The sequence below is a fragment of the Colwellia sp. SU-HH01172 genome, assembly GCF_057553355.1.
Window position 1 is genome coordinate 173,014 of the sequence record NZ_BAAJMB010000008.1, and the last position, 57,671, is coordinate 230,684.

The 57,671-nt window shown below is 39.8% G+C and carries 44 protein-coding genes and 1 pseudogene (2 of these 45 only partly in view); 20 read left to right on the top strand and 25 right to left on the bottom strand.

Annotated elements, in window-relative coordinates; genetic code table 11:
- Both AC27JP_RS18220 and AC27JP_RS18225 read left to right on the top strand, forming a co-directional pair.
- Positions 1 to 102: pseudogene (locus tag AC27JP_RS18220) on the top strand (efflux RND transporter permease subunit); it begins 3,018 nt to the left of the window's first position.
- The gene (locus AC27JP_RS18225) at positions 95 to 961 is read left to right on the top strand and encodes an ABC transporter six-transmembrane domain-containing protein (protein WP_487117357.1); all 867 of its coding nucleotides are present in this window, start codon (positions 95 to 97) and stop codon (positions 959 to 961) included. Before AC27JP_RS18220 ends, AC27JP_RS18225 begins: the two are co-directional and overlap by 8 nt.
- Before the next feature lie 155 nt (positions 962 to 1,116).
- Here the strand turns inward: AC27JP_RS18225 and AC27JP_RS18230 are convergent, their stop codons facing one another.
- From AC27JP_RS18230 to AC27JP_RS18245, 4 genes are all read right to left on the bottom strand, one after another.
- The gene (locus AC27JP_RS18230; protein ID WP_487117358.1) at positions 1,117 to 1,749 is read right to left on the bottom strand and encodes a phage tail protein; all 633 of its coding nucleotides are present in this window, start codon (positions 1,747 to 1,749) and stop codon (positions 1,117 to 1,119) included.
- 16 nt (positions 1,750 to 1,765) lie between these two features.
- A complete protein-coding gene (locus tag AC27JP_RS18235; RefSeq protein ID WP_487117359.1) occupies positions 1,766 to 2,398 on the bottom strand; it encodes a phage tail protein in 633 nt (210 codons plus the stop codon).
- A 50-nt stretch (positions 2,399 to 2,448) separates the two neighbouring features.
- A complete protein-coding gene (locus tag AC27JP_RS18240; protein WP_487117360.1) occupies positions 2,449 to 3,096 on the bottom strand; it encodes a phage tail protein in 648 nt (215 codons plus the stop codon).
- 189 nt (positions 3,097 to 3,285) lie between these two features.
- The gene (locus AC27JP_RS18245; protein WP_487117361.1) at positions 3,286 to 4,077 is read right to left on the bottom strand and encodes a PEP-CTERM sorting domain-containing protein; all 792 of its coding nucleotides are present in this window, start codon (positions 4,075 to 4,077) and stop codon (positions 3,286 to 3,288) included.
- A gap of 401 nt (positions 4,078 to 4,478) precedes the next feature.
- Here AC27JP_RS18245 and AC27JP_RS18250 point away from each other — a divergent pair, with 401 nt between their 5' ends.
- From AC27JP_RS18250 to AC27JP_RS18260, 3 genes are all read left to right on the top strand, one after another.
- Complete coding sequence (locus AC27JP_RS18250; RefSeq protein WP_487117362.1) at positions 4,479 to 7,610, top strand: efflux RND transporter permease subunit; 3,132 nt, start codon at positions 4,479 to 4,481, stop codon at positions 7,608 to 7,610.
- A gap of 10 nt (positions 7,611 to 7,620) precedes the next feature.
- Positions 7,621 to 8,676, top strand: a complete 1,056-nt coding sequence (locus AC27JP_RS18255) for an efflux RND transporter periplasmic adaptor subunit (RefSeq protein ID WP_487117363.1) — start codon at positions 7,621 to 7,623, stop codon at positions 8,674 to 8,676.
- Between the two features lie 89 nt (positions 8,677 to 8,765).
- On the top strand, positions 8,766 to 9,635 hold the full coding sequence (locus tag AC27JP_RS18260; protein WP_487117364.1) for a TIGR02285 family protein: 870 nt from the start codon (positions 8,766 to 8,768) through the stop codon (positions 9,633 to 9,635).
- Positions 9,636 to 9,638: 3 nt separating this feature from the next.
- Here AC27JP_RS18260 and AC27JP_RS18265 read toward each other — a convergent pair whose 3' ends face one another.
- Complete coding sequence (locus tag AC27JP_RS18265; RefSeq protein WP_487117365.1) at positions 9,639 to 10,481, bottom strand: hypothetical protein; 843 nt, start codon at positions 10,479 to 10,481, stop codon at positions 9,639 to 9,641.
- Between the two features lie 9 nt (positions 10,482 to 10,490).
- Positions 10,491 to 10,871 (bottom strand): GntR family transcriptional regulator, encoded by a 381-nt coding sequence (locus AC27JP_RS18270; protein ID WP_487117366.1) that lies wholly within the window; start codon positions 10,869 to 10,871, stop codon positions 10,491 to 10,493.
- A gap of 286 nt (positions 10,872 to 11,157) precedes the next feature.
- On the opposite strand from AC27JP_RS18270, the gene AC27JP_RS18275 reads away from it, so the two are divergent.
- Complete coding sequence (locus AC27JP_RS18275; RefSeq protein WP_487117367.1) at positions 11,158 to 11,799, top strand: GNAT family N-acetyltransferase; 642 nt, start codon at positions 11,158 to 11,160, stop codon at positions 11,797 to 11,799.
- Here AC27JP_RS18275 and AC27JP_RS18280 read toward each other — a convergent pair whose 3' ends face one another.
- Complete coding sequence (locus AC27JP_RS18280; RefSeq protein ID WP_487117368.1) at positions 11,800 to 12,510, bottom strand: hypothetical protein; 711 nt, start codon at positions 12,508 to 12,510, stop codon at positions 11,800 to 11,802. It lies immediately after the preceding gene.
- Positions 12,511 to 12,851: 341 nt separating this feature from the next.
- On the opposite strand from AC27JP_RS18280, the gene AC27JP_RS18285 reads away from it, so the two are divergent.
- Complete coding sequence (locus AC27JP_RS18285) at positions 12,852 to 14,714, top strand: DUF885 domain-containing protein (RefSeq protein WP_487117369.1); 1,863 nt, start codon at positions 12,852 to 12,854, stop codon at positions 14,712 to 14,714.
- Positions 14,715 to 14,762: 48 nt separating this feature from the next.
- Here AC27JP_RS18285 and AC27JP_RS18290 read toward each other — a convergent pair whose 3' ends face one another.
- The 3 genes from AC27JP_RS18290 to AC27JP_RS18300 all read right to left on the bottom strand — a co-directional run bounded on the left by AC27JP_RS18290 (position 14,763) and on the right by AC27JP_RS18300 (position 18,746).
- A complete protein-coding gene (locus AC27JP_RS18290) occupies positions 14,763 to 16,706 on the bottom strand; it encodes a DNA topoisomerase III (RefSeq protein WP_487117370.1) in 1,944 nt (647 codons plus the stop codon).
- A gap of 104 nt (positions 16,707 to 16,810) precedes the next feature.
- Positions 16,811 to 18,295 (bottom strand): glycerol kinase GlpK, encoded by a 1,485-nt coding sequence (gene glpK / locus AC27JP_RS18295; RefSeq protein WP_487117371.1) that lies wholly within the window; start codon positions 18,293 to 18,295, stop codon positions 16,811 to 16,813.
- A 13-nt stretch (positions 18,296 to 18,308) separates the two neighbouring features.
- The gene (locus AC27JP_RS18300) at positions 18,309 to 18,746 is read right to left on the bottom strand and encodes an SRPBCC family protein (RefSeq protein ID WP_487117372.1); all 438 of its coding nucleotides are present in this window, start codon (positions 18,744 to 18,746) and stop codon (positions 18,309 to 18,311) included.
- Between the two features lie 247 nt (positions 18,747 to 18,993).
- Here AC27JP_RS18300 and AC27JP_RS18305 point away from each other — a divergent pair, with 247 nt between their 5' ends.
- The gene (locus AC27JP_RS18305; RefSeq protein WP_487117373.1) at positions 18,994 to 19,683 is read left to right on the top strand and encodes a hypothetical protein; all 690 of its coding nucleotides are present in this window, start codon (positions 18,994 to 18,996) and stop codon (positions 19,681 to 19,683) included.
- A 75-nt stretch (positions 19,684 to 19,758) separates the two neighbouring features.
- Here AC27JP_RS18305 and AC27JP_RS18310 read toward each other — a convergent pair whose 3' ends face one another.
- From AC27JP_RS18310 to AC27JP_RS18325, 4 genes are read right to left on the bottom strand one after another with little or no spacing between them, the layout of a single operon-like run.
- On the bottom strand, positions 19,759 to 20,547 hold the full coding sequence (locus AC27JP_RS18310) for a sugar-binding protein (RefSeq protein ID WP_487117374.1): 789 nt from the start codon (positions 20,545 to 20,547) through the stop codon (positions 19,759 to 19,761).
- Positions 20,548 to 20,586: 39 nt separating this feature from the next.
- The gene (locus tag AC27JP_RS18315) at positions 20,587 to 21,117 is read right to left on the bottom strand and encodes a gluconokinase (RefSeq protein WP_487117375.1); all 531 of its coding nucleotides are present in this window, start codon (positions 21,115 to 21,117) and stop codon (positions 20,587 to 20,589) included.
- Between the two features lie 51 nt (positions 21,118 to 21,168).
- Positions 21,169 to 23,574, bottom strand: coding sequence for a GH36-type glycosyl hydrolase domain-containing protein (locus AC27JP_RS18320; protein WP_487117407.1), 2,406 nt, complete (start codon positions 23,572 to 23,574; stop codon positions 21,169 to 21,171).
- Between the two features lie 3 nt (positions 23,575 to 23,577).
- Entirely contained in the window at positions 23,578 to 24,927 is a 1,350-nt protein-coding gene (locus AC27JP_RS18325; protein WP_487117376.1) for an MFS transporter, read from the bottom strand.
- 436 nt (positions 24,928 to 25,363) lie between these two features.
- Here AC27JP_RS18325 and AC27JP_RS18330 point away from each other — a divergent pair, with 436 nt between their 5' ends.
- The 3 genes from AC27JP_RS18330 (at position 25,364) to AC27JP_RS18340 (ending at position 31,538) form a co-directional block, all read left to right on the top strand.
- Positions 25,364 to 28,351 carry a TonB-dependent receptor gene (locus AC27JP_RS18330; RefSeq protein ID WP_487117408.1) on the top strand — a complete coding sequence of 996 codons (2,988 nt, stop codon included), beginning with the start codon at positions 25,364 to 25,366 and terminating at the stop codon, positions 28,349 to 28,351.
- Positions 28,352 to 28,492: 141 nt separating this feature from the next.
- The gene (locus AC27JP_RS18335) at positions 28,493 to 30,040 is read left to right on the top strand and encodes a tryptophan halogenase family protein (protein WP_487117377.1); all 1,548 of its coding nucleotides are present in this window, start codon (positions 28,493 to 28,495) and stop codon (positions 30,038 to 30,040) included.
- 10 nt (positions 30,041 to 30,050) lie between these two features.
- The gene (locus tag AC27JP_RS18340; RefSeq protein ID WP_487117378.1) at positions 30,051 to 31,538 is read left to right on the top strand and encodes a tryptophan halogenase family protein; all 1,488 of its coding nucleotides are present in this window, start codon (positions 30,051 to 30,053) and stop codon (positions 31,536 to 31,538) included.
- 60 nt (positions 31,539 to 31,598) lie between these two features.
- Here AC27JP_RS18340 and AC27JP_RS18345 read toward each other — a convergent pair whose 3' ends face one another.
- The 3 genes from AC27JP_RS18345 to AC27JP_RS18355 all read right to left on the bottom strand — a co-directional run bounded on the left by AC27JP_RS18345 (position 31,599) and on the right by AC27JP_RS18355 (position 35,937).
- A complete protein-coding gene (locus tag AC27JP_RS18345; RefSeq protein WP_487117379.1) occupies positions 31,599 to 31,841 on the bottom strand; it encodes a TIGR02922 family protein in 243 nt (80 codons plus the stop codon).
- A 145-nt stretch (positions 31,842 to 31,986) separates the two neighbouring features.
- The gene (locus AC27JP_RS18350) at positions 31,987 to 34,518 is read right to left on the bottom strand and encodes a glycoside hydrolase family 3 protein (protein WP_487117409.1); all 2,532 of its coding nucleotides are present in this window, start codon (positions 34,516 to 34,518) and stop codon (positions 31,987 to 31,989) included.
- A gap of 156 nt (positions 34,519 to 34,674) precedes the next feature.
- Entirely contained in the window at positions 34,675 to 35,937 is a 1,263-nt protein-coding gene (locus tag AC27JP_RS18355) for a sugar MFS transporter (RefSeq protein ID WP_487117380.1), read from the bottom strand.
- Positions 35,938 to 36,208: 271 nt separating this feature from the next.
- On the opposite strand from AC27JP_RS18355, the gene AC27JP_RS18360 reads away from it, so the two are divergent.
- The 5 genes from AC27JP_RS18360 (at position 36,209) to AC27JP_RS18380 (ending at position 40,942) form a co-directional block, all read left to right on the top strand.
- On the top strand, positions 36,209 to 37,546 hold the full coding sequence (locus AC27JP_RS18360) for a GH1 family beta-glucosidase (RefSeq protein ID WP_487117381.1): 1,338 nt from the start codon (positions 36,209 to 36,211) through the stop codon (positions 37,544 to 37,546).
- Positions 37,547 to 37,574: 28 nt separating this feature from the next.
- Entirely contained in the window at positions 37,575 to 39,110 is a 1,536-nt protein-coding gene (locus AC27JP_RS18365; RefSeq protein ID WP_487117410.1) for an MFS transporter, read from the top strand.
- Positions 39,111 to 39,201: 91 nt separating this feature from the next.
- Complete coding sequence (locus tag AC27JP_RS18370; protein WP_487117382.1) at positions 39,202 to 40,203, top strand: LacI family DNA-binding transcriptional regulator; 1,002 nt, start codon at positions 39,202 to 39,204, stop codon at positions 40,201 to 40,203.
- A 27-nt stretch (positions 40,204 to 40,230) separates the two neighbouring features.
- Entirely contained in the window at positions 40,231 to 40,440 is a 210-nt protein-coding gene (locus tag AC27JP_RS18375; protein WP_487117383.1) for a cysteine-rich CWC family protein, read from the top strand.
- A gap of 67 nt (positions 40,441 to 40,507) precedes the next feature.
- Positions 40,508 to 40,942, top strand: a complete 435-nt coding sequence (locus tag AC27JP_RS18380) for a hypothetical protein (RefSeq protein WP_487117384.1) — start codon at positions 40,508 to 40,510, stop codon at positions 40,940 to 40,942.
- A gap of 347 nt (positions 40,943 to 41,289) precedes the next feature.
- On the opposite strand, the gene AC27JP_RS18385 is transcribed toward AC27JP_RS18380, so the two are convergent.
- The 8 genes from AC27JP_RS18385 to AC27JP_RS18420 form a co-directional block, all read right to left on the bottom strand.
- Positions 41,290 to 43,722, bottom strand: coding sequence for an ABC transporter permease (locus AC27JP_RS18385; protein ID WP_487117385.1), 2,433 nt, complete (start codon positions 43,720 to 43,722; stop codon positions 41,290 to 41,292).
- A gap of 141 nt (positions 43,723 to 43,863) precedes the next feature.
- Positions 43,864 to 46,281, bottom strand: a complete 2,418-nt coding sequence (locus AC27JP_RS18390) for an ABC transporter permease (RefSeq protein WP_487117386.1) — start codon at positions 46,279 to 46,281, stop codon at positions 43,864 to 43,866.
- A gap of 94 nt (positions 46,282 to 46,375) precedes the next feature.
- Positions 46,376 to 47,080: an ABC transporter ATP-binding protein gene (locus AC27JP_RS18395; RefSeq protein ID WP_487117387.1), complete on the bottom strand. Its 705-nt coding sequence runs from the start codon at positions 47,078 to 47,080 to the stop codon at positions 46,376 to 46,378.
- Between the two features lie 285 nt (positions 47,081 to 47,365).
- Positions 47,366 to 48,613: an HlyD family secretion protein gene (locus AC27JP_RS18400; RefSeq protein ID WP_487117388.1), complete on the bottom strand. Its 1,248-nt coding sequence runs from the start codon at positions 48,611 to 48,613 to the stop codon at positions 47,366 to 47,368.
- Positions 48,614 to 49,048: 435 nt separating this feature from the next.
- The gene (locus AC27JP_RS18405; RefSeq protein WP_487117389.1) at positions 49,049 to 50,323 is read right to left on the bottom strand and encodes a sensor histidine kinase; all 1,275 of its coding nucleotides are present in this window, start codon (positions 50,321 to 50,323) and stop codon (positions 49,049 to 49,051) included.
- Positions 50,304 to 51,650 carry a sigma-54-dependent transcriptional regulator gene (locus AC27JP_RS18410; protein ID WP_487117390.1) on the bottom strand — a complete coding sequence of 449 codons (1,347 nt, stop codon included), beginning with the start codon at positions 51,648 to 51,650 and terminating at the stop codon, positions 50,304 to 50,306. Before AC27JP_RS18410 ends, AC27JP_RS18405 begins: the two co-directional genes overlap by 20 nt.
- Before the next feature lie 173 nt (positions 51,651 to 51,823).
- On the bottom strand, positions 51,824 to 52,570 hold the full coding sequence (locus tag AC27JP_RS18415; protein WP_487117391.1) for a TIGR00266 family protein: 747 nt from the start codon (positions 52,568 to 52,570) through the stop codon (positions 51,824 to 51,826).
- Between the two features lie 47 nt (positions 52,571 to 52,617).
- Complete coding sequence (locus AC27JP_RS18420; protein WP_487117392.1) at positions 52,618 to 53,445, bottom strand: LytR/AlgR family response regulator transcription factor; 828 nt, start codon at positions 53,443 to 53,445, stop codon at positions 52,618 to 52,620.
- A gap of 125 nt (positions 53,446 to 53,570) precedes the next feature.
- On the opposite strand from AC27JP_RS18420, the gene AC27JP_RS18425 reads away from it, so the two are divergent.
- The 4 genes from AC27JP_RS18425 to AC27JP_RS18440 form a co-directional block, all read left to right on the top strand.
- Positions 53,571 to 54,974, top strand: a complete 1,404-nt coding sequence (locus tag AC27JP_RS18425) for a serine aminopeptidase domain-containing protein (RefSeq protein ID WP_487117393.1) — start codon at positions 53,571 to 53,573, stop codon at positions 54,972 to 54,974.
- A 157-nt stretch (positions 54,975 to 55,131) separates the two neighbouring features.
- Complete coding sequence (locus AC27JP_RS18430) at positions 55,132 to 55,779, top strand: thiol:disulfide interchange protein DsbA/DsbL (RefSeq protein WP_487117394.1); 648 nt, start codon at positions 55,132 to 55,134, stop codon at positions 55,777 to 55,779.
- Positions 55,780 to 56,082: 303 nt separating this feature from the next.
- Complete coding sequence (locus AC27JP_RS18435) at positions 56,083 to 57,321, top strand: efflux RND transporter periplasmic adaptor subunit (protein ID WP_487117395.1); 1,239 nt, start codon at positions 56,083 to 56,085, stop codon at positions 57,319 to 57,321.
- Positions 57,322 to 57,405: 84 nt separating this feature from the next.
- Positions 57,406 to 57,671 carry the beginning of an ABC transporter ATP-binding protein gene (locus AC27JP_RS18440; RefSeq protein ID WP_487117396.1) on the top strand. Its footprint extends 442 nt past the window's final position, so only the first 266 of its 708 coding nucleotides appear in the window; the start codon lies at positions 57,406 to 57,408; its stop codon lies off the right edge, out of view.

Sequence of the window (57,671 nt, forward strand, 5' to 3'; positions counted from 1 at the left end):
ACTCTAATATTAATCCCGATACTGCTCAGTTATGGCAAATATAAACCGGTAGAACGTATGTCTGATGCAACGACACAGCAGCAGGTACCGCTAAATGTCTAGTGCAAAGCTTATCTCTATCGGCAATATCATTGCTAATAACAAGGTTTCAGTCGCTATTAATGTTTTATTAACGACATTGGAAATCACCCTAATGTCGTTAGTGCCTCTGTTTATTGGCTTTGCTATTGATGGATTATTAGCTCGCCAAACCGATGCCTTACTGGTCTTAATTGCCATTCTCATCGCGTTAGTTACCATGAGTGTCATCAGACGATTTTATGATACTCGTGCCTATGGCGATATTCGTGTCAATGTACAAGCAGATATCGCCAGCACCAGCCAAAATCTGCCTGTATCTGTGCTTAATGCTAGAATAGGTATGGGGCGAGAGTTAGTCGATTTTTTAGAACAAAGTGTGCCAGAAGCTCTTAATGCCAGTGTTCAATTTATCATTTCACTTTTTGTACTGTACTTTCTTAATCCGGTATTAGCATTAGCGGCTTTTACTGGTGCGATATTAACAATAACTATCTATAGTCTATTCCACCAAGGTTTTTACACTCTTAACAGAAGTTATAACAAACAAACTGAACAACAAGTATCCACCTTAGACACTAAGTCTCCGGTTCAATTATTTACCCATCTTAGCTATCTGAAAAAAATGGAAATTAAACTATCAGATCGCGAAGCGATTCTTTATGGCAGTGTTTTTATTGTATTGCTTGCGATGGTGGTATTCAATTTATGGTTTGCAACATCTGACGGACAAATCAGCGCTGGAACTATATTTTCTATTGTTAGCTACTCATGGGAGTTTGTCGAAGCAGCTATTATCTTGCCAGTTACCTTACAAAGCTGGACTCGACTTTCAGAAATTACGGTACGGATTAATACTCAGGATGACCACGTAACAAGCTAGAGTCAATTGCTCTTTCAGTTTAGAACTCTGTTGCTCCTTAAAAAAATGGCTATCATGGCACTTAATGTAAAGTATTAGCCCCATCGCAACCTTAGCGAATATTAAATACAATGGCCCAGAGACCATTGTATTTAAAATCTAATGTCCTAAGTTCACTAATTTCTCGACGGAAACAGCCCCTGCAATGCAATGCATACTGTGAGAACTTGGTACGGCTGCATATTATCTATCGGGGTATTGCTCGCTGCTCCAATAACCGTTGCAGACGTTATGACTTGACTAGATAAATTTACATTTGGCGTTTCGCCATTATAAATATTATCGGCACCGTCATCCGCTAGAACGGCATTGGTTGGTAGCGATGTATTTCCGCGCCCTGAGGAGGCATTTATCATAGTGTTCGTTGTTGCTGTATGGGTATGACTCGGAATAATATTTTCTGTGATGCTTTCCCGACCACTTCTTTCACCTAAGGAAATATCACCGATATTACCGGTCCCCGTGCCAATCCCAACAGGAGTTCGGCTTCGATAATCAGGTAAAGCGAAAGTCGTTCTGCCATCACCACCATAAGTTGTGCCTAATAAGGAAAATAACGACTGGTTTTGGTTTATCGGCAATATCTGTCCATTCGCTTCAACCCAGCCACGTGGGCAGAAAGTAGTTCCTGTTACTTGAATTTCCCCCAAAAAAGGGTTGCTACTAGCATTTGCTGTAAAACTACTGACACCAAAAGCAGCAACGACAATAATCAATAATTTGCTGACGATTCGTTTAATAAAAATCATTTTAATCTTTCCTTAATTAACTTCGGGTTGGGAAAAGCCCAATGGTTGCAATACAAAAGCGCATACCTAAAGAAGGTTGGCGGCGATTTATAGTGCTTGCTCCAGAAGAGGAGTTCGCCAAAGTGGTGGTTGAAAGCACGGTTTGCGCATTTAGCGTGACATCAGGCACTTCTTGATTATAAATACGATCACGACCATCATCTGCCAATACTCCCCCTGACGGGGCTGATGTATTACCAGCGGCAGAAGAAGCATGAACAGTAGATGTCGTTGCCGCACTATGAGAATGTGCCGGCACTCCGCCAGTATAGGCAAATGTTTCGACGCCATTAAGCTCTCCTAGAGCCACGTTCGTCAGCCCGGGGCCATTACCAGCGCCTTTTGCCACTCTAGCTTTAAGGTTGGGTAAACCCATAGTCGTGCGTCCATCGCCACCATAAGTTGTTCCTATAATCGCAAAAAGCGCGGTATTTTCAGAAATGGCTAATAAACTGCCATTAGTATCTACCCAACCACGAGGGCAGAAGTTATAAGGAAATTGACGAATTTCGCCAATAAAAGGTTCGTCTGCAAACACCTGAGCCGATGCAAGTATATTGGTTAAAATCATAGCTTTAACCATAAGTAATATTTTTCGTGAACAATTCATTTTTCTCTCCTAGAGATTGGAATATTTCACCTTTCCCTATCTAGTCACAATTAATTTCTCGATGGATATATACCAACCAATGCCACACAATAGGTTATTGCTAGTGATGGCTGCTGAACAGAAGTGGTACTTGCAGCGCCACCTGTTGAATCAACACTGGTGGTCGACGAAATACTCGCAGCACTCATAGTGACATTAGGTGCCGCGTTATTATAAATATCGTCACCATTATCATCTGACAAAACTAGGCCAGCGGGATCCGATGCCGTCCCCGTGGCACTTGATGCACCAAATTGAGAAGTTGTCGTTGCTGCATGGCTATGACCACCGAGATTACTTGCCGTCACCACAAAATTATTGCTGCCCGACTTGGTACCTAAGCGCCGATTACTTAAGCCGACACCTTGCCCTTCACCAACAACTATTCTTCCACGAAGATCAGGTAATCCAAAAGTCGTTCTACCATCTCCTCCATAAGTCGTGCCGTACAGTGAAAAAAGCGCATCAAATTGATTTACCGCTAATAATTGCCCTTCAGCAGAGGTCCAACCTACGGGGCAAAAGTTTCCGCCAAATAACATAATATCCCCAATAAAGGGTTCGCTGCCTGCAAACGCATTCGACGACAACATAGGTATGCACAGTATTCCGGCACAAGCTCTGCCGCGCCATTTTTTTGATAGCCTTGTTTTGAACATAGTAAGTCCTTGTAATTACCAGTGCCCTGAAGACACGGTAGGCTAGTTCCTACAACTCAAGCTGGAATCACCAGACCGACAAAGGCAAGTGTTAGTCGACAACTAAATATTGCCGAGACCATGCAATTTAATTAGCCAGAAAAGGCTAATTAAATTGAAATTTTTATCTTAAAAAGTGAAGTTATGTTTCTAAAACGGTTTTCGATAACGAGTTGTCAGTAACAGAGTTAAACTCAATAACAACAGTATTATGCCCGAAGGCTCAGGCACGCTAGACACAGGATCATCTGACTGAACAGTCAATAGAATTGAAAAATCAAATAGCTCAACATCACCGTCAACAAAAGTACCTACTTGTATATTCGAATTTAAAGCAAGACTGGTTTGAGCCGAAATAAAGGTCGTATCATCCATCAACTGATCGGCAGGAGCACCAAAAATATTTTCATCAAATACTTGTAAGTTAAGCAATGCAGCTGAATCAAGGTTAACCTCAACAAAACTATCATCTGAACCTAAATTTCGATTGCCTAGTTGCAGTTTTGTCGCAGTAATTTCAGTAGTACCTGATGCCGTTGCATCATATTCCACATCCAGCTCTAACTCTGACTCTTCTACAGGATCTAGTAAAAATGGCAGTGAAAAACCTGTGGTAGTAAAGAATTGTAACCCTAACGTGAATTCATTTGGATTTCCGGTTGCAATTGAGTCAATACCGGCAACAAATATTTGTGAAATATCGACCACATCATCATTATCAGTATTACCGTCAGTTTCAAAAACGGAATTGACAATTTCTTGCCAATTAGTAAACGCGACATCATCAATGCTAATGCTACCACCGCCATTAATGAGTTCATCTAAGCTACATTCAGTAGCGCTAGCACAACTGTTAGTTATAATCGTCGCATTGGAAAATTGGCTTATCATTAAGCCAAAACTACAAACCAATAACAAAATAGTATGTTTAATCTTGTTCATTTTAATCCCTTTACATCCAAGTAAATTGCAGTTCGATTTTTGTACAAGCATGGATTGTGCCCTTTAAAAATAAAGTAAATTTATTAAGAGATTAGAAAATTCAGCAGACAACTCTCACTAAGTAAATTTCAACAGTGTAAATAAATCCAACACTTTCAAGGGCCTTTTCAAGTAAAGTTTCACTTAAATAAAATCAACTTTTCAGGTCGTCATCACGTCTTACTATGACAACAGGACTAAACTCTCAAAGATTAGTCCTGTAGACGTGCTAGTCGTATGAATGTAAACAAATGTATCTAATGTGCTTTTTGTCGCAAAAACCCGACGCTTTACCCTAAGGTTAGGGGCAAAGAAAAAGTAACATTTTATAATCTTGTTAATGTAATTTATTAGGATTAAAAATGAATTTAACGCGCAATGCTTTAAAAAATCCAGCCGCTATTATCGTGATTGTTGCTTTGGTAATGGTATTTGGTTTGATGAGTGTTTTTAAGCTACCAATTCAATTAACGCCTGATATTGAGCAACCCCAAATTACCATATCGACGGGTTGGCGTAGCGCTGCACCTGCCGAAATGGAATCGGTTATAATTGAACCCATTGAAAACGTTGTAAAAAACACCCAAGGAGTAACAAAAGTCACCACCAACATTCAACGTGGCTTTGGTAACATCACCCTAACATTTGATGTCGGCGCTGATATGCAGCGTGCCATGCTCGATGTTATTAATAACCTAAACCAAGCGCCCCCTTTGCCACTAGATGCTATTGAGCCTGTGGTATCAGCCGGTGGTGGTCGCGGCGGTCCCAATACTGCGTCTTTAATGATTAAAACCCTACCAGATAATCCAAATTCTGATCTAGGGGTGTACCAAAAATTAATTGAAGATGTTGTTAAACCGCGCTTTGCACGCATACCAGGCATGGGGCAAGTGAATTTAAACAGTTCTCGCCCACGTGAGCTACGTATTACTTTTGACCCATTACGCGCCGCTTCACTGGGCTTATCTATCGCCGATATTAGTGCCACCATAGCTCGTGCTAGTGACGTTTCAGCAGGTGTAGCTGATGTCGGTAGAAGACAATATACCGTACGTTTTTCCGGGCAATATAGTGTCGAAAACTTAACAGAGATGATCATCAGTTTCAGTGGCGACCGCCCTATTTACCTTAAAGATGTTGCCACTGTTGAAAACACTTTAGTTGATCGTTTTGGCTTTAATTTACGTAGTGGTCAACCTTCATACTATTTTACCTTAAAACGGCAAAATGATGCCAACACTGTGGCATTGCTTGATGAAATTAATATTGCCATTAAAGAGCTCAACGCTGGGCCAATGAAAGCAGCTGGTTTAGTAATTGACTTAAGTTTTGATTCTTCGGTACATATTCGTAATGCCCTGAAACTAGTACAAAACAATTTAGGTTTGGGGGTATTGTTAGCCCTGATTATTCTCTGGTTATTCTTACGCGGCATGCGCAATACCTTGATTATTGCCGCAACGATTCCGGTATCGCTTATGGTATCGTTTATTGCATTAGCCGCATTTGAACGCAGCCTAAACGTAATTTCATTGGCCGGCTTAGCATTTTCCGTTGGTTTAGTGTTAGACGCGGCGATTATCGTACAAGAAAATATTGTACGGCTACGCAGTTTAGGTATGGATAACGGTAAAGCAGTTATGCGAGGCGCTTTACAGGTAACCGGTGCGTTGTTTGCGTCAACGGCGACGAGTGTCGCGATATTTTTGCCCATATTGTTTATGAAAGGTATTGAAGGGCAACTATTTTCTGACTTAGCTCTAACACTCTCAATTGCAGTCATTGCCTCTTTGGTTTCTGCCATTACAATTATTCCTATCGCAAGTAAATATTGGCTTAAAACAGATAAGACCGTCGACCCTTATGCACATTATTGGGAAAAACTCACCAGTTTAGTGATGCGATTAACCAACTCTACCGCTAAACGCTTTGCATGGATCGCAACCTTACTCGGCGGCTCTATACTTATCACCGTATTGATGATGCCGAAAACTGACTTTATGCCACGAGCACCTATTGATGGTTTTTTCTATAGCTTAAATATGCCACCGGGCGGTAATGTTGATTTTATTGAGCATGAGTTTGCTAGCTTAGTTAAAGAGCGATTAGCGCCCTACTTAACTGGCGAAAAAATGCCAAAAATTAAAAGTTATAACTTTTATTCTTTTGGCTCTGGTGCCACGGGTGGCTTTATTTATTCAGATGATCCAACCCGCGTTGAAGAGTTAATGCAAGAAATACGAACAAAAGTATTGTCTGACCTACCTGACACACAAGTGTTTTTATTTAGGGGCTCGATGATTAATGTTTCTGGTGGTGGTAATGGCCGCACCATAGATATTGATATCAAAGGTCCTAATATCGAAAGTTTAATGGCCGTAGCGCAAGCCGGCATTGATGCCATTAATAAAAATATGGCAAACACTACCGCCTTCCCAAATCCAGGCCTAAGTTTATCGGAGCCAGAATTAAAACTAGTACCAAACGACCAGCGGATTTCACAAGCGGGTTTAACCCGTCGTGATGTCGCCAATGCTATTCGCGCTTATACCAGCGGCCTATTTATCAGTGAATACTTTGATGGTAATGAACGGGTTAATGTAATTTTGCGCGGTGAACAATGGAATACGCCTGATGAATTAGCATCACTGCCAATGCATTCACCACTGGCAGGTGTGCAAACTATTGGCGAGTTAACCGATATCACCCGCACTGCTGGCCCAACGCAACTAAGACGTGTTGACGGTAAGCGAACCATTAGTTTACAAGTTTCACCTCCGGCCGATATGTCACTTGAAGAGGCTTTAACCGCCATTGAAGCGAGTGTTATGCCGTCTATGAATGCGCTTTTACCAGAAGACTCTTCCATTTTATTAAGTGGTAATGCCAACGAAATGGCCGCAGCTATCCAAGATATGTTGAAGAACTTTGTCCTAGCGCTGATCATTCTATTTTTATTAATGACAGCATTATTTAAGTCGGCTAAAGACAGCGTTTTAGTATTATTGGTAATGCCGATGGCAGTTGGTGGCGGCGTGTTAGCATTGAATTTACTTAATGTCTTTACCTTCCAGTCACTTGATTTAATGACCATGATAGGCTTCATTATTTTACTTGGCCTAGTGGTTAACAATGCTATTTTATTAGTGGACCAAACTCGTGAAGGCGAACGCCAAGGCTTACCGATAAGACGTGCCGTGGCGCAAGCTGTGCGTATTCGAGCCCGCCCAGTTTATATGAGTACCTTAACCAGTTTATTTGGTATGTTGCCACTGATGTTAATGCCAGGTGTCGGTAGTGAAATCTATCGTGGTTTGGCGGCGGTTATTGTTGGCGGTATGAGCATCAGTGCTATTTTTACCTTAGTGTTATTTCCTAGTTTATTACGCTTAGGAGAACATAACTCAAGCACAGATAAAGACCAACAAAACAAACAAGATAATGTTGCCGAGCTTAATCCCAAGGCCGCACCATTAGCAAGCAATCACTAAGGAATATTCCATGTTTATAATGAAGAAAACCATCACCAGCATACTTAGTGTCGCGATTTTATTTGCCAGTCAGAGTATTGCCGCCGAAGGGCCACCACCGAAACCAGTAAAAGTTGATCAAGTGACAGAAATGAGTTTAGGTGCAACGACAGACTTAATGGCCACTATTCATAGCCGTTCACATATACAAATCACCGCTGGGGTTAATGGCCGAATTGAATGGTTAGCAGAACCAGGCACCTTGGTACAACAAGGAGATGTGTTAGTAAAAATGGACTTGCTACCATTAAAATTAATGCAGTTAGAACAACAAGCCCAGCTTAAACGCGCCAAAATAAATGTTCGTTATTTGAAAAATGAAGTTCAGCGTTTAGAAAAGCTAAGACAAACCAATTCGGCATCTCAGTTTCAATTAGATCAAAACCAATCTCAGTATGATTTGGCCATGGCAGATATTGAAATAGCGGAATTAAAGCTCAAGCAAATTGAGGATCAGATTCAACGGGCAACAATCACCGCTCCTTTTTCTGGCGTAATTACCGAACGTATTGTTCGAGCAGGTACCGACGTTAACCGCAGTGATTTACTACTGAAAATACTCGACACCGAACAATTAGAAGTTCGACTTTACGTGCCGATTAAGTATCTTGCTTATGTACGCAAAGGCCATGGGCTAGATATTACCGCTAACGGTCAGTTAATCAATGCCGAGGTGACATCGCTTATTCCAAGTGCCGATCCAAAATCACAAACCTTTGAAGTGCGCATTAATATTCCCTCTCATTTGAATGAGACATGGGCAGCCGGTCAATTGGTGAAAGTTACTGTGCCTATTCAAGTAAATAAGAATAGCTTGACGGTGCATCGCGATGCATTAATTTTGCGCCAAGACGGAACCTTTGTGGTAAAAATTGACAGAGATAATAAAGTACACCGTCTACCAGTTGAAGTTGGTAATGGTACATTTGAACGAGTCAGCGTTAAAGGCGAGTTAAAACACGGAGATAAAGTGGCAATCAGAGGAGCGGAACGTTTAAACGAAGGTCAAGAAGTTATTGTGCAATAGCGCTCAGAGTTAGCTAAGACATATATTTTTTGCTCAGGCATTCAATTATCAGGTATAGTGAAAACTAAATTTCTTAGTTGTATTAATCAATGACAGCGCAAATGCAGTACCGAAAATTTTTCATGGGTATAGCTTGGTTAATAGCCGCCATACCTTTTTCGGCTATCGGCAAAGAAACTATTTTATGGCAAACCTATCACCGGCCACCCGGTACATTTAATTACGGTGAAAATAAAGGCCAAGGTTTTGTACAAAAAACCCTGCAATTGCTTATTGATAAAATGCCTGAATATCAGCACGAAATGCCAGCTACGACGCTAGCAAGAGCCATTTCAGATATCAAATCAGGCCATAAGGTATGTCATCCCGCGCTCTATATCACGCCTGAGCGCGAAGCAAACATGTATTTGTCAAATGCTTCAATTCTAAATCCAACTAATAGAATTATTGCTAAGCTTGATACGGTCGCACCATTTTTAGAAAATAACAGAGTGAATTTGGAAAAGCTTTTGCACCATGAATCACTTACCGTCGGGCACGTACAAGGTCGCTCTTATGGTCAAGCCATTGATAATATTTTTAATACCCACAGCCAGAAAAAGAAACTTCTTCCTTTACAAAATATCGACCTCGCCCGCATATTTAAAATGGTTGAACTCAATAGAGTTAATGTAACAATCGCTTATCCTTTTGAAATTCAGCATTACTTAAAAAGTAATCCCCAGGCAAAAGTGCAATTATCCGCCTTTCCGATTGCTAATATCCCTCTTTATGACGTCGGCTCAGTGGCATGCCCCAAAAATGCATGGGGTAAACAGGTCATACAAAAAGTAAATACGATACTGAAGGAAATAAAGCCGACCATTGAGTACCAACAAGCCTTAACCACTTGGCGAGAAAGTGAACGTAATGACCCAATCTTTATAAAGTATTATCGAGAATACTTTCTTACCCATTAGCGGCTAATTATTGGCTTTATAAACCTCAAAGTTGCCATCTTCATGCAAGCTTGGCCAAATCAGCACCAACATAATTATTTGATAATAAACACTGGCAACAACATCATTCAAGTGCCTCAAATCAAATGTGGATAACAAAAAACTCATTGAAATATTGATCGTGGCGGCAATACTAAAAAACAGCATCAACTGAACGACACGACGACTTTGCTTAAAGCGGTCTTCATCACTTTGGTGTGGGTCAATTTTTTTACCATAGACATATTTATAGATACCTAAACCAAAAAACGCGTTTAACAAAGTAATACCTAAAATATTGACGTACCCGGCAAAGCCATCAAATGGATGCTGACTGACATAAATCACCAATAAAATAAACATCACGTAAACGCCAATCGCTAAGCCAATAAAGCCTTTAGATACATAGCTAGTAATACTGCGTGGCGCAAGTTTTGCCTTACGGATCACGGCATCATTAACTCGGCGCATTTTACTAAAATAACGCTCGCCAAATAATGCTAATAATACTAGTGGCACAACCTGTAGCATGTAGTAAATCATGATCACTGACTGACTATCCCAGCCCAGCATTTCAGCTGGTTGCAGATAAAGCCCATGCACAATTAACGCTACACCTAATACGAGTCCCCCGTATGTCATTAACATCAATTGATTAATTTTCTTTTCAATTTTTTCAACACTCAACGGATATAATTTAGGGTATTCATCCGCTGGATAGTTGGCCATTATTTCACTCGCCCGTAAACGCAGCTTTAACGGTAGTAAATACGATATGACAAAAACCTGACTCGCAAAAACAACATATAATAAAAAATGCTCTGACATGACGACTCCTTAATTATGGCTATTGTTCATTAAACGATTAAAAGCAATGCGGATTTCAGAATTCGTTGCACCGAGTTCTTTCAATTGCTCAAGCGTTTCCTTCAACAGTTTATTAACTGCTTGATTCATATCATTGGCGCAATTGGCAATGGCATTAGGGTGAATGAAAGTGCCGCGATAACCCTTAGTTTCAATCACGCCATCACGCTCTAGAATTCGATAAGCTTTCGCAACCGTTTTATGGTTAATCTCTAAATCATTAGCTAGCTGTCTGATGGACGGCAAAGGAATTCCCACCTTAATTTTCTCAGATACTACAGCTTGTTTTATTTGCACAATCAATTGCGTAAATAACGGCGTTTCGTCATCAATATTTATAATTATTTCCAAACGCCCCTCCAATTGTGAAAAATTTCAGCAAGAATATTTGAAACTTATTGACCCCTTTAACCCAAGGGTACAACTAGATCAAAAAATAAGCAAATTCAATGTGCAAAAAAATACCTTCATCGATATTTATCCAAAAGCGCTCTTGTTCACTAGAATGAAGCTACCAGTAATGTTATAACCGCAGGCATATTCTTTATTTTGGTGCAGCACGAATTGCTCCAATTATTAACAAAAGGTAGTTGTTAACAGTAATTGCAAACTTAGTTACAAATAACACATAAATAACATGAACTTATCTATCGAATTTAGTAAACCAGAAATTAAAAACGCCTTTGATTGGCAGCTTACACAAGAGATCAACGTCAAAAATGACGATAACCAAGTCATCGCCAAAGCAGAACTTGATATCATCACCTTAAATAAGCATCGTGGTGCTGATGAAAGTTATGAGTTACTTGCGCAAGCGGGCCCAACAGATTGGGAAGTTCCCCTTAATGTGTATTTCAAAAAGCAGAATATCGCAGCCGATTTAGCCGAAGAACTAAAAGTTAAAATAGATACAAAAGCTAAAAATCATATCCTACTCGAAGCGATCAGCGTTTTACCTGACTACCGTCAACAAGGTGTGGCAAAGTTTCTACTTAGCGAAATTGCTCAACACTACGCTAAAGCGCAATCTATCTCAGTATTGAGCATGCCGATGCATTTATTTGTCGATGCTGATGATTGTGAAACCGAGGAAAACAAAGCTTACTACCAAGCACTGAATTTAAAGAGCAGTGATAACAACCAAGAAGAGCTGAGCAGTTTTTTCAAGCAATCAGGTTTTATCAAGGTCGCTATTGATGACAGCGCATTAGATGAGCCATTACCGTTTAACATATTTGTTGCAAGTCCGGCGACAATTAACCAACCGCTAGCTGACTAGCTACTGATTGGCATGTGCCGTCAACGCTTGAAATATTTTTTCCGCGGCGGCACTATTCTGCTTAATATAGCCAATATACTGGGGCTGTGAATACAAGACATGCTTACTGAGCGTAATCGCAAGTTTTTGCCGAGACATTTCAAATAACGCCCATGATTTATCAACTAAAATGGCGTCAACAAAACCATTCTCTACTAATCTAAACAAGTTTTTTACGTCTTGCTGATTACGAGTATAAAAAGAGCGCTTTAGAATTTGCTTTGATTTGACTTTAAGCATATCAAGAACAACTTGCGGGTAATTATAATCTCTGGCAATAACAACTTTTCCTATCTTAATATTTTTATCGCCAACCACTTTTTCCTTTGAACTAGCCTGATATGCAAATAACAAATCCCAACTGCCGATGGGATAATCTATTAGCAATATATCATCCATTTCATCAACATGAATTGCGAAATCAATTTCACCCGCCTGTACCCTCTTCAAACATCGCATATAAGGTAACTCAATAAAAACAAGTTGATAACCTAGTGGCGCTAATGCATTTTTTATAGCACTAATATGTAAGCCTTCAGCTTCACCGACTGAATTTGAATAGACAAATGGCCGCCAATTTTCATAGCAAAATGAAAATTGTTTTTCATTTACCGACCAAGCTTTATTTACACAAATAAAAAACAAAACAAAGAACAATAAAATAATACGCATAGCCAAGAAAATTGCATTGAACACTACTTTAATACTATGCCAATATTAAAAAATAACGAATTCCGAGTTAACTCACTGATCAGCAAACATTGTCAGGAGCGACATATGTTTGTCATAAATTGATACAATTTCATAGCTAAATTAAACCGTCAATCTTAACCTTGAAAATTTATTTTTTTATCCATAAATTCAATTAAGTGCCAGTAGTTAAAGATAATTTTCGCTCAAATGTAATGCCTTTATAGAAAAGTTAAATTATGCCATTTAAATGAAATTACCATAAGATGGATAAGTGGTTACCTAAAAATTATAAAAAAATAACCGAACAATATAGGTGTAATATGAAAAAGTATTTATTAGCAACAGCAATCATCCTATCACTAAGTGCTTGTGGTGGCTCAAGTAGCAGTAGCGACAGTTCAACAACGCCAGCTCCTGTGGTCACACCGCCCACGATCACTTTACCGGTAGTAAACGATTATGTTCTAGATGACACCACCACTTTACTTGCACAAATTTCTAGCCAACTGCCGACGGCAAATATTGATGACTTTTTCACCCAAGCATTTAATGTTACTAGCTTACGTAACAGTGAAAGTTTGATATCGGACGGTTTATTCGAGCAAATTGATAGCGAAACCGTGCAGCTTAGTAATATCTCAGACATTTTTAATGAACAGTCTAAAGCGATTTACCAGCTTATTTTACAACAGCTAGAAAACTATGATCGTGCCTCATTGTCTCAAAGCCAGCAAGTATCCTACGATGTTTATCGTGCTGATTTACAAGCTAAAATTCAATGGATAGAATTTAAAGATTTTCAATACCCCGCTACCTATGGATTTTTTGGCTGGCCCGGTAGTACTGAAACCTTCTTCACGCAAGCTTTTACCTTTAATGATAAGGCACAAGCTGATATTTATTTAACATTACTCAATCAACTCGGTAGACGCTTCGGCCAAATTGAAACCTTACTCGATGCTCGCAAAGCAGCAGGTGTTATTGAACCAACCGTAACACTGAATTATTCACAAGGCTTAGTTGCTGGCATCGCAAACTCTACTGCTTCTGCAACCAGTTATTATCAGGCTTTTAATCAGCAATTATCTACTTTGGATAACATTTCAGATGCCGACAAAACTAGCTTGCGCGATACAGCCATTTTAACCATTAATGAAAAAGTCATCCCCGCCTATGCGAGCTTAGCAAGTAAAATGGCGACCTTAGCAAATGAGGCTCCCAGTCAAATAGGCTTTGGTCAATTTCCGGGCGGTAAGGATTTTTATGACTTCACGCTGAACTATTATACTTCTGGCAATTTAACCGCAGATCAAATTCACCAATTAGGTATTGACGAACTAGCAAGAATACACGCGGAAATGCGAATGTTGTTTGACCAACTTGGCTACCCACAAAATGAAACCATTGCACAACTTTATGCTCGCGTTGACAATGACGCCGAGCTTATTCCTGCCAACCAAACCAAAGCTGTTTATGAATCATTAATTGCCGATGCATACCTTGAACTTCCTAAGCTTTTTAATATCTTGCCAGTGCAAGAAGTTGTCGTGATTGGTGGCACTTCTGGTGGCTACTATATTGCCGGCTCAGACGATGGTTCTCGCCCGGGTGCTTTTTATGCTAATACTTCACAAAACTCCCCTTACACGACAATGCCAACATTGGCTTATCATGAAGCTGTACCCGGACATCATTTACAAATTGCCCTCGCTAACGAACTCGATCTACCTTTATTTAGAAAAAAAGGTAATTTTACCTCATTCATTGAAGGCTGGGGCTTGTACGCAGAACGATTAGCAAAAGATGCTAATTGGTACGCCAATGATGCAATAGGTGATTTAGGTCGCTTACAATTTGAAGCCATGCGAGCAGCTCGTTTAGTTGTTGATACCGGCATTCACAGTAAGGGCTGGAGTTATAACCAAGCAGACCAATATCATATTGAAAACGTCGGTTTTAACGGCGCGATTGCTCGTTATAGTGTTTGGCCTGGGCAAGCGACCGCTTATATGACAGGAATGCTAAAAATACTTGAGTTGCGCCAAAAAGCTCAAGACGAACTTGGTGACGCTTATGATATTAAAGCCTTTCATGATGTCGTGATTGGCAACGGTTCTATGCCACTAAACGTATTGACCACAGTCGTTGAAAATTACATTGCCAACACTTTAGCCACTCCTTAACTGGCAGTGAAACTTTGAAGAAACATCGCCCCAATCTCTGAGGCTTTTTTATTGGCGCTTTGTATAACGCTTTTTAGCTTTTGATTTACGCTTAAATGGCACTTTGGGTAGCCCAGCGAAAGATTGCTGCTCTGATTGCGCAATCATGCCGTGCAATGTTTCTGTTAGCGGTGTAATTAAGTCATCATAACGGCTGGTTTTTTCACTAATATTAGTCAACGTTGCTTCCCAGTGTGCGGTCATATCTGGCAAGGTTGCCGCCACAGGCAATGCGTTGATCAGCGACTTCCCTATCGCGGTTGCATGAATACTCTTACCCTTGCGTTCTAAGTAGCCACGCTTAAATAATAAGTCGATAATACCAGCGCGGGTTGCTTCCGTGCCTAAGCCATCAGTTTCACGTAACATTTTCTTGATACTGCTATCGGTAACATAACGGGCAATCCCTGTCATCGCCGCCAATATACTAGCGTCAGTAAAGTGTTTAGGTGCTTGTGTAATCCGAGAAATTAATTCACCACGATGGCAATGCAGTTGCTCACCTTGCGTTAATTTAGGTAATGATTGTTCTGTTAACTGTTGCTCGGCACCATGATTAGCAGCATCAGCTTTAGCTGTTTTACTTTTCGCACGTTGAAACAGTACTTTCCAACCTTGCGCTATTGGCGTTTTCGCATTGGCTGAAAATATACCGCCAGCAATTTGCACTTCCACCTTAGATTGATTAAACACATACGCCGGATAAAACTGGGCAAGGTATTGACGCACAATGAGAAAATAAACATTCTTCTCAAACGGATTTAAGGAAATATTAGCGGCTGACTTTTCAGTGGGAATAATCGCGTGATGAGCACTGACTTTTGCGTTATTCCATGCCTTACTTTTTAATGCTGCATTCGCATTCTTAGCAAATGCGCCGTAGCTTTCATTGGAGTTCGCCAACATTGAAATAATACTTATCGCCTGATGATGGTGGTCAGTCGGTAAGTAACGACAATCAGAACGCGGGTAAGTAATTAACTTATGTTTTTCATACAATGACTGACAAACATCTAGCACCAATTTTGCATTTAACGAATAGATTTTTGCGGCATCAATTTGCAAGGCAGATAAGTTATAAGGTAACGGCGCGGCTTGTTTTTTCTCTTGTTCGCTAACCGAGGTCACGACTGCTGGCTGGTTTTCAATTCTGCTAACTACATTTTCAGCTAAGGCACGATTAAGCACTCGCCCTTCTTCATCCATATAAGGCTGACACGCTTCACTCGGTTGCCATTTAGCGATGAATTGCTGTTGGTTTGCGGTTTGTAAATGGGCATGAACATCGTAAAAGTCTTTCGCGACAAAATTGTCGATTTCTTGCTGACGCCTAACCACCAAACCTAAAATAGGTGTTTGTACTCGACCAACTGAAAGTACGCCATTAAAGCCCGCTTTTTGGCCTTGCAAGGTATAGGCGCGAGTTAAGTTTAAACCGTATAACCAATCAGCCCGAGAACGCGCTAGCGCAGAAATAGACAAGGGCATAAAGTCTTGATTGCTACGTAAGTTTGCTAAAGATTTTTTAACCGCCGGTAAATTCAAATCACTAATCAGTAAACGTTTAATTTGCTGTTTTTTCGTCTTCGATACTTTTAAGAAATCAATCACTTCATCAACCAGTAATTGCCCTTCTCTATCAGGATCACCGGCATGAATAATTTCATCCGCTTGTTTAACTAATTTTCGTAAAACCGTTAATTGCGAGCGAGTTTGGGTTTTCGGTTTTAACTGCCATTGCGTGGGTATGATAGGTAAATGCTGCATTTGCCATTTTTTATAATCGGCATCGTAATGTTCAGGATCAGCTTGTTCTAACACATGACCAATACACCAACTCACCACATCACCATTACTTAGCTCAATATAGCCTTTTTGGTTTTTCTGTGGTTTTGGTAATGCCGCCGCAATAGCGCGACCTAAACTGGGTTTTTCAGCAATATATAATTTCAAAGCAAATACGTTATCTAAACAGTTAAAAATAATATCTTTTCTTAGCATAGCAGCTAAAACTGTTTATTTATACAGTGCAATATCTTACCATAGATAAATGAGTGCTAATCCAGCACTTTATCCAGAGCCGTTAACCAACCTTGATAATGACGAGCGCGACTTTCCTCGCTCATTTTAGGGCAGAACTTACTTTCAACTTGCCAATATTCAGCCGCTTGTTCAACATTTTCGAATAAGCCTTGCTGTAAGCCAGCCAGCAATGCCGCACCTAGCGCAGTGGTTTCCGTAACTTTCGGTCGCTCAATCACTAAATTTAAAATATCGCTAAGAAACTGTAATAACCAATCATTAATCACCATGCCACCGTCAACGCGTAACTGTGTGGTGTCGATACCATCTTGCTGCAGTGCAACTAATAAATCTCGAGTTTGATAAGCAACAGAGGCTAAAGCCGCGGTAACAATCTCTGTAATGCCTGAATCTCGTGTTAGTCCAACAATGGCACCGCGAGCATCAGGCTGCCAATGTGGCGCGCCTAAGCCAGTAAACGCAGGCACAAGATAAACATGATTTTCCGCTGTCATCGACTCGGCAAGCGCTTGGCTTTGCTCAACATGTTCAATCAGTTTTATACCATCGCGTATCCATTGCATGGTGGCACCCGCCATAAAAATACTGCCTTCAAGTGCGTAGGTTATTTCGCCAGCTAAGCGATACGCTATGGTGGTTAGCATTTTATGCTGCGAGTATTGCGCTTGCTTGCCAGTATTTACCATCACGAAACAACCCGTGCCATAGGTACTTTTCATCATGCCTTTTGCAAAACACGCTTGGCCAACTAACGCTGCTTGTTGATCGCCAATCATTGCGCTAATGGCAATTGGCTGACCAAAATATTCTGTTGCTGTTACACCAAAATCATCGGCGCTATTTTTGACTTCAGGCAGCATGGTTTTAGGAATATTAAATAGGGTTAATAGCTCGTCATCCCAGCAATTATCAACAATATTAAACAACATGGTACGAGAGGCATTGGTAGCATCGGTGGCGAATGTTTTTCCTTTGGTTAAATGCCAAAGTAAAAAAGTGTCCACTGTGCCAAAACATAACTTTCCAGCTTCTGCTTTCTCACGAGCGTCAGCAACATTATTTAACAACCATTCGATTTTACTGGCCGAAAAATAAGGGTCTAGCAGTAACCCTGTTTTGTCTTTTACCTTAGTAACAATGTCTGCATTTTTCTGTAGATTCTTGCATCGCTCTGCTGTACGCCTGTCTTGCCAAACAATGGCATTGTAAATCGGCTCGCCCGTGATTTTATCCCAAACTAAAGTGGTTTCACGCTGATTAGTAATACCAATAGCCAGAATATCTTCAGCCTGCAAAGCGCTTTTCGCGATAACTTTTCGACAGGTTGCAAGCGTAGTTTGCCAAATGGCTTCTGGCTGATGTTCAACCCAACCATCGTCAGGAAATATTTGTTCAAACTCTTCTGAGGCGCTTGCGACTAATTCACCCGACGCATTAAAAATAATAGCGCGGCTACTGGTTGTGCCTTGGTCAATTGCTAGCAGGTAGGATGTTTTCATTACGGGTTTTCTCTTAATTCGCCAGCGCTAAAAAATGTTTGTTGATTTTAACTAAGGCTTTTTTCATCGCTTGTGACAATAAAAACTCAACCAATTTATCAGGCAGCCATTTAGGCGCCTGACAAACAATAGTATAGCGAACCGAAGTAGAAGAAGGGTTTTGTTCCTCAAGATAGATATTACCTTGATGACCACGCAACGGTCGATCACCAACAATGGCATAGCGAATATGGTTATCGTTAGCAATCAATATTTGCTCTGAAAATTTAACGCCAGCGACGTTTAAATTACGAATAGCACCCTTGCCGCCAAAAACTTCACCTTCATCGGCAGTTTTAGCAATTGAAAACTTGGCATCAAAAAACCGCCCGGCATTTTGATGATCGAGTAATATTTTACTCACTTCACTTGGCACTGCGGCGATTGTTTGTACCACATCAACATTAACCATAATGTTCCTGCATTCACATAAAGATAATTGCCAGTAACAGTAGCGGATTTAAGCACTTAGGGTCAAGATGCGAGTCCTATACTGGATTTCACTAATACAGCTCTGCGTTATCCAACACAGAGCATAAATTCACTTTGTTGCTTCTAAAGCTTTGAAATTATGTAATATTAAGTGAAATTTATGAGACGGATATTACTGAGACGTTTCCACAATCAACGGTTAGATTTAACGTGAATTACTGTCACTTATGAGTAAACAAGTTTTAAGTTTAAAAAGCTCACTATCTAAGATGAGTAGTACAAAAAATATTTCGCAAAGCGAAGTTGTCAAAATTTTCTCAGATGTGCGGCAGTACCTTGAAAAGAAAAGATTAAAACAAGAGTTTCAACATTTGAATTTTTTTTGCAATTGGATGTTTCACACTGAATTATCTGGCTCTTCAGTTTGCTATAATATGTTAGTGAAAATGACTGATTTATTTTTAAAAGGCATTGAGAACGACACACGCTCTTGCACTGAAGAATTTGTTAAAAACGCTTCTTGTATTTTCTCTATTGAGACCCTTAGGATAGAATTTATTTCTGTATTTAAAAACTGTGATCTTCCTTTATTTTTGTTTAATCAGAAAGAAAATTGGCTCGGTTTTTTGGGTTATATGTTGGAAGAACTTTCAGATAAACCTATAAAATTTCCAGATAACATAGAAAAACAGGCGCTTTCGTCTAGGCCTAAACATAAATCTGCAGCTAGAGCTTTTCGTCAAATAGAGCGTTTAACTAGCAATAATCAAAGACTAATGGCGAGAGAATTGGAAATAATTAAAGGAAAAGGGGCCTTAGAGGGCAGTTACTGTTGGCAACTAAGAACAGAACCACAATTATATATTCAAAGCCCAATTAATTGTTTGGAATGCAATAGTGCTTTTGGTGTAGATTAAATCTAAGTAGTCATTAAATTAAGCGAAGACTCAAAAATTTCGATCAGCGTTACAGTAATATAGTTCTATTCCAAATCACTCAACCAAAGTTAATGGCGCGAAAACACCCGCATCTTTATAACCCAAGTTTTTATCACCATTTTTAGGCTCTATCGCCACAGAACCGATAAAATGCTCACGGCTGGCACTGCTGTCGTTATCGCAATAAGCAAGCATGAAACCTAGTTCTTTATTCGGAGTTAATGTTACTGGTTTTGCATCGTTAAATTTTTTACTACCCGCCCTAGTGGTTACGTAATCAAAGCTGTCATCGTAAACATCTAAAGCTACTTCCCAAATAAGTTTATGTGGTGCTGTGGCTTGGCGCTTCCATGCACTTTTAAGGTGGTCATTAAGCAGCATAAAATCAGGTTGGCCATCTTTAGTTTTATAGCCGATATCAACCGCTTGGTTGTCGAGTGCCACATGGTAAGCAAAGGCATTGAAGTTAAATTGGTGCTCGCCACCGGATCTGTCTTCATCAATAAAAATTTCTAAGCAATCATCATCCCAATAGGCATTTAATGGGTCAGGATGATTATCAAAAAGTACATCATCTTGAATTTCCGCTAAAAGATAAATTTTGTTTTTGTCCCACATGATTTTAAAGCGACCAGAAAAGTCTTCAGCACTGGGCATGTCACCTAAAATATGCTGATTAAGTGGTTGCCACTTTGCTGCTTGCCATAACGAGTCCATAAAGCCATCGATAGCAGGCGCTACTTTTGTTTGTTTAGCTTCTATTGCATAACTGCTATTGATGACAAATAAGCCAGCACTTAACGCCAACATTTTTACCGTATATTTAATTAATGTAATTTTCATAAAAACCTCAAGAGTATTTATCTATATATCCTTAAAAGATTAATTGGTAATTAGTGCCATAACCTTTTGTTCAATCTGCGATATTATCGCAGCAGAGCTTTGTTCAATATTAACTAAGCTGATATCTAATTCTTCTCTAACACGCTGCGATAATTTCGGGTGTTCTAAGGCCTGAAACTGACTACGCAACAGTGACATTGGAAAAAAGTGTCCATTACGATTTTTCATGCGCTCACTGATCAATGCCTCGCTGCCATCTAAGAAAAAGAAATGACACTGAAAGCCAACCGTACGTAACATATTTCGATGCACTTTTTTTAAACATGAATGTGCTAAAACCAGTGGTTTATCTTGCTGTGATTCTTTTGATAAAAATAGTGTTAGTCGCTGCATCCACTCGCTTCTTAACTTATCCGTCAAGGGCTCTGAAGCAGACATTTTTGCTTTTGCCTCGTCAGAATGAAAATCATCTGCATCGATATAGTCGTAATTAAAATCATTGGCAACTTGAGCAGCGATGGTTGATTTACCGCTACCGCTAACGCCCATAATAATAAATAGCTTAGTCATATTTACGCTTCATACTCACCAAGGTTACGCAACGATTGTTTTCAAAACAATTTAGCTTGTTATAGGCAATACAACATCTAAACAGTATTGCTTTCCCGGTTGAATATTTTCCAGTTTATTTTTCGTTAATCGCACGCCATCAGCCACTATCATTCGTTGCTTAACTTTTTTACTTCGGGTAATTTTCATCAAAATATCAGCCCCTAAGAATTTACGCTTAACGGTTAAGTTTTGCCAGTGCGTGGGAATTTTAGGGCTAATAATTAACCCTCCGGCGTTGCCTTTCAAACCACATAATTCTTCAATGATTGCTCGATACAACCAAGCAACCGTTCCGGTATTGAAAAGCTGACTCGATCGGCCGGCCATATCTGGATTTTGATGGTATGCCCCACGATAATAATTAGGAATAAAACCCGGCAATTGTTGTCGCACTAAAACATCTTTTTCGCTAGTTAACATCTGCTGAATAATCGCCATGGCTTTATCTGCGTAGCCATGCTGAAATAAGCTATAGGCATAAAAAATACTGGCATGGTTATAGACGGAGCCATTTTCCGCGGTGCCCGGATATTTTTGCGTTAAGCGGCCAATATCTTCTCTCATTTTGGTATAGCTTGGTGCTAACATCATAGGGCCAAAAGGCGTTGCTAATTGCTGACTAATTTCATCGAGCAAACAATCAACTTGTTGGCTAGTCGCCGCGCCACTTAACATTGCCCAACTTTGTGGGTTTAAGTAAATTCTTCCTTGCGGATCGTCAGCAACACCAAAATGTTTATCGTCATCTGTAATACCTCTAGCATACCAACGACCATCCCAAAAATGCTTATTGGCGGCATCATTCGTTGCTTGCGCGGCAAGCTGATACTCAGCTAACTTACTATTTGTTGCTAAGCCATAAGATTCACAAATACTACACCATTTTTTCACCGCATAGGCTGTTGCTAATGATAACCAACTTGAGACACCTTTGCCTTTATGACCCACCATATTAAGTGGATCACACCAATCACCTTGTTCAATGTAACTTAAGCCGCGCGCATCGGTAGCATGAAGTAAATAGTCCATCGCCAATTCAACATGCTCAGCAACCGTTATTAGTTCGTCATGATCTTTAAATCCGACTAATTCCTTTAGAAAATCTCTGTCGTTAGTTTCATCTAAATAGACCTGCAAACAAATAGGTAGCCAAACACAATGATCGCTATGAGGGATAAGATTAATGTACTTAATCTGTGCATCGGAATGCAGCAATACGCCATCAGGAAGACAGCCATTGCGCTTTTGTTGTGAGAGCGTTGTTAACAATGCTTGCTTAGTTTTTTCTGGCGATATAAAGCACATGCCCATCGCATCTTGTAAATAGTTTCGCGTTTGTGGATCTGTGGTCAGTCGATTACTGTCACCATGATAAAATACTTGCCTAGGTAACCAATGATTAACAAATTGATTGAGCGCGACATCTTCACTTTCTAGAGAAAAACTTTGCTGTGATTGCTGAATATAGTTTTGATATTTAGCATTACTTTCATCAAACGCCTGTGCTTTTTCAAAGAAATTTTCTCGGATGCTCTGCACTTCCTCTAAATTCTTACAAGCACCAAAAACAAACTTAAACTGCTTATTTTCTTGGGCAGACAACGCAACATCGTACTGCATAACCGCTATCGGCGTTTGATAATAAGCATTGCTTTGAGCAAGTTTGCTTGCTTTAATTTCATCAGGAAATTGTATTGACCCTTCACCTTCAAATGCCTGTTGGTCACATGTCCAACTTGTCGGAGGTTGTTCAGCCAAAAAGAAGGTATCGTCCTTTAACGACTTATTTTTATAATAATCTTCAAGTTTTTGATATGGCGTGATACTGCTAGCTACTATGGCATTTAAATCTGCATGATAGGCCGCCGACTGATTCATCCATGACTTGTAACCTATCGAAAAACAGGGATATATACTGATATTTCTCGTTTTATTCGTTAAATTTTTAACTTCTAATTGCCACAGTTCTTGGCTCCCTGACACTGGCAAAGATAAAGTTAAAATAAATTCAATCGAAAGATGTTCAATGCGCCAAACAATATCCGTCAAACCAATTGAAAAAGTAAATTTTTCCAATGGTTTACGCATAGGTTCATAAGGTAAAGAAAATACCTGCCCGCTATCATGACACTTAACATAAAAAAAACGTCCGGGGTGGTGTGAAAAATAGCCCTGCTCAGGTTGCATAAAGGTTTTAGCTTCAATATTGGGCGCAGCGGAATATTTGCTCGGCTCAGGTTGCATAAATTGACTTACCGCATAGCCACGACAATTCATATGAATCATCATGGTTTTATTCCATAAAAAACCGCTGGCAAACTTCATCATAACGGGATCAAAGCAATTAATTCTTTTGGTCAATAAATCGTGCTGATACGGAAATATGCTGGTAACCGATGCTTGCTTACTGTTCATCACTTAACTTAACTCCTCAAGCGATTTTCGTTCATTCAGCTCGACTTGCAATTCATGCACAGCTTCGTCAGACAGAGCGTAAAAACGGATAATAAAAACTGAAATGAGGGCAAAGACCCCAGGAATAAGTGTCATCAATAATACGATGCCATTAGATGAGTCAGCAGACTGCACCTGATTGGCAACATACCCCATTGATGCCAGTAACCACCCCATCATGGCTCCAGCCAGTGCACCGCCAAGTTTTTGCGCAAATGCAGCAGCAGAAAAAATCATTGCTGTCGCTCGTCGACCATTTTTCCATTCTGAGTAATCGGCAGTATCCGCATACATAGAAAAAACCAAAGGTGATTTTGGCCCTAAACAAAAGCCGATGATAATTTGCAAAGTAAACATCAAACTGATTTGGCTTTTATCGATAAAATAAAACGCGCTAGACAAAACGGCAACAATGGCCATTAACACCATTAGCAAAGTTCGTTTGTCAAAAAATTTAGTTAGAATTGGCGTGCTCGCTGCACCGAATGCCAACGAAATCATATAGACAAAGGAGAAGCTACCAATCAGATCTTCCCTGCCAACATAGTACTTAAAATAGAAGGTACCTGAGCTAGCTCGCAAGGTAATTGTCATCATGACAATTAGCGCTAAGCTAAATAATATTATCCAAGGTTTATTGTTAAATAGATCTTTAATATCGGTACTAACGGCGGTTTTTTGGCCGACAGGTGGTGCGATTCTTTCACGAGTATTATAAAAGCTGATAATAAATAGCAATGCCGAAACCAAGCCATACAGTGCCATGGTCATTTGCCAACCAAGCGCCTGATCGCCTTGACCCAATTGATTCACTAACGTAGGGGTTAAATAAGCGACTAAACTACCACCAGAAAAGGCACCAATAAAACGAAAACTTGTTAGCGTTGTGCGCTCTTGGCTATCGCCGGTCATGACCCCTAATAACGCCCCGTACGGCACATTAATAAAGGTATAGGCCAGCATCATAAATATATAGGTGGCATAGGCCCAAATTAACTTACCGTCGTCCTGTAAATCGGGCACAGTGAATACCAACACACCAGCAGCAACGAGTGGTAAAATTCCCCACAATAAATATGGTCTGAATTTACCAAAGCGTGTTTGTGTTCTGTCGGCTAATGCTCCCATAACGGGATCTGAAAATGCATCAATTAAACGAGTTACTAGCATCATAGTGCCAACAGCGGCTGGATGAAGACCAAAGACATCGGTATAAAAAATAAAGAGAAATACGTCGAATACCCGCCAATAGAAATTGGACGCGACGTCGCCACAGGCGTACGATATTTTTTCTTTTAACTTAAGAGCTTGCATAAAATATTCCTATCTTTACAGATAAAATAGCACCACAATAAAGTCAATTACTCTTCAGTGATAGTTAAACTACACCGCAGAATTATTCATTTCACTATTTAGTTTAATCATAAACCAATAAAAAATGAAAGCGCTTTCATAAAAATAAATTATTAAATATTTAAAGCGTTAAATATTTATCGAAAAAGCCAAGAGCCTCAATCAAAACAAGGCCAACAAGATAGTTTAAAGTATTTATAATCAATAAGATAAAATAAAAAGCTCAATTTATATACAAATAAATATTGACGTTAATATTATTTTCAACTAACTTTATGTAAGCGCTTACAAATATAAATTGATAAAACCGAACTTTTAAAAAACACACAAAATGTAAGCGCTTACAAAATTACTTATGAATACTTAGGTTGAATGTGATTAAATGTCTCGAGGGGAGATGCAAGTGAATAACAAAATATATAAAAAGTCACGCATAGCTACCAGCTTATCGCTAATTTTAGGCGTAAGCTCTGTTGCACCAGTATATGCGGAAGAGGCGTCAAACGCAGAAAAAGAAATTGAGGTCATCCAAGTTACCGGAATGCGCTCTAGCATTAAAGAGTCGACTAGACTAAAACGCGATGCCAGTGGTGTCGTTGACGCTATTTCAGCAGAAGATATTGGTAAGTTTCCTGATACCAACCTAGCAGAGTCATTACAACGTATTACCGGTGTTTCTATTGATCGTTCCAATGGTGAAGGTAGCAAGGTAACAGTACGTGGCTTCGGTCCTGATTATAATATGGTCACTTTAAATGGCCGTACTATGCCGGGTGCATCACTTGGCGATAATAGTACCCGTGCCTTTGATTTTGCCAACTTGTCTTCAGACGCGATTAAATCTGTCTCAGTTTATAAAACAGGTAGAGCAGATACTGCCACTGGTGGTATTGGTGCAACAATCGATATTGTTACCGGCAAGCCGCTCGACAATCCAGGCACACAAGCAAGCTTTGGCGTTAAAGCATTACATGACACAACCAACCGTGTCGGCAGCGATGTTACACCTGAGCTGTCCGGTTTATTGAGCTGGACAGATGAAGAGGAACGCTTTGGCGCCTCTATCTCAGCAAACTTTCAACGACGTGATAGTTCAGCTGCGGGGGCGTTTGTTAATCAATGGCGTACTAATGCCTATGAAGATATTTCCAGCATTCCACAACAACAGGATGGCACGCCAGCGGTCCTGACCAATGCGCCAGCAGCAGGACAACTATTCTCATTACCGTCTGATTTACGTTACTTTGTACAGGACAATGAACGCGAACGCACCAATGCTCAAGTAACTTTGCAATATCGACCAGCAGACAATTTAACGGCAACGCTTGATTACACGTACTCGAAACAAGACATCCATGCTAATCGTGCAGAGCAATCTATTTGGATGGATACCTATAAATCTGCATTAACCTTTGATGACAATACGGTAAAAACACCAGTTGGTTATAGCGAAGAGCGCCGAGATCAAGCACCACGAGATTTAGGTTTAGCACAACAAGAGTTAAATCAAATTAATGAAAATAAATCTATCGGTTTGAATTTACAATATGAAGTGAATGATCAATTTACCGTCACCTTTGATGGCCACAGTTCATCTGCTGATAGTCGCCCAGGGGCTGAATATGGTAGTTGGGTTAACGCCGGTTTAGGTGCCAATATCGTGGCAGGCCAAGGTGTTAACTTTAACAATGGCCTACCTGAGTTGTTAGTAACATTTGATGATTGTGCAGCAAGTCGCGGCTTGAACTGTAACAACCAATTAGACAACGCAGACATTGGTACTTCAATTTTAGATAAAACTCGTGCACAACAAGAAACCGAAATTGATCAAGTACGTTTGAGCGGCCTTTATGAGTTTGATGAAGGCAGTATCGAATTTGGTATTGAAGCACGCTCAATGGAAAGTCATGCTTTACAGTCAGACACTCGCCATACCATGGGTAACTGGGGTGTTGAAAATCCTGGCGAGCTTCCGGAAGATTTCTTAACACCGGTTAATATTCCCAGCCTAATTGATGACTACAGCACTTCAGGTGTTTATGGTGAAGGTGTAACGGGTAGTGCATCACAAATAGGTGCTTGGGCAGCTGGCACCTACGGCTTTGACTTTTTAGCTCATGACTCATACAGCACTAATCGTAAAATTAAAGAAGACGTTACCGCGTTATTTTTCCAATTCGAACTTGCTGGCGAGTTAGGTGGTATGCCTTACAACTTAAGTGCTGGTTTACGTTATGCAAGCACCGATGTGGAATCGACAGATAATATTGCTTTACCAACAGCTGTAGTTTGGGAAGGAAATAATGACTTCAATGTTCAAAACGGTGGTAGCACTGAGAATTTCTCTGGCTCTGCAGATTATGATCACTTATTACCTAGTTTCGATTTTGATATAGAAGTTATCGACAACGTTAAAGCTCGATTCTCTTATAGCAAAACCATTGCCCGTCCTCGTTATGACCAATTAAGTGCGGCGCCAGGCGGTGTTAGTGGACCAAGTAATCCAACCATTTTAGCTGGAGCACAGCTTGGTACAGCGTCAAGTGGCGATCCAAGCTTAGTGCCGCTTGAGTCTAATAATGTCGATATTTCAGCAGAGTGGTACTTCGAAGATACCAGTTATGTTTCGATTGGCTTTTATGATAAGCGCGTCAGTAACTTTACCGGTCGTGAACCCGTTATTGAAAATGTCTATGGCTTACGAGATGCCACCGCTGGACCTCGTGCTTTAGCAGCCCAAGCGGCACTAGAAGCACTTGGCCTACAAGTAACCGATACCAATTTATTCTCTATGGTGGCGGCAATGGAAAATGGTGTCGATTTCGACTCTATGACCGCCGAAGAATTTGAGCAAGCATATGATATTATGCCGAATTCTGATGATCCACTTATGGATTTCACGGTATCTAAATACGTTAATAACAAAGAAGCAAATATCTACGGTATGGAGTTCGCCGTGCAACACTTCTTTGGCGATACGGGCTTTGGTATTCAAGCAAACTATACCACGGTCAATGGTGATATCGGTTTTGACAATAATGGTGATCCAACCGTAACGCAATTTGCACTTGTTGGCTTAAGTGATACCGCTAACCTTGTTGCCATGTATGAGAAAGACGGCTTCCAAGCACGTATCGCTTATAACTGGCGTGATAGTTTCTTAAATACTCAAGCTCAATATATTAATGAGCCTGGCTATACCGAGTCCTATTCACAAATTGATTTCAATGTTGCCTATGAAGTAACTGAAAATTTATCGGTGTTTTTCGAGGGAATTAATATCACCGAAGAAGATTCACGCACCCATGGTCGTACCAAAGTACAACTTTGGCGTTTAGAAGATTTGGGCGCACGTTATGCACTAGGTGCACGTTACACCTTCTAACATTGAGTAAAATAAAAAAGCCGCAACATTGCGGCTTTTTGTATTAAATGACATTATTAATTTCACTAGTAACAAATAATTAAGTCCACTAAAGGTAAATAGTATTTAGCTATTAACCCTTCCTAATATTAGGTCAATAAAATGGATAAAGCGGTAAAGAAAATTGTCATTGTTGGCGGTGGTAGTGCCGGTTGGCTAACCGCAGGCCTTATTGCTGCAGAGCACAATATTGCTGAACAACAGTCACTAGATATTACGCTAATTGAGTCTCCTGATGTAAAAACCATAGGCGTTGGCGAAGGCACTTGGCCCTCTATGCGCAATACTTTAGATAAGATTGGTATCTCCGAGCTTGAATTTATTCAACAATGTGATGCTTCCTTTAAACAAGGCTCAAAGTTTATTAATTGGCGAGACAATGATAATGGCGAATTTTATTATCACCCTTTTATGACACCTGAAGGTTATAGCCAAGTTAATTTACAGCAACACTGGCAAGCAACTCATTCAGACCTTAGCTACGCCGAAACGGTCAATGTTCAACATTATGTTTGTGAAGCTGGCCTAGCCCCTAAGCAAGCTGCCACACCTGATTATGCCGGAGTAACTAACTACGGCTATCACCTTAATGCGGGTAAGTTCGCCAATTTATTGCAACAACATTGCACAACAAAGCTCGCCGTTAAGCATATTCGTGCGCACATAGAAAATATAACCTCTAGCCCTACTGGCGACATTGAATCTTTGTCTACGAAAGATGGACAAACTATTGCCGGTGACTTATTTATTGATTGCTCAGGTAGTACGGGTTTATTGATCAGCAAGCACTTTAATATCAAACTGATTGAGCAAGGTCATGTCTTATTTAATAACAGTGCCTTAGCAACACAAGTGCCCTACTCACAACACAATCAAATAGCCCCAGCAACCATTTCTACGGCGCAAACCAGCGGCTGGATTTGGGACATAGGCTTACCGTCGAGGCGTGGTGTCGGTCATACTTATTCAAGTAGCCATATCAGTGATGCCGATGCTGAACAACAACTTCGTCGCTATATCGCCGCTTCAATCGGTGAAAAAGAAAGTGAGCAATTAGCCGTAAGAAAACTGTCTTTTACTCCGGGTTATCGCGAGAAATTTTGGCACAAAAACTGTGTTGCTGTCGGCATGTCAGCTGGCTTTATTGAGCCACTTGAAGCCTCAGCACTGGCGATGATTGAACTTTCAGTAACCATGATAAGTGAACAACTGCCGCGCACACGTCAGCAAATGGCTATTGTGGCAAAAAGATTTAACAGCCGTTTTAGCTATCGCTGGCAAAGAGTTATCGAGTTCTTAAAGCTGCATTATATTTTGAGTGCTCGCCGCGATAGTGAGTATTGGTGCGATAACCAACTAGCATCAAGCATACCTGAGCGCTTAACCGAACTCATTGCTTTATGGAAATACCAAGCACCAAGTCGCTACGACTTTATTGAAAACGAGGAAGTATTTCCATCGGCAAGCTATCAATATGTACTTTATGGCATGGGTTTTAAAACCCTCGCGCGCGAATACCAAAGCCAATTCGAAAATAATCAACTTGCTACAAACTTGTTTGCAAAAGTTCAATCACAAAAACAACAGTTCTTGCATGGCTTACCGACTAATCGCACATTAATTGACTATTATTGTCAGCAACAAAAATAAGAGACCTATCATGAAAAATTCTGCAATTAAACACGTTGTCATTGCTGGTGGGGGCACTGCAGGATGGATGACAGCTGCAGCATTTACCAAATTGCTTGGTAATGATATTAAAGTCACCTTGATTGAGTCTGACGATATTGGCACGGTTGGCGTTGGCGAAGCGACCATCCCGCCAATTAAAAATTTTCATAAGTTGCTTGGTATCAATGAACAAGAAGTCATGAAAGCAACTCATGCTACTTTCAAATTAGGCATCAATTTTGAAAACTGGGGAGAAATTGCCGAGCAGTATATTCATTCTTTTGGTGTCACGGGCAAAGAGTGTTGGGCGGGAGAATTTCATCACTTTTGGCTACATGGTCGCAGCCGAGGCCATCAAGAGGAATTCGGTGAGTACTGTTTTGAATTACAAGCAGCGAAACAAAACAAATTTGCTTTAAGCAAAGATACGCCAATTAATTATGCCTATCATTTCGACGCCACACTGTATGCCCAATATTTGCAAAAGTTCAGCGAAAAATTAGGGGTTAACCGTATCGAAGGCAAAATATCTCAAGTCGATAAATGCCCAGACACTGGCAACATTAGCACTATCACACTGGCATCTGAGCAAGAAATAGCTGCTGACTTTTTTATCGATTGTACCGGCTTTAGGGGACTGTTAATCGAACAATCGCTTCATACCGGTTACGAGGATTGGTCACATTGGCTCCCCTGTGACAGTGCTATTGCTGTACAAACAAAGTCAATCTCAAAGCCGCGTCCATATACCCGCTCGATAGCACATGATGCTGGCTGGCAATGGCAAATTCCATTGCAACATAGAGTCGGTAATGGCTTAGTGTTTTGCAGTAAATATTTGACGGATGATGATGCTAAAACATTATTACTCAACAATATCGCAGGCGAAACCATTACAGAGCCTAGAGTAATAAAATTCAAAACTGGTCGACGCAGAAAAGGCTGGCATAAAAACTGTGTTGCTATTGGTTTATCAAGTGGCTTCATCGAGCCGCTCGAATCTACCAGTATCCACTTGATCATGACCGCCATTGTGCGTTTGCTAAGGCTGTTTCCCTATAATGGTGTTACGACCTCTGCGGTTAACGAATATAACAGTAAACTAGACTCTGAGCTAAACGCCGTTCGAGACTTTATTATTTTGCATTATCACGTCAATCATCGCCAAGATAGTCAGTTTTGGCAGCATTGCCAAAATATGGACATTCCATCTTCACTGGCACATAAAATACAATTATTTAAAGAAACAGGTCGAGTTTTCTTAGATGATGGTGATATTTTCCGCGTTGATTCTTGGACGCAAGTCATGCTGGGTCAGGGCTTAATGCCAATGCAATATCATCAAATAGCCAATATTATGAATGATAACGAATTGCAAAACTTTCTCTCAACGATCAAGACTTCGATTTCAGCAGCGGTAGAACAATTACCTGAGCACGAAGACTTTATAAAACAATATTGCTCTTCAGAACTGTAGATAACAGCGTTATCTAACAAAAAAGCAGCCTATTGGCTGCTTTTTCTTATTGGAATAAAATTATACGGCTTGGTTGTTGCCATGAAATTCTATTCTTTCACCAAATTTATTTAAAATATTAACATCGCCTTCGCAAACAGCAATAATCGACTTATCCTGTTTGTAACTTTCAGGGATCATTACTCGACCGGTTTTTAATTGCGGAAAGCTCTCAACACTATGCTGTAATTCAAGCGACTCATCTCCGTAATAAATAATGGTCACTTTTTTCATAGTGAAGTTAATACCCACAGACGTTAGCATTTTTTTGCTCCCTGCTCAGTTAAGCTTTAATTGGTGCTATTTTAACCAACTCAACAAGGAAAACTGTTGTAAAACTGCGCGGATACTGCAACAAATTGTAATCATGCAACGTTTCCGCTAACTATCTATGAGTAATTTAGCAGTGCTATTCTCCTGAGCAACTCATGGTGGCATTGGCCATGTTATTTGGCACTATGGCGATATCAGCAAAACTTAAGCTAACGGCAGCACTGCTGCTTAATTGAAAAGGACTGATCACTTGCGCAAAATTTACTCCCGCTTGTTGGAAGCATTGTAAATCTATTGCCGCATCATGCCATTGACTTGCGGCTAAAGGGCGTAAATATTCGCTTAACGCAAGCGAGCCTTGGCAATCTTGTTCGCATACCATTGCTAAGCCCACCTCATCTTTAATCTCGGAATTTACCCGTAGTGAAAAATTCAGCGTGGCATTGCTTTCGATATAAGCGCGTAAGTCTTCTGGGAAGTTACTGACCAAAGACACATGCGCTAGCTCTGTACCATCAAATGAAATACGACGCGCATCTTCTTGTACGGTTTTATCTAAAGTTTGTAAGGTTATTGCCCCTAAAGTTTGTTTACTTGAAGTTATATCCGACCGTTCTGCACCTGAGGTTAAGCGCATTTGCCACGGCATTTTAGCAGCGCCAGCAAAGAGGGTTAGCGTTGACAATTTATTATGTGTTGTTTGTACGGTTTCATCTAAGGTATTTTCTATCATCACCTTATCCTGATAGGTCAAACCGTATCCAAATTTAAATAACGGCTGGTAGTCCACATCATAATGGTTCGTTGCCGTTTGCTCGGCAGTAGCCGGCCAAGAAAACGAAAGCTTGCCAGTAAAATCGTAATTGACGTTATTATCTGCCTTAGTTAATAACACTTCCGCAATGCCGTGCCCTTCAGTACCCGGCAACCAAGCAGCAACAAAAGCATCAGAGGCATTAAGCTCGGCATTAACCCACATCGGACGCCCACTAATAAATACCGATGCCACAGCGACACCTTGCTGTTTGAGTTTTTTCAACAACGCTAAGTCTTTTTTATTACCACGCTGAAATTCTAAGTTATCGCGATCGCCATGGCCTTCTGCATAAGGTTCTTCACCAAAAACAACAATGGCAACATCCGGTTTTTGTCTAAAGCTACCATCTTGGCTTAATTCAACAGATCCGCCCGCTAAAGAAACTTGCTGTTTGATGCCATCATAAATCGAATTCCCGCCAGGAAAGTCGCTATTCTTATTACCCGTGCCTTGCCAAGTAATTGACCAGCCGCCCGACTGTTTACCGATATTATCGGCCGCGTCTCCGGTCACCAAAATATGACTATTAGCGGCTATCGGTAGAACATTATTATTGTTTTTCAGCATCACCAAAGATTCACGTACTGCTTGTCGCGCTACCTCTCGGTGACTTTTTTGACCAATTAACTCGGTTTTACCTGATAACTTTCGCGCTGCCGGACTAGGCTTTTCAAATAAACCAGCCCGTAATTTCACGCGTAAGATACGACTTACAGCATCATCGATACGGCTTTGCGCTATTTCACCCGACTTTACCTGTGCAATGGTGTTTTCATATAAAGGCTTCCAAGCATCAGTAGGTACCATGAAAATATCTAAACCGGCATTCACCGATTGCGGGCAACTTTCGTTACTGCAGCCCTTAACCTGTCCGTGACCATTCCAGTCGCCAACAACAAAGCCATCAAAGCCCATTCGGTCTTTTAAAATATTTGTCAGCAAATATTTGTTACCGTGATTTTTCTTACCATGCCAGCTATTAAACGATGCCATTACCGACTGTGCACCCGCAGCTAAACCACCAACATAACCTTGGGCATGCAGGTCAAATAATTGCTGTTCAGTTGAGAGGTTATCGCCTTGATCATCGCCAGCAACCGTACCACCATCCCCGAGAAAATGCTTCACGGTACTAATCACTCGATTATCAGCAAGGAAATCTTTTTCTGGCGAACCTTGTAAACCTTTAACCACCGCACTGGCATAATGACGCACGATAGTCGGATCTTCAGAATAACCTTCATAGGTACGCCCCCAACGGTCATCTTGCACAACGGCTACGGTGGGCGCGAACACCCAATCAATACCAGTAACCATCACTTCAGCTGCAGTAATTGCCGCAATTTGTTCAATAAGATCAGGATTGTTTGCCGCCCCTAAACCTATATTGTGTGGGAATAATGTTGCTCCTATCACATTATTGTGGCCATGAACCGCATCCGTTCCCCACATGGTCGGAATAGCAGAGCCATCAAGGCTAGTATCAACCGATGCTTGGTACATGTCTTCTGCTAGTTTAATCCAATCTTGTGGCGTTGCTTGTTTATTATTATCTGGGAACGAACCACCGCCATTCAAGTATGAGCCAAAGCCGTATTTACGCATGTCTTCAACGGTAATGTCTCTGATCTCCGGCTGGATCATTTGCGCGACTTTTTGCTCCAAGGTCATCCCTTTCAGCATGTTTTTAATTTTAAGCTCAAGCTCGGCATCATAGTTCAATGCTTGTGGTATCACAGGCCAAAACTCAGCAACCGCCGCTTGTGTTTCAACTTGGACAGTGCTTTGGTTACTATTTTCACCGTTGTCAGGTTCATTTTTAACATCCACACAACCCAACGTAGCGAGCATAGTGGCCATTAAGGTGGTTCTCGCAAATATAGAAACAGGTTTAGTGGCTAAGTGGTCTTTACCGCTACAAAATTGCTGGATGGCTATTTTCATTATCATTTTCCCAAGTTTAAACTTAAATTTTTCTAATATGTATACGTATTTAAAGCGTTAGTTTCACTCGACTGTTTCGACAACTTTATGCCCTTTAACACCATAATAGGCGATATAAAGATAGCAGAACATAGGTAATATGAAGGCAACGTGTATGCCCACCATGTCAGCCAAAAAGCCTTGTAATAGTGGTACAATTGCGCCACCAACAATCGCTAAACACAAGATGCCAGAGCCCTGGCTGGTGTGTTGTCCTAACCCAGCGAGTGCGAGACTAAAAATCGTCGGAAACATAATTGAGTTGCATAAACCAACCAGTAAAATTGCCGCCATGGCAACACTACCATCTGTGCAAACAACAACAGCGAGGAGCAGTACTGCCGCTACAGCATTAAAGGCCAACACTTTTCCTGCAGCAATTTTTTGCATGACAACAGCACCAATAAAGCGCCCAATCATAGCGCCGCCCCAATAATAGGCGACATACTTAGCGGCTTCAGCTTCAACAATACCGGCAATATTATCTTGTGATAAAAAACTCACTAAGAAACTGCCTATTGCCACCTCTGCACCAACGTATAGAAAAATGGCCAATGCCCCCAAAGGCAAATGTTGGTAATGCCATGCACTACCTTTTTCATTTTGCACGGCTGTATCAACTGAATTTTCTGTAACATCAGGTAACTTTAACCAAGCAAATAAAGCTGCCAGTACCAGTAATGATGAAGCAAGCAATAAATAGGGCAGTTGTACTGATTGTGCTGATTCAGTAGCTGACATTGCTGTGGCCGCTTGATCCAATATTAAATAGGCCCCAAAGAATGGCGCAACCGTTGTACCTAAAGAGTTAAACGCTTGTGTCATTGTTAATCGAGATGATGCGGTAACTTGTGGTCCAAGAGCGCTGACATAGGGATTTGCTGAAACTTGTAAAATAGTGATGCCACTGGCCAAAGTAAATAATGCGGCGAGAAAAACACCATAACTATGTAAAGATGCTGCAGGATAGAACATTGCACAACCAACGGCTGCCACCAGCAAACCAATAACAATACCTTTTTGAAAACCTAAGTTTGCAACAATTTTACTGGCAGGAATTGAAACTAAGAAGTAGGCGCTAAAAAAACAAAATTGGATCAACATCGCCTGACTATACGACAAGTCAAATACTGCTTTTAAGTGTGGAATTAATATGTCATTGAGACAGGTAATAAAACCCCAAAGAAAAAAAAGCGTTGTTAACGATCCCAACGCAAAGCGATAGTCTTTACCTGGTTCATCATCATAATTTGTTGATGCTGCCACTTGTGTTGATAACTCTGCCATCTTGCCCCCTCAAACCCAATATCAATAATCTTAGTTTTTGTATTAATTCGTATCGATTAAATAAAAAGCAGTTGATCTTTTATTTAATAGCCACTAACATTTTAAATGTAAGCGCTTTCATTCTTGCAGAAATTGATTTTTTTTTCAAGCTAAATGTAAGCGCTTACAGTTAACAACTATAAGCGCTACTTTTGTCACTTAAAAGAGCAACTGAAATTTAAATGGAGCGGCCAGCCGTTCTGAGCTAATAACACCAAAAGATGATGTAATCATGACAAACTTATTTTTGCCTGAAAATTCTCCAATGCGTTCAAAAAACTTTATCTACGGTGTCGCGACCGCATCATTTCAAATTGAAGGAGGTGTTGCTGAACGGTTGCCGTGCATTTGGGACACCTTTTGCGCCACACCCGGAAAAATTGCCGACAATTCCAATGGCGATATTGCCTGTGATCATTACCATCGTTGGCAGGAAGATCTAGAACTCATTTCATCACTCGGGGTGGATGCCTACCGACTATCATTGTCTTGGCCACGAATCATTAAACAAGATGGCAGCTTAAACAACATCGGCATCAACTACTATATTGCAATTTTAGACCGCCTTAACGCTAAAGGTATTAAGGCATATGTAACACTTTATCATTGGGATTTACCGCAACATATTGAAGATGATGGCGGTTGGTTAAATCGAGAAACGGCTTATAAATTTCAAGATTATGTTGAGAAAACGATTGCAGCATTGGGCAACAGAGTACATGCGTATGCCACCCTGAATGAACCTTTTTGTAGTGCCTACTTAGGTTATGAAGCGGGTATTCATGCGCCTGGTCATGCAAATATAAACTATGGAAAAAAAGCAGCACATCACTTATTACTTGCCCACGGTTTGGCAATGCAGTCGCTCAAAAAGCATAGCCCAGATACGCTTAATGGCATTGTCTTAAATTTTACCCCAGCTTATCCTGAAAAAAATACCGCCGAAGACAAGTTTGCTGCTACATGGGCAGACGATTACTTTAACCATTGGTACGCCAAACCAATATTAGACGGCGCATATCCCGACATCATTAAGCAACTACCGAAAAATCAACAACCAAAAATAGAAACTGGTGATATGGAAATAATATCTCAAGAACTTGATTTTTTAGGGGTTAATTTCTATACCAGAGCCGTATACCGTCATAATATGAGTACGATATTCGAAGAAGTCCAACTTGCTAACGTCGCACGCACCGATATCGGCTGGGAGATTTATCCCGATGCTTTTACTGAGCTACTAACCACCCTAGATACTCGTTATACCTTACCCCCAGTATTTATTACCGAAAATGGCGCAGCGATGGATGATCACTACATTGATGGTGAAATCATCGACAATGATAGAATCGACTACTATAACCAGCACTTATCTGCGGTCGCAAACGCTATCAAGCAAGGTGTCGATATTCGAGGCTATTTCGCTTGGAGCTTAATGGATAACTTTGAATGGGCTGAAGGCTATAAAAAACGTTTTGGTATCGTCCATGTTGACTATCAAACGCAATGTCGCACCATTAAAGCCAGTGGTTTAGCCTATCGTAATTTGATAGCCTCAAGAATAGATTAACCAAAAGAATAATAATATGACCGATAGCATCACTCAATTGCCATTTAAAGAAAAAGTAGGTTATGCCCTTGGAGACGCTGCAGCAAATTTAGTCTGGCGTGGCGCCCTAGCCTACCTTGCAGTATTTTATACTGATACCTTTGGCATTACCGCCGCAGCTACCGCGATGCTATTTTTAGTTGTGCGCCTATCCGATGGTGTAACAGACATTATCATGGGGATGATAGCGGACAGAACACAAACAAGGTGGGGGAAATTTCGCCCGTGGATTTTATTTTCTGCACCTTTTTTAGGACTTTTTATGGTGCTTTGTTTTAGCACCCCCAACTTTAGTGACAATGGTAAGCTCGTATATGCCTATGTCACTTATATCGGCTTAACATTGGCCTATACCATAAACAACGTCCCCTATTCCGCTTTAATGGGCGTGATGACCTCTTCTGATACCGAACGAACCAGTTTGTCTGGGTTTCGTTTCGCAGGAGCATTCGCTGGTGGCTTGTTAGTGATGGGGTTTTTACCTAAATTGGTGGCTTATTTTGGCGAAGGTAACGACGCTCAAGGCTATCAAATAACTATGTATATTTTCGCCGCCATTTTAGTATTTTTATTAGTCATTACCTTTACCACCACAAAAGAAAGAGTGACGGTTAAAGCGAGCCATAATCAGGGCTTAGCAAAAGAGCTGAGGGATTTAACAAAAAACCTACCCGTTATTATTTTACCTTTACTCGCCACCACCTTATTTTTTTACTATCGAGACATATACAGCGGTACTTTTTTCGTCATTGTTATGACGGCAATGTGGCTCGTAATCAAACGTTTTATTAATACTCCAACGACAAAACTCTCCGGTACTCAACGTGATATGGTTGATTTACTTACCAACAAACCATGGCTAATTTTACTAGCGCTTGGCTTTCTTACCATGATGTTTAATGGCGTTAAATACGGTGTTATCGCTTATTACTTTAAATATTATGTTGGTGATGAGTTAATGACCGGGCAGTATTTTATCGCCTTGCTATTAGTTTCGATATTGGGGGCACTATCAACCAACTATTTAGCCAAGCGTTGGGGCAAACCAAAACTTTTCATTATTGCTTTATTGGCAAGCTCCCTATTCACTATTCCCTTCTTTTGGTTAGGGGGTGACAATATTACCGCCATTTTCATTTTAGGTTGCTGTGCAGAATTTTTTGCCGCTATGATGCCAACATTATTTTTCACTATGTTAGGTGACTGCGCTGATTATTCCGAATGGAAAAACAAACGCCGCGCAACCGGGTTAATTTATTCTGCAGGAACTTTCGTGCAAAAAACCGGGGGCGGTTTTGCTGGAGCATTAGTGTTAATAGTATTAGCAGCCTACGGTTACAATGGCATGGATCCAAGCACTATTTCCGCCTCTTTACCGGGTATGAAATTACTGATGAGTTGGATACCCGCGGCATTTGCGTTAGTTAGTGCGGTATTAATGCTAATGTATCCACTCAGTAGTGAAAAAAATCAACAAATAGGCAAAGAGCTAGCATCTCGTCGGCTACTTGAAATAAGTCATTAAGCTTTCATTAATAGAGCTTTAATGCCCAACTAGGTATGATATTATTCAATGCTGAATTTTCGCATTGCCCACTGAAAATAAAAGGAAAATCATGGCGACCATTTATCAAGTATCGGAATTAGCAAAAGTATCACTTGCCACCGTATCACGCGTGATGAATGGCAATGCAAAAGTCAGTGATAAAACACGCGAGAAAGTGCTTTCTGCCATGAAAGAACTTGGCTATCGTCCAAACTCTATTGCCCAATCCCTTGCCTCTAGCCGCGGCAACAGCATAGGTTTACTTGTTGCTGAACTTGACGGTGCCTTTTTTGGTGAAATGATGGCAGGAGTAGAAAGCGAGCTACGCGCTGCCGGTAAACATATTATTGTCACCACCGGGCACAGTATTGAAGAAAAAGAAAAAGAAGGAATTGAGTTTCTAATCAGCCGTAATTGCGATGCCATTATTTTACATGTCGAAGCGGTATCCGATGAATATTTAGTAGAACTGAGTAAAGGCAATACGCCAATATTTATTATCAGTCGTTATGTTGAACACCTGTCTGACCAATGTATCAGCTTAGATAATGAGCTAGGGGGATATTTAGCAACCAAGTCATTATTAGAGCTTGGCCATAAAAACATCGCTTGTATCGCTGGTCCCCAGCATAAATATGATGCGAAAGCGCGCTTCAAAGGTTACAAACGAGCGTTACGTGAATACGATATTCCTTTCAATGAATCACTTTTCTATACCGCTGATTTTAAAGAGACTGGAGGGAGTGAAGCCATTGCGCAACTAATAAATCGCCAGCAAACATTTACCGGCTTAGTTTGCGGTAATGACGAAATGGCATCAGGTGCCATGACCTATGCACGAGAGCATGGTTTATCTTTACCCGATGATCTATCTGTTGTTGGTTTTGATGACGTTATCTTTGCTCGCTATATTCACCCTAAGCTGACAACTATGCTAAACCCAGTGAATGAAATGGGAAAAATGGCGGCAAAGCTGGTGTTGAAACAAGTTTATCAAGCTAAAGAACTACAAATACAGCAAGTATTTAAACCCTCGTTAATCCTTCGGGAATCGACCAAAACTGCGAATTAACCCAGTTAAAGACTAAGAGTTGCCATCATGAATTCTCCAATCGATCCAATGCAATGCCCTTTATGCCAACAAAATAATCATTGCGGGGTAAATGGAATTGACGAGTGCTGGTGTGTTAGCAGCGATATTAAGCCAGAATTACTGACGAAAGTGCCAAAAGAACTGGCAAAAAAATCCTGTATTTGCCAGCAATGTATCGATAAATACAATGCTGTCGCCGTTGTTAAAAAATCTTAACAAGCAGGCAGAAAATGTTAGTATCAAACTATTATAATTAATTTACTACAATAAACAGGGACTGTTTGTGCCGAATAACCCGCAGCAAGATGTCATTTTCAACACCATAACCGCTCCCTTGGGTGATGAACTCAACTGGCGTTGGGAAGAGCCAATGTCCGCGTTATTAGCCGAATTTTCCTGGGAAAAAAAAGAACGCGTTTTAGCTCAGCTTCGTAAGTTATTTAGCGACGAGTGGAATAATAAAAATATCAAAAAAGCGCCTAAAGCATTAAAAGAAGAGCTTGGTGAATTAGCCCGCCTCAATAAAAAACAACTAATTTTTACTCGGCCAGCAACGGCTGAAACACCAGCGCTTGCAATGATATGGTGGCCTTGGGGGCATGGTGCAACTTATTCAATGCGCATTAAAGTGTTGAATATTAATTACAGTGCTGAAGATATAAAGCAAGCGCAAACCAGCTTGCTCAGCAAAATATTTAACTTTGCTAAAAGCGATTAAATAGATTATTCCCTTAACCGTTCACCCAAAAGTGCATCTGGATAATGGCAAAATAGCCTAATGCTATGACAGGTGTCCATTTTAAATGACTAAAAAAAGTATACTGGCCACGCGCCTTTCCCATCAATGCAACCCCAGCTATTAGCAGCTAATAGTACTAACTTAGATTTTCGCATGTGCAATTTTCTTCAAATATGACCATTACATATGACAGTGAAAATATCGCCAATGCAGCATATCCAACCCTATGGTTTGTTAACATTATCCCATCAACTTTCACTTCACCAGCATGCTTTGGAGAAGCAAGTAAAATAAATTAGAACAGTAAAAATCGACTTAGCACATTCTTATTCACTACTACGCAATGAATAAGCTGCTGGCTTTTGAATAAGCTGACGTAACGGGATATAGCACGCGAAAAAAGAGACCAAAGCGATTAAGGCTAACGTTGTCATATATAAAGAAACAATTTCAACACGAATATACTGACTCAAACTACCAATAAAAATTATATAAAGTCCAAACAACGCAAGTGTGCTAATGAATACCCCCATTATTATCGAGCCAGCATTATCCTTAAGAATTAACTTAATGATGTCCTTTCTTTTTGCGCCAATTGCTAACCGCGTTCCTATTTCAAAACGACGCATCTGGACACCGTAACTAAGTATTCCATATAAGCCAATAACAGCAAGAAAAAAAGCTAACGTCGCCAGTACCGCGGTTGTCGTTGCGATCGCATATTGAGTAAATAGCATTTGTGAGCGACGCTCTGTTAACGAGCGCATCTGAAATATATTGTACTGACTTGTCACCCCATTGAGCACGCCAGCTATTTGTTCTCGTGTGACTTTTTGACCTTGTTTCAGTTTCAATAAAAATCGTGAGCCATTCAATGAAGAAGACATATATACGCGCATAGGAACTGATTGAATGCCTGGCATTTTTATGCCTTTTACAACGCCAACGATAGGCATAGAGAGGCCATCGCCAATATCAACTTTAATACCAATAACATCTCCCTCCGATGCTAGTGCATTGGCAAAGACATCATTAACAATAATATAGTTCTGCCCGCTTTTTACCTGTTGTTCAGTAAAATCATCACCAGCAATTAAAGGTTGTTTTATCATATTAAAGTACTGGTGATCGGCAGATATTCCTAACGGTGTGAAATTGCGATTTGTTGACCCCACAGTAATAGAAGTATAGCCAAATCCACCTAGTGGCGATGCCGATTGACTGACCATATCTACCTGTGGCAATGCCGCTACCTGCTCAGAAAATGCCCTCATTATCTGCACACTTGCATCGCGACTGACATTTTCTGTTGAGGGTGATGATAAATTTAAACTAATAATATCGCTTGTTTCAAAACCCAACGATTGATTAATTTTCTCTAAGGCACCTTGAAGCAAGTTTAAATTAACAAAAACCAATGTTGTAACGATAGCGACTTGGCTAGCAATAAGTAGACTTCTAATTTTTTTTGATACTTGTATTCCTGTTCCTTTACCACTGGATTGTAATGTTAAATTTAAAGCGTGATAACGGATCGTTCGGCAACTTATCTGCGAAAATATAAAAGTAAGTAATAAGGCAATCGTAAAACCGACAAAGACCATTCCCCCATTTACTATCAATTCATCGACACGAGGAAATTGTTGCCACAGAATTTCCTTTATCAAATAGACTCCAACCATAGCAACAATTAAAGCAACGATGATAGCTAGCAGCATCAAAACACCGATTTCAATAAATATAGCAATGAATAGGTCGCTTTTAGTTGCGCCAACTGCGGCATTTATAGCCAACTTCTGTTGTTGCTCAGCTACACGCGATATGAATAAATTGGAGAGATTAGTACAAGCAATTAATACTATCCCTAAAACACCGATCAGCAATAAATAAACAGTGTTAGCATATTCACCCAAAATAACCGTTTGAAATCCCTTTGCTTTTACGACGATATTCCAACCATTGAAAAAACTGTCATCTGCAACTTTTTCTTGCCAAATATCATTAACTAAAGGTGTTAATACTTGATTAATTTGCGTCTCAGATAACCTAGTATCGAGCTTGCCAATAAAATGTAGGCCATCATTAATATTACCCCATGAATCACGGATAAATTGCTCTACGGGGTTAAAATCCCAAGGAATAAAAATTTGATTTCTCACCCCCACCGCTGACAATTCAGGCTCCACAAAAGCTTGTGCAATAACCCCTATCACTTGAAAGCTAACGTTGTTAATAACTAGATTCTTTTCTAGAATCTGAGGATCGGCAGAAAATTCATTTTGCCAAGCATCATAGGACAATAAGGCCACGGGAATGTTAGTGTTTAGCGCTTCGCTTTGCTCAAATCGGCGTCCTAAAGCCATAGGAACATCTAACATTTCAAACCATTCGGGTGTCACATAAGCTGTTGCTATGGTTGGCTGCTCTAGCTCAGACGTTACAACATCTTCTCCATAAAAAACTAACGCTGATTCACGAAATATTGTTTGATTTTTATAAAGATGTAGTAAGCCAGGGTAAGTAAAGCTCGCCGCGTTAATCCCATCAACAGTATTATCACTAATGTGATGTTCAACTACATATAATTTATCTTGTTCTGGATACGGTAATGGTTTAATCAACAATGTATAAGTTAAGGTCAGCACACATAGTAAAGCACCAAGTGTAAAGCCCATGGTTGCAACAACACTAAAAACGAAGAACGGTTTTTTCTTAAGGCTTAAATAGGCGTGTTTAAGCTGATAGAGAAATAGATGCATGCCCGTAAATTCCTTATTCTACTCTTGGAGGTAATCGACTTTTTCCCATCGATGTACAAGTTATACAAAAGCCTAACAGCAGATAAACACTTATCTGTTGTTAGGGAGCCAATCATTTAGCACGTACGAGATAAATCAGTATTAATCACTGCCTCGTAACGAGTGAATGGCTGGTTTTTGAATATATTGACGCAACGGTATATAACAGGCGATAAAGGATATGATAGAAATCAATACTAATGTCAGCATATATAACGGCGCGAGTTCTACGCTGATATAATGAACCAAGCTACTGCTAAACCCGACATATAAGCCCAGTAAAATTAATACACTAAGGAAAACCCCTGCTATTATCGCCGCGGCATTATCTTTAAAAACTAGGGCGACAATGTCTTTACCTTTTGCGCCAATCGCCAACCTTGTACCTATTTCAAAACGACGCATTTGGCTGGAGTAACTCAATATTCCATATAAACCTAGGCCAGATAAAAACAAAGTTAAAATAGCCAATACCACGGTAGTTATTGCGGTTGTCATAGGAGCAAATAAACGCTCATTTTTATAATCTTCCAGCGATGACAAGCTAAATAAACTTAAACTTGGGCTAACCTCTTTTAGCACACTGATTAACTCCTCTCGCGATAATACTTGCTCTGTTTTCATTTTAATTAGCAGCATATTTCTCGCCAAACTTGCTGGTCGATAAAAGCGTGAAGTGGCTTTTTCTCGGCCAGGGATATTGATGCTTTTTACCACACCGATAATTCGTGTGCCATTATTGAATCTCATCCCTATTGCACTGCTATTAGGCGCTATCCGCTGTGCTAAAATGTCGTTAATAATCATCACGTCATTGTCATCTTTAATGTCTGCGGCAGTGAAACTTTCGCCAGCAATAATAGGCTGTTCAATGATATCAAAATATCTATCATCAACATCCTTTGAACCTGCTGTATAGCGCTTTTTCGAGGCATCATCTGTTAGCGCGGTAGTGCCAAAAATGGACGGGCGCATTCCTTGGCTGACATCAATAACTTTTGGCAAGTTAGTCAATTTTCGTTTCAATTCCGTTAATTTTGCAGCGCGAGAATCACCTGCAATGTTATTTAATGAGAGAACCACTGCCACAATGTTTTCCGTTTTATAACCTAAAGGTTGCGTGACCAAATCATTGGCATCTTTATATAACACGGCGTTAATAAAAATTAGCGATGTCGCTATTGCTATTTGACTACTAATTAGTATATTCCTGACCTTCTTAGAGACTTGAATGCCATTGCCTTTACCACTCGATTGCAACATTGAATTAAGCGAACGATAATTAATCATTGCTCGACATAAATAGGAGAAACATAATGTCAGTAGGAGTAGTAACACCAAAGAAGCAACGACAGAGAAACTATTTAAATTAAGCTCATCAACACGCGGCAAAAAATCCCCGAGATAATAAGCAAGAATATTAAATCCAATAAAGGTGAATATTTGCGCTACGACGATAGATAACAGCATAATAACGCTTATTTCCGCCATTATTGTGTGAAATAGCTGTTTTTTAGAAGCGCCTACTGCCGCTCTTATTGCCAATTGTTGCTGACGTTCAGCCGTTCGTGAAACAAACAAGTTGGCGATATTTGCACAAGCAATAAGCACTAAACCCAAGGCACCCAAAATTAACAAATAAACACTTTTTTCTCCATCAGCAACAATAAATGACTTTAACGAGCTAACTTCAATCCTGATGCCCCAATCTTTAAAAAATTCAGTACTGGCAACTTGGTTTTGCCAGTTATCATTGACTAAATTGGTTAATGTTTGATTTACTTGTGTGGTTGAGAAATTTGCGACAAGTTCAGGTTTTAGCTTACCAACAAAAGCTAAACCGCCGTCATCATTGCCCCACGCCAAACGTTGCTCCTCGCTAAAAGGATTAAAGTCCCATGGAACATAAACTTGGGTTTTGTAACCAGGGCCCGCTAACGGTAGCTCTATATTTTCTTTAGCCGTAACGCCAACGATACGATAACTTTTTCCACCGAAATCTAGCTTGTTTTCAAGAATATTATCTTGCCCAGCATATTCTTCCTGCCACATTTGATAGCTTATTATTGCAACGGGGTTATAACTGTTTGCTCTTTCACTTCTTTCAAAGGCTCTACCCAAAGCCAGCTTTGTCGCGAAAATATCAAACCATTGAGGTGTCACATAAGATATGGTTACCATAGGTTCGTCAGCTTTTGATGTCAGCACTGCCGCGTCAAAATACGATAATGCGCTTTGCGAAAAAGTCGCTTGGCTATTATACAAATGCATCAAATTTGGGTAAGTAAATGCACGACCATCTATTCTATTTTCATTACTGATCAATTGATGCTCAACACGGTAAAGCCTTTCTTGATCAGGATAAGGTAAAGGCTTAACTAGCATTACATACGCGAGCGTTAAAACACATAGCAAGGCCCCCAATGTAATCCCCATTGTGGTAACCACACTAAAAACAAACCCTGGCTTTTGCTTTAAGCTTAGCCATGCTTGTTTAATTTGATAAAAAAGTGAATTCATTATATTTACCTGCCTTTACTGAAAATACCTAGGGTAATTCAGTCATTTTTATTTACATTTACCAAAATTTATCGGTTGAACTTTGCGCTAATCATTAACCAGCTAATTTTGCTTGCGGGGCTTGTAAGATGGTGCCGTCAAGCAGCTGTATTTTTATTTTGGCCATATCCGCATATCGAGGATCATGAGTTACCATACAAATTGTTGTTCCCGCATCATTCAATTTTTCAAGTACTTCCATTACTAAATCGCCACTTTTTGAATCAAGGTTACCTGTCGGTTCGTCAACCAGTAATACCGATGGATTGGCGACTAAAGCTCGAGCAATGGCGACACGCTGTTGTTGGCCACCAGACAACTGATTCGGCTTATGGGACGTACGATGAGATAGGCCTACTTTTTCCAAGCAGTCAGTAACCTTATCTTTAATCGTTTGGTTATTCGGCTTTTCACTGTGATAGCGTAACGGTAGCGCGACATTATCAAAAACAGACAACTCATCGATCAAATTAAACGATTGAAAAATAAATCCAATTTTTGCGTTTCGTACTTCAGCGGCTTGATCTAGGCTCAACGCGGTAACATTAACTCCTTCGATTAAATACTCCCCTCCGGTAGCAACATCTAGTAAACCCATAATTGATAATAGTGTTGATTTTCCACACCCTGACGGGCCAGAAATGGATACATAATCGCCTTTGTTAACACTAAAGCTAATATCTTTTAAGGCATGAGTTTCTAGCTCTTCTGTTTCAAAGACTTTAGATATGTTTTTCATCTCTAATATTGCTTGTGACATTTTTATTCCTTTCTTTAAACTTTTAAATTATTGAAAAAATACTAGGGCGTGTTGACCTTTCATGTTTAATTTTTGTTCGAATTAAATGAGTTTTGCTCGAGACGCAAGGAGTGCAGCATAGTTATTCTCGACAACTGCTCCTGCGTTGTTCTAATTACCTGCATCCATGCAGGCATATGTAAATCCCTTGTAACAAAGAGCAAGGCGCATTTAAAAAAATCCGTAGGACAGCGTTTAAACTGCTGCAAAAGCAAACAGCAAAGATCAACACGCCCTAATTCATAATCAATCAATGGTAATTTGTTGACTTGCATAATTACTTAAATCTGAAATGATAAATCGGCTGTTTACTTGCGCACCTTCACGTATTTCTATAAATCGGCCAGTTTTTTCGCCAAATTTAACTAAGGTATTCGTTGCTAATGTTTCGTCTTCATTTAACTTATAAAGCGCTACACTTGTTTGAGCTTTAGCATTTGCCGGACGTTCAATGTAGTTAACATTTTTTAATGTTGCCGCGGTGATCTTGGCATCAATACTTTGTTGTGGCCGTGCACTTTTCGGTAATGACTTTGGTAAAGAGATTTCAACCTCAACGGTATTATCAGCAACAATTGGGTCAATTCTGACTACCGTGCCGGCAATTTTATCTTGCCGTGTATCAACCTCTACTTGCTGACCAATTTCCACTAACTGAGCCTGACTTTGCGGGACACGCACCAAAGCAATCAACTCAGTAACACTGCCAATAAGCGCAACTTCTTCACCTGGAGCCAAGCTTTGGCCAAGTTTGACAGAAAGCCTTTGCAATACTCCATCAAAACCCGCTTTAACATTCAGTTTATCTAATCGGTCTTGTGCAACATTTAGTTTTCCTTGCTGTTGCTTAACACGTTCTTGTTGAATGTTGATCCCCTCTTGGTGAACGAGAGATAATTGAGCCACTCTTTTGTGGAGTATTTTTATGCGTTTACTTAATTGCTTTTCATTCAGTAAGCTTTCTTTATACGTTAGCTCCGACACTATGCCGTCTTTAACCAGTTTTTCTTCGGCAATTCTTCTTAGCTTTGCGCTTTCAAAACTCGACTCTAATTCCGCTAATCGACTATCTTCATTTAGCAACTCTCTTTGTTGGTTAACTCTTAATTGTCTTAAATTTGCCTTTATCTGAGATAGTTCCTGTTGAGCATTTTCTACTTGCTGCAATAATTCAGGATTCGCTAGCTTCACAATAATACTTTCTTTTGAAACAGCCGCACCTGGCTTCAAAATGATCTCTTGAACTGTTGCACGTGTGAGTGAAGTGATCAGTTGGAGCTTATCAGATGTTAACTTGCCATAACCTTCAACAGTCACATCAATATCGCCTTTTTTTACCGTGGCAAATAGTAGGTCTTTCTTGGCTAAACTCACCATGTTAAGCGTTGATTTCGCAAATACAATCAGTGTAATAATCAGTAAAATGCCAATAACTAGCGCTAAATTCTTCGGGCTAGCAAGCTTATTTTTTACCTTTTTCTTCACAATATCCATAAAACAATCTTTCAATTCAATATCACCTAATCTTTTACATTGCGATTCTCATACCAAAATTTAAATATATTAAAAACAACAACATAATTAACAAGCAAGTTTAAAAACAGACAAAAAGTCCGATATCGAACTACAAAAAGTTCACTATCGGACTTTTATTGATTTAATTTTAAACAACTAAAGTATTTTCTATTAAGCCAAATTAGGCACAATATTAGAGCATTAAGTAAAAACTTATGGCGAGATAATTTTCTTTTTTAGTTCGACGTTAACATCTGCATTGCCATTGTACTTTTCTAATGAAAAGGTAAAAGGTGAGATGAATTCTAGCTAGCGTGCAAAGCCACGAAAAGAAGGTACAACATCAGGAGACCGATAAATAGTAAAGATAAAAGTAAGCCAAATACTTTAACAGCTAGGTCGGATATCTAAGCTTTAAATTGGGATAGGCAGAATGATCATAACAGTAACGCCCTGTTTTTCATTATTATGTAATTCCAAAACACCATGATGTTGTTCAATAATACTGCGACAAAAACTAAGCCCAATGCCTTGTCCTTGAGGCTTAGTGGTATACAAGGGCACAAAAAGGTTTTCTAAGTTATTAAAACCATGCCCGTCATCAACCACATCGATAACAATAAACTGTTCTTGTCGATCAAAGTGCAACGATACATTCTTTGCGCCAGCCTCCTGTGCATTCTTGATTAAGTTGATCAGCACTTGTTCAAAAAACTCACCATCAGCCCACACTTTGTCAGCCGTACCTGTGATACTAATGTTAAGGCCTTCATACATATTGGCGACTGACTTAATGACATGCTCTACCGACAACCATTGGCAATTCAACTGATATTGTTGAGATAGTGACGAATAGCGACTTACAAAACTTTGTAGGTGACTACAACGTTCAGTGATGACATTTAACACCCTCCTATCACGTTCATTGTCTGCTTTATCTAACAAGGTTTCTGCCATCGAAGAGACTGGTGTTAAGGAATTGCGAATTTCATGAGTCAATACTCTTATGATCTGCTGCCAAGCGTTCAGTTGGTTTTCACGAAGCGCAGACTCTATATCAATAAATACCAACAATTGATGGGTTTGCCCATCGTCTATGAATTCACTTTTTCTTATTTGCCACCTTTTCCGTAAAGAGTCGTCCAAAAACTGCCAATGATTATCAGCTAATTCTAAGCCCAAAAATTCAGCAGACGCATGTCGTAACATCTGCCACGGCCGCTTAAATAAATGAGCAAATGCTTCATTACCGAAAACCAATTGTTGTTTATGGTCAAACACTAAAATAGGTGCCTCTAATTGGGCAATCAATTGATAAACTAAAAAAGCTTGTTGATCGTAATGGGATTTTTGTTGTTGTAACTGTTCACTTAATTTTTTGAGTTGCACATGGAATTCTTTGACTTTACCGCTACTAAAAGATGATTTAGCAAATTGGTTATAATCTTCTTGGGCGATAGCGTCAAGATGCAAAGTAGCTCGAGTAAACGCTTTAAGCACGCGAGTTTTTATACTGGCATTAAACCATAAACAGGCCAATACCAGTAAAAGCTCTCCTAACAGAATCCACTGCCACTTAAGCTCAATTTGCCAAGCCCATAATGCAAAAAATAAGGCTGTCGGCAAACAAAACCATAACAGTTTAAATTGTAGATAACGTTCTAAGGAGTTAGTTTTGAATAAGGCCATGTTTCTCGATTCGTCTATACATTGAAGATTTAGTAAGACCTAACAATACGGCCGCTTTGGGTATATTGTTATGAGTAGTTTTCAATGCTTGTTTAATCAGAGTAATTTCCGCTTTCTCTAATGTCATTAATGGCAAGGTATTCGTACTAGGTCTATTTGATAAGTGCAGGTCATCCAGTGTTATTTCATTATCTTCCGCTAACAATAATGCCCGTTCAATCAAATGCGAGAGTTCTCGAATATTCCCTGGCCAATGATAGGCGATCAATGCATCCTGTGCTTCGGTGCTTAAGGTTTTATGGTTACGTTTATATTTAAGGCTAAATTTAGTAATAAAAAACTCAGTCAGCGGAATAATATCTTCACTACGTTCTTTTAATGACGGCACTCTAAATTCAATGGTATTTAAACGATAGTATAAATCTTCTCGAAAGAGTTCATTATCAAATAACTCGCTAAAGTTGCCATTGGTCGCCGAAATAATCCGAATATTCGATTTTTTTGTTTCGCTAGAACCTAAGACTTCATACTCGCCACTTTCCAGCACTCGCAATAATTTTGCTTGCTGTGACAAAGGGATATTAGCTATTTCATCAAGAAATAAAGTTCCCTTTTCAGCCAGTTCAAAACGGCCAATACGGGCAGTTTTCGCATCGGTAAAAGCCCCTTTTTTATGGCCAAACATTTCACTTTCAAAAAGTGATTCTGAAATCGCCCCCATATTAACTGAAATTAATGCTTCTGCTTTCCGCAACGACTGCTGATGAACGCTACGCGCTAAATCACTTTTCCCCGTGCCATTGTCACCTGTTAATAAAATACTAACGTCAGTATTCGCCACCGCCGCTATTTTTTTTAACAATTTAACCATACATGCAGATTGCCATTGATACTCTTCATTACCCGTATCTATTAATTGCTGCTTTAGCTGAGTGTTTTGTTCTTGCAACGTATTGTAATTTAACTGCTGTTCAATAACGTGTAATAGTTGTTTGTTACGCCAAGGTTTTTCAATAAAATCGGTCGCGCCAAGTTTCATCGCTTTTACCACGAGATCGGTATTAGACCATGCCGTCATGGCTATTCTGGGGATCGAAGTTTGCACTGACTGCAACCATTTTAAAAATGCTAAGCCTTCTTCGCCGGATGAAGTATCTAATGCGTAATTCATATCCAACAATATCAAAGAAATATCTTTTTCTTTCAATAATATTTGTGCCACTTGCGGGTTTTCAGCTTCAAATACCTCGTAGCCATTATCTTCGAGTAGAATCGTTAAACTCAAACGAATATCAGGACGATCTTCCACAACTAAAATACGGGGCATTTAACTAAAACCTTTGCAATAAACTAAGTGATATGAGCGCCATGTTAGCCTATATCTCAATTTAAACGGACTAAAACTTAAGAAGATTTAGATAGACAGTACTCAATATCAAATACTTCGATTGTTCAACACTGTCTAACTCAACCTCAATAAAAGACGGTAATGTTATAAACTTACTCGCCTTTATTACTGCCGCCGATATTTGGCGCATGCTGGATAATACGGTCAGCTAAACGAGAAAAAGGTAAACTCTGCAACCATACTTTGCCATGACCCGATAGCGTAGCAATAAATAAGCCTTCGCCACCAAATAGCATACTTTTCAAGCCTTTAGTCATTTCAATATCGTAATCAATACCGTCACTAAAACCAACTAAACAGCCAGTATCTACACGCAAAACTTCGCCGTTTAATTCTTTTTCAATAATCGTTCCGCCAGCGTGCATAAAGGCCAAACCATCACCTTCAAGCCGCTCGAGAATAAAACCTTCACCGCCAAAGAAGCCACTGCCTAAACGCTTATTAAAAGTAATATCAATTTTTGTCCCTAGTGCTGCACATAAAAATGCATCCTTCTGGCAGGTGACACCACCACCAATTTCAGCAAGATCAACACCAATAATTGAGCCGGGATAAGGGGCAGCAAATGCCACCGTTTTTCGCTCATGGTGATGATTGGAGAAATGGGTCATAAAGACTGACTCACCCGTAAGCATGCGCTTTCCTGCGGAAAATAACTTGCCCATCACACCTTGGTTTGCATCCGAGCCGTCACCCATTTTAGTTTCAAACTCTATCCCATCTTCCATGTAATTCATTGCACCAGCTTCCGCTATAACGGTTTCACCCTGATCTAACGTTACTTCGACGAGTTGCATCGACTGACCAATAATTTGAAAATCTATTTCATCACTTCGCATCTTAATTCCTTATTTTATCTACGGACTGTTTACTTACTAATGTATGTTTAAATGTTCGACGGCTGTAATTGCTGATCCAGTACATCAGGCCCCCTAGGTAATGTATGGCCATTAATAACAACATTTTCGTGGTTATAAGACTGAATATGCTGGGTATTAATAACATAAGATCGTTGCAATCGAATAAAGTTCTCTGGCAAAGCTGCTAAACTCGATTTTAAAGAACAATAAACCACTATTTTTTCTCCATTGGCCAAGAAATAACTCACATAATTTCCCATGCTTTCAATATAGAGTATTTGTGACGCTTTAACGTGGTGAACTCGGCGATTAGCTTTTAAGGTCAGTAACGAGTCACTCGTTTGCCGTTCGTTGTTATTTTTATGGTCTCTTAAGCTTGCAACTTTTTCGCGCTCAATAAAATACAATTGTAAAATTTTTAACGCTGCAACAAATACTATTGTGCTATTAACCAATACTATGTTGCGTACTAAGCTTGAAAAGTCGAGTAAGTTGCTGTTGTTATTTAATAATAATTGCTGATAAAAATAATGATCAAAAACCCGAAGCAAGCAACCTGAAACAATAAGCAACACTGCATAACTAACAAAAAACTTCTGAAATTTTCGTTGTAATAAAAAGTTAGGCAGTAACCAATAGATCATCGCATATACCGCCATCATTCTGAGTGGCAGTAAAATAAATTCCAGATAAAAAGAGGCATACAGTCCAATATCTTTTTTAAGCCAAATTAAGCTAAAAGCAAGATAATAAACCAGCCAAAAAATTACATGGCTTAATGGCCTAGACCCAAAAAGATAACAGGCTTGGCTGTGTTGTTTAACATTACCATCAATTTGGAAAAAGCTAATCATGAAAACCTATACTTTCAAATAAAAACCTTAAGTGTTCATATAAATATATAACAAAATAAATAACTTAACGATTACATTTAACCTTAAAAGTAAGTGTTTCATCTCACATAAAGGTTAATTGTTATATGAAAATTTCAGCAAACTATACCCAAAAAGTTAAAGCGATAATTCTCTACTCGTTAGTAATCGTTAACATTAGTCATTATTCCTTTTCAAGTGTTTACGCTGCTCAATCGCTAACAACAACCCAAGTTAAATTATTAAATAGCCAAAAAGAACTCAAGCGGCGAGCACACTGGCAAGCAAAATTCTCAACTGTAGCGCTAAATAACAAATCAAGTCTTGGTAAAAAAATTACTCAACTCGATAATACTAGCCCACTCTACCTTTCAGGTTTACGCAATGGCGATATTATCCAGAGCATAAACAACAAAACATTCCTTATTAATGAAGATTGGTACGATGCAACAGATGCCCTTGTTGCAGACACAAACTATAAAATTAGCTACCTGAGAAACAATGAAATACAACTTACTAATGTGCAATTTCCTCCACTGGCTAAGGAGCATTACCAAAATTTAGCAAGCTATTATCAAACAATAGAAAACCCAAACGGCATTAAACAACGTGTCATCATTACTAAACCGAAATCAAATGCGCCACAACCAGCGATATTGATTATACAAGGCTTAAGCTGCTCCAGTATCGAGTTATTACCTTCACGAAAATCCAACTACAGTCGCTTATTAAAAACTATTGTGACAAAAAGCGATATGGTGGTTATGCGAGTTGAAAAACCAGGACTCGGCGACAGTGAGGGCAACTGTTCACAAACAGATTTCAACACAGAGCTTGCTGGCTACGAAGTCGCTCTTAAATCATTAAAAGCACTACCTTATGTTGATGCAGAAAAAATTCTTATTTATGGCAACAGTATGGGTAGTGCTATCGCGCCTTACCTCGCAAATAAGTACCAAGCAAATGCCGTTATTGCCGATGGTACTTTCTTTCGCTCTTGGTTTGAACATATGCTTGAAATTGAGCGTCGCATCAAAAGTATGCAAGGCCTTTCTGAAAGTAAAATAAGTCAGCAAATGAATACAGCCTATATCCCTTTGTATTACGGCATGCTGATAGAAAAGAAAAGTTACCAACAACTCATTGATGAAAACCCTGCCCTTGTTCAATACAACTACCATGGGTTAAACCATATGTACGGACGCCCGATGAGCTATTATCACCAACTGCAAGATTTTGATTTTTCGGGTCAATGGCAAAAACTAACTGTCCCAGTAAAAATTCGTTGGGGCAGCAATGACTGGATCATGTCAGAAGCAGATAACGACATGATAATGCGAATATTAAAGGCGGAAAACAATACGCAGGCCGAGCTACATAAATACCCTGGACTCGATCACTGGAGCACTATTCACGTATCGGCAAAAGATTCATTTAGCGGTAAGCCTGGTGTTTGGGACGAAAACATTGGCCTACAAATTGTCGAGTGGGCCAAAAATCTTAACCTTTGATAAAACTACTAATTTCCATAAGCAGATCTACCTTATTGAAATTATTTTTTACATTTGTTTACTGAACATTTTAAGTTGGACACTGTCTATAATCGTTGCTTGTATGCTAAAAGCACATAAATTTAGTGTATGTAAAAATAAAAATCAGGAAGTAAGCATGAAAAAAATCATCAAATTAATAACCGGGTTAACAACAACGCTGTTACTTGCCGTCGTATTTAACAGCCAAGCCATGAAATTTGAAGAAGGAAAACACTATACCGTTGTTGCAGAAAAGAAAACATCCTCACCAGAGCTTAGTGAATATTTCTCTTATTACTGCCCGACTTGTCGCGCTTATGAACCCTATTTAGATGGCTTTAAAAAGGTAATGCCTGCACAAGCCAAATTCAATAAAGTGCATGTTGACTTCATGGGCCATACTTCTGAAGAAGTACAATTTATGCTCAGCAAAGCGTTGATTGTTGCTGAAAAAACGGGGATAGATGACAAATTCTCTGCCGCTGTTTTTAAATACCTACAAACCGATAGAGCAACCATTTCCAATGAAAAAGACATTCGTAATATCTTCGTTTTAAGTGGCGGAGATGGCAAAAAATTTGACCAAGGTATGAAGAACTTTTCGGTGATCGGTCAGGCAAAAAAAGAGAAAAAAGTACAAGACAAACTATCGAAAAATCGCCAGCTTACCAGCGTACCTGCCATGGTAGTTAATGGTAAGTACTTAATTGACAGCACATCACTCGACAGAAACAATTTCTTTGCTGAATATAATCAGTTAGTAGCCTACCTATTTACCCTTTAACTACCTATCACCAAAGCCCTAAATAGCTCAAAAAATTTAGGGCTGTCATTTTTCTAATAGATAATAACCATTATTTGCATATTGCCCCCCCGCCATAATTTATTAACTTAGCTCTGAAGCTATTTTTTAGAAATGACAAGAGTATACCTGCTATTCAAAAACGAACATCAGCTCTTCAAAACCGAACAAGTCTATATACTTCCTAACAGTGAAAAATAAATTAACCAATTGTTAAATATGGACTTTTAACTTTTGGTACAAATATTTCAATACCGTATTCAACATTCATCAAGAATACTGACCATGAAAATTGAATTACAACAAAAAACACAATGGAAAAAATGGCTAGCACTTACTCTTTTTGTACTTTCCCTTGCTTATGCTGCCCATGCTGTAACAAGCACTAACAGCAAAACCATCATGGCAAACGAAATTACATTACAAACAGTACAAACGGGTCCGGTTGACATATATAGCAATGCCTATGGCGAATTTGCCTCAGCACGGGAGCGATTACTAACTGCGCCAGCACTAGGGAAAGTAGCTGAGATCATTGTTCGTCCCGGCACTAAAGTTAGCGCAGACACCATTATATTAACACTTTCTAACCCTAAGCTAGAGCAAGAAGTGAGTCAGGCACGAGGAGAATTAGCGCAATTAGAGGCACAACGAGAAGCCTTTAAATATGAGCAGCAAAACGAACGACTAAACTACCAAGGTCGCATTGCTGATATTGAAGCTGAAATCGAGAAAGCTAAGCTAGAATTATCAGTTAATGAGAACTTAATGACCTTAGGTGTGGCATCAAAAATTGAACTACAACGAGCAGAACTTGCGGTAAAACAGCAGTCGAAACGTCTTAACTTCGAAAAAAAGAAATATCAGCAATTCATTGATATGCAAAGCTACCAGTTGACTCAACGCAACATTACTGTGACTCAACAACAAGCACAGCTGTCTTTACTTGAGGAACAACTCGGCGATATGCAAGTTAAGGCGGGTATCGCCGGCTCATTACAAAATTTAGCAGTGGAACTTGGTCAAAGCGTACAGCTAGGTGAATCATTGGCAAAAGTTGGCAGCGACCAACAATTAATTGCCCGACTACGTTTACCGCAGCATCAAGCCGATCAAATAGATATAAACGCTCCAGTAATTATTGATACCCAAAAAGGAAAAATTGCTGCCCACATTACTCGCATTGAAAGTGTGGTCACCAATGGCTCTGTATTAGCAGAAGCCATTATCGACGGTGAGTTAACATCAAATGCAAGACCATCTCTTACTATCTCAGCACAGGTTTTTGTTAAGCACCAAACAGACGCCACTTTTATTAATCAAGTGTCGGGCATCAGACCCCAAAGTAAGCAGTCGGTTTTTGTAAAAACGGCAGAAAACACCTTAAGCCAGCGCGATGTTAGCTTTGCTGAGCTTTCACAGGGGCGATTAGTCATTACGGGTGGTTTAACGTCAGGAGATGAAATTGTCAGCAGTGACACCTCCAAATACAGCCAATTTCAACAGTTAACAATCGAACACTAACGTTTGTTGAGCTTTAAAGCTCAACAAACCTAACTAAAACAACAAAAATACGATATAACGTACAGGGTTATATAAGGAAATCTAATGAAAGCAGTCGTAGAAATAAAAAATATCCATAAGCACTATGATGGTCAACAGATCGAAACCCATGCATTACAAGGAGTTTCTCTAACCATTAACCAGGGTGAATTTGTAGCAATCACTGGACCTTCCGGTTGTGGTAAATCTACCTTGTTATCAATCATGGGCTTAATGGATACCGCCAGTGAAGGTGACTATAAAATATCTAATATTGATACTCGCGGACTAAAGGTCGATCAAAGAACGCAGATCAGAAATCAACATATAGG

Excerpts from the sequence above, each read along its gene's own strand:
- AC27JP_RS18225 (WP_487117357.1), top strand. The coding sequence starts at position 95 with ATGTCTAGTGCAAAGCTTATCTCTATCGGCAATATCATTGCTAATAAC.
- AC27JP_RS18230 (WP_487117358.1), bottom strand. The coding sequence starts at position 1,749 with ATGATTTTTATTAAACGAATCGTCAGCAAATTATTGATTATTGTCGTT.
- AC27JP_RS18235 (WP_487117359.1), bottom strand. The coding sequence starts at position 2,398 with ATGAATTGTTCACGAAAAATATTACTTATGGTTAAAGCTATGATTTTA.
- AC27JP_RS18240 (WP_487117360.1), bottom strand. The coding sequence starts at position 3,096 with ATGTTCAAAACAAGGCTATCAAAAAAATGGCGCGGCAGAGCTTGTGCC.
- AC27JP_RS18245 (WP_487117361.1), bottom strand. The coding sequence starts at position 4,077 with ATGAACAAGATTAAACATACTATTTTGTTATTGGTTTGTAGTTTTGGC.
- AC27JP_RS18250 (WP_487117362.1), top strand. The coding sequence starts at position 4,479 with ATGAATTTAACGCGCAATGCTTTAAAAAATCCAGCCGCTATTATCGTG.
- AC27JP_RS18255 (WP_487117363.1), top strand. The coding sequence starts at position 7,621 with ATGTTTATAATGAAGAAAACCATCACCAGCATACTTAGTGTCGCGATT.
- AC27JP_RS18260 (WP_487117364.1), top strand. The coding sequence starts at position 8,766 with ATGACAGCGCAAATGCAGTACCGAAAATTTTTCATGGGTATAGCTTGG.
- AC27JP_RS18265 (WP_487117365.1), bottom strand. The coding sequence starts at position 10,481 with ATGTCAGAGCATTTTTTATTATATGTTGTTTTTGCGAGTCAGGTTTTT.
- AC27JP_RS18275 (WP_487117367.1), top strand. The coding sequence starts at position 11,158 with ATGAACTTATCTATCGAATTTAGTAAACCAGAAATTAAAAACGCCTTT.
- AC27JP_RS18280 (WP_487117368.1), bottom strand. The coding sequence starts at position 12,510 with ATGCGTATTATTTTATTGTTCTTTGTTTTGTTTTTTATTTGTGTAAAT.
- AC27JP_RS18285 (WP_487117369.1), top strand. The coding sequence starts at position 12,852 with ATGAAAAAGTATTTATTAGCAACAGCAATCATCCTATCACTAAGTGCT.
- glpK (WP_487117371.1), bottom strand. The coding sequence starts at position 18,295 with ATGAAAACATCCTACCTGCTAGCAATTGACCAAGGCACAACCAGTAGC.
- AC27JP_RS18300 (WP_487117372.1), bottom strand. The coding sequence starts at position 18,746 with ATGGTTAATGTTGATGTGGTACAAACAATCGCCGCAGTGCCAAGTGAA.
- AC27JP_RS18305 (WP_487117373.1), top strand. The coding sequence starts at position 18,994 with ATGAGTAAACAAGTTTTAAGTTTAAAAAGCTCACTATCTAAGATGAGT.
- AC27JP_RS18310 (WP_487117374.1), bottom strand. The coding sequence starts at position 20,547 with ATGAAAATTACATTAATTAAATATACGGTAAAAATGTTGGCGTTAAGT.
- AC27JP_RS18315 (WP_487117375.1), bottom strand. The coding sequence starts at position 21,117 with ATGACTAAGCTATTTATTATTATGGGCGTTAGCGGTAGCGGTAAATCA.
- AC27JP_RS18320 (WP_487117407.1), bottom strand. The coding sequence starts at position 23,574 with ATGAACAGTAAGCAAGCATCGGTTACCAGCATATTTCCGTATCAGCAC.
- AC27JP_RS18325 (WP_487117376.1), bottom strand. The coding sequence starts at position 24,927 with ATGCAAGCTCTTAAGTTAAAAGAAAAAATATCGTACGCCTGTGGCGAC.
- AC27JP_RS18330 (WP_487117408.1), top strand. The coding sequence starts at position 25,364 with ATGCAAGTGAATAACAAAATATATAAAAAGTCACGCATAGCTACCAGC.
- AC27JP_RS18335 (WP_487117377.1), top strand. The coding sequence starts at position 28,493 with ATGGATAAAGCGGTAAAGAAAATTGTCATTGTTGGCGGTGGTAGTGCC.
- AC27JP_RS18340 (WP_487117378.1), top strand. The coding sequence starts at position 30,051 with ATGAAAAATTCTGCAATTAAACACGTTGTCATTGCTGGTGGGGGCACT.
- AC27JP_RS18345 (WP_487117379.1), bottom strand. The coding sequence starts at position 31,841 with ATGCTAACGTCTGTGGGTATTAACTTCACTATGAAAAAAGTGACCATT.
- AC27JP_RS18350 (WP_487117409.1), bottom strand. The coding sequence starts at position 34,518 with ATGCTCGCTACGTTGGGTTGTGTGGATGTTAAAAATGAACCTGACAAC.
- AC27JP_RS18355 (WP_487117380.1), bottom strand. The coding sequence starts at position 35,937 with ATGGCAGAGTTATCAACACAAGTGGCAGCATCAACAAATTATGATGAT.
- AC27JP_RS18360 (WP_487117381.1), top strand. The coding sequence starts at position 36,209 with ATGACAAACTTATTTTTGCCTGAAAATTCTCCAATGCGTTCAAAAAAC.
- AC27JP_RS18370 (WP_487117382.1), top strand. The coding sequence starts at position 39,202 with ATGGCGACCATTTATCAAGTATCGGAATTAGCAAAAGTATCACTTGCC.
- AC27JP_RS18375 (WP_487117383.1), top strand. The coding sequence starts at position 40,231 with ATGAATTCTCCAATCGATCCAATGCAATGCCCTTTATGCCAACAAAAT.
- AC27JP_RS18385 (WP_487117385.1), bottom strand. The coding sequence starts at position 43,722 with ATGCATCTATTTCTCTATCAGCTTAAACACGCCTATTTAAGCCTTAAG.
- AC27JP_RS18390 (WP_487117386.1), bottom strand. The coding sequence starts at position 46,281 with ATGAATTCACTTTTTTATCAAATTAAACAAGCATGGCTAAGCTTAAAG.
- AC27JP_RS18395 (WP_487117387.1), bottom strand. The coding sequence starts at position 47,080 with ATGTCACAAGCAATATTAGAGATGAAAAACATATCTAAAGTCTTTGAA.
- AC27JP_RS18400 (WP_487117388.1), bottom strand. The coding sequence starts at position 48,613 with ATGGATATTGTGAAGAAAAAGGTAAAAAATAAGCTTGCTAGCCCGAAG.
- AC27JP_RS18405 (WP_487117389.1), bottom strand. The coding sequence starts at position 50,323 with ATGGCCTTATTCAAAACTAACTCCTTAGAACGTTATCTACAATTTAAA.
- AC27JP_RS18410 (WP_487117390.1), bottom strand. The coding sequence starts at position 51,650 with ATGCCCCGTATTTTAGTTGTGGAAGATCGTCCTGATATTCGTTTGAGT.
- AC27JP_RS18415 (WP_487117391.1), bottom strand. The coding sequence starts at position 52,570 with ATGCGAAGTGATGAAATAGATTTTCAAATTATTGGTCAGTCGATGCAA.
- AC27JP_RS18420 (WP_487117392.1), bottom strand. The coding sequence starts at position 53,445 with ATGATTAGCTTTTTCCAAATTGATGGTAATGTTAAACAACACAGCCAA.
- AC27JP_RS18425 (WP_487117393.1), top strand. The coding sequence starts at position 53,571 with ATGAAAATTTCAGCAAACTATACCCAAAAAGTTAAAGCGATAATTCTC.
- AC27JP_RS18430 (WP_487117394.1), top strand. The coding sequence starts at position 55,132 with ATGAAAAAAATCATCAAATTAATAACCGGGTTAACAACAACGCTGTTA.
- AC27JP_RS18435 (WP_487117395.1), top strand. The coding sequence starts at position 56,083 with ATGAAAATTGAATTACAACAAAAAACACAATGGAAAAAATGGCTAGCA.